Source organism: Clostridium sp. FP1 (assembly GCF_011065975.2).
Taxonomy (GTDB): Bacteria; Bacillota; Clostridia; order Clostridiales; family Clostridiaceae; genus Clostridium_AD; species Clostridium_AD tagluense.
The window spans coordinates 1-57,671 of record NZ_JAAMNJ020000003.1 but is presented as its reverse complement, the minus strand read 5'-3'; the positions used below and the strand labels follow the sequence as shown (position 1 = coordinate 57,671).

Sequence of the window (57,671 nt, the reverse complement as noted above, 5' to 3'; positions counted from 1 at the left end):
CCGAATTGTGATCCTTTACGTAGTTATTTTTTCTTAACAGGAATCCAAATTTCACTGTAGTAGTTTTCGTCTTGATTACCTTGCGGATAATCAGCCGTATTGGTGTACATTTCAATATTATAACCTGCTGCAATTTCATAATCACTGCAATTAGGCAGCCATTCTGAGAAGATTTTTCTGTTCACATCTTGCAGAGTTTTCGGCATTGCGCCATTGCAGGCAAAAACAGCCCAGGTGTGTTTAGGAATAATTTTTGTAACAAAACCATTAGATATTTCTATGGACGGATTATAATTGTCTGCAATCAAATATTCGAACTCATCTGAACCCATGCTATCATCTATGCATACTCCGTACATTCCGCATACAAATTTCCCATTTCCTGTTTGATAATGCTCTGTCCAAAACTGTGGAATTTCTGTAGTTGCACTATCATATTTAAATACCTTTGATACGCCCATGACAGTAAACGAATCTTTTTTAACAATTTTGTAATCCATAATATAACCGCCTTCCAATGAAAATTTGATTTTCAGCGGAGCAAACGATTTAATCATTGCTCCATCTTTTCGAACAGCAGTAGGTGTGCAAGCATGAAATCGAGTAAAAGCTTTTGTGAAACTATCTGGTGAGGCATAGCCATATTTCAGTGCAATATCAATGATTTTTTCATCAGTAGAAACAAGCTCACCGCCGGCAAGGGTAAGCCTGCGTTGTCTGATGTACTCTCCCACCGTAAAACCACAAAGCATTGCAAAGCCTTTTTGGAAATAGAAGGTCGACATAAGTACTTTTTTTGCAATATTTTTTATTGCGATTTCTTCAGTGATATTCTCCTCAATATATTTGATAGCTTCACCGATTCCTTCAATCCACCCCATAATCATCACCCCTGTCTGTACATATATCTTATCTCTTTTCAAGCGGTTGTTCCCGACTTTTTGTGTTATGTTTTGTCTTGTCTGAAAGATTATTAAATAACCTGTACATCAAATTACTATTTATTAAATTGTTTTACATCTACGACCTATTTATTAGTATATCATTATAGTAAATACAATTCTAATTTTTATAAATTATTGCAATATTTCCCTCAAAGGTCTCATATTATCTATTAAATTGTAATCAGAACTATCATCAAAGTCTTTAAAATTGCATATAACCTTGTTGTATGCAATTTTACTTCTTAGATTGTATAAAATTTTTAAGTATATTGCGGTTGTAATTTCGAGAATAAAATGAGCGATCCAATCATAACACAAGTTGCCACTCCATATAGAATGCCGGGACTGAATGAATATATAGCAGCAGCTGTAAGAGGAACAAGAACTCTGTAAGCGGACTGCAAACTTTGATTTACACCCTGTAATTTTCCTTGGCTATTTTCATCTACAGACTTTGAGAGTCGTCCGTTGTAGGACGGATCGAACAATCCTTCGCCTAGTGTGATACTCATAACCGCAGCAATAATAAGTACTGGAGACGTGATGTGAACGCTAAGAATTATTAGACTAAGTCCCAGTGCTAGTCCGAAAAGACCAACAATACCAATATTTCGCTCACTGAACTTCTTAAGAAGACGTGGTAATAACACAGCTCGCGAAATAATATCGCAGGCTCCAATAATAGTAAAGATACCACCGATAAGCGCAGGCCCCCAGGAGAAAATATCTTTTAAGAAGATGCTGAAATTGAATTGATAGATTCCGAGTCCCACATAGAAAAATCCTCCGACGATGATAAGCGATCTGGCCTCTTTCATGGTAAAAATATCTTTGAACTGACCGAAGATATTGAAACTTTTTATGGAAAAATGGGTTGATCGTTTTTCAGGAGACAGTGATTCCGGCAGAAAGAAATAGGTACAAATAGTGGAGAGTAGCATTATACCTGCAGTAACGAAAAACGGTAGTGTAATTGAAATGGCGCCAAGCGGACCTCCAAGTGCAGGCCCTATCATGCATCCTATTCCCATGGCAGCACCTATATAGCTAAACCATTTTGTGCGCTCCTGCGGCTCTGTGCTATCAGCAATGTAAGCAAACAACGTACTGATATTGCCTGCTGTTAATCCATCAATTATCCGGCCCATAAAGAGCACCCACAGCGATCCACCGATACCAAACAGAATATATCCTATAGCAGATCCGAGTAAACTAATGATTAAAATCTTTTTTCTACCGTAGCGATCGCTTAGTGCCCCAAATATTGGCGCTGCAAAAAAAGTGCAAGCCGCAAAAACGGATGCCAGCGCACTCATTCCTACAACTATTTGCGAAGCGGGCAAGTAGTTGCCAAGTAAAAATGGCAATAGCGGGAACACCACCGTCATCCCGATTCCATTCATAAGCACAATCCCCACAATGATCCACAAAAAATTTTTACGCATTTAAAATTCCACCTCTCTAAAAAAAAAATGTTTCCTAGGAAACATAACTACTTTATCATTTTATTGTTTCTTTGTCAACAATAAAATGGAGCTGTATCATATGCTGATGTTTAAGCGTTTTGATACAGCCCCGTTTAGGCTAATTTTTGATACAAGCCCATTATTCAAAATCATTTCGATTTGTTATATCTATACCTTGCTTCTTTATTTCTTCATCCAAATGCCTATTATACTTTTCCACGAAGCTAAGCATGATATCAAATTGCTTCTCTGTTACCTGCTCAAATACGGCTTTATCCCGCTCTTGAAACTCTTTATGCAGTTCCTCGTGGACTTTGTTAATTACTTTCCCTTGCTCCGTAAGCCTAAAATAGATTTCTTTTTTGTTATTTGGCTTCTGGTAGCTTTCGATAATGCCTTTTTTTATGAGCTTCTTAGTTAGTTTACTTATGGCACCCCTAGTCACATAAAAGGACTCCGCAAGTTTTGTCACGTTGGAATCTACATTTCTTTCAATGTATTCTATGCAATGTACTTCAAAAGAGTTATAACCCTTAAAACTGTCTTTCATCTTAGGCTTATTAAGCGAAACCGTCTTGTTGTATATGTCCCTGAAACCCATTAAAACCTGTTCTTCTTTGTTCATATCTTGTCCTCCCACCTGTTGGTGTATTAACAATATTATAGTACACTTTTGTTTCTATTTCAACAATGTTAAAGTGATTATTTTAATAATTGAGCTACATCTCTGAAACATTTTTTTCGTGTAATCATAATACGTCTGAAACAGGCTGGAATCAGGATTACCCTGATCAAACACAAGAATCAGCTTATCCTTAAATTGCTACAGGTTTTCTTGCATATAGGGACTCAAAAACTAAAAAGCAAAATGATAATTTATTTAAATAAAACTATACTAAATTTACACAATACCAATTGAGTTACTTTCAGTGTGAGGCTATTACACATTTTAAAACAATTGTAAGTATACATAATTTATGGTAATAACGGTATAATCGAATATATATTATTGTGAATTAAGAGAATACTGTAAAAATTCATGGCAACTTTTTATACAATGGTGGGAAATGGTTGGTGGAGGCAAAAATGCACTTTCATATCTTGAAGGATTTGGTGATGAAAGAATCTATACATATATTAATGAGTTTGAAAATATAGTGCAAAGAAAAGTTAAACCATTTAACTTATATATAGATCTAGTATATACAGGCACATCTCAGATTATAGAAGTGAACAGTGAATATATTGTTATGGTTCTAGTTAGACATTTATATTTTGATAAAGATTGGTGGATGAATAAATTAGAACAGATAGGCTAAAAAATAATAATGAACAAAATTAGTACGCAAATTTCAAATATACGGTTATGTTAATTAAATAGGGAGGTCTTATACGTGGCATTTACATTAGCTCACCCCGCAGTAATACTATCTTTGAAAAATAAAAAACCTAATATGTTTAATTTATCTGCACTTATATTAAGAAGTATGTCACCCGATTTCCAAAGTTATATTCCATATATGGGAAACAAATTCTCGGAAATATTCCTTCCATATGATGGTCATACATTAAAAGGAGTATTTACATTTGATATTCCTTCAATTATATTTGACGCATCAGATTTCGTACTTTTCATCTTGCCATTGTGGTTGATTTGAAGCCACCCAACCAACCTCGGTGTACATTCTCTTAATCATATCCGATTTAAGCCCATCTGCTCCTTCTCTAATAATCAAACCCTTATAATATTGATACATAATATTTCCCCCGAAAATTTATTTTGTCATTAAGTCGCAATTATTTACAGTTGCGACTTAATCAGTAGAAAAATCATATAATTAAATACCATTTTTGAAAACTATTACATATCTCAGTTGTCGGATTTGTTGGCTAGGCAGACCCCTTACAAAAATTGAAACAGTTTTTGTTGCTACTGGGGGTGCAGTTTCGAACGGGGATACGTTTAGTAACTAACGCAGTTTCTCACTAAACACTACTAATTAGCGACTTCTTGTCGCACCGACATATAAGAATATGATATATTAATTGCTAAAGATAATGATTATAATTTTTATTTTAAAACACTCTTTATAAACGCTAAAAGACTCACAGCACCAGTCAGTAACCAACCGATTCCGAGAATACGAGCATTCTTTGTTTTATTTGGTTCTCCCTTTATTGAAAATTGTTCACGACTCATTAAAATCGCTAGTAAAATCCCGGCAAAACTTATCCAAGCCCATTGAGTTGTAATAATCCCTATCATATTCAAAAATCCTAGTACCATAGCAAAAAAAGCAGCGAGTAAGGTGCAAACTCTCAATATTTCCTTCATATAACCTTCACCCCCAAATACCAATTAATATAAAGTATTCTTGCTTCGCATAATGAATAGGTTTGTATTCAGATGGTGAGCTGATAAAAACTATTAACTGTAATTCCACAAATGTATTTATAATCCTTCTGATCTTTGATTGTTTTCTAAAAATAGATATACTTTCCTAATCTCCAAAATAAATACATTATGCTATTATGGTGGTTTCGCCTGACGTGGAATACAAAATGAATATAAATGGGATACATCAAAAAGAAGATTTGGATAAAGTAAACAAATTATCTTTAGAAATAAAATTCCTTGCACTTTTGGTTTCACTCCTGCAAGGTTATTGCTCAAAATATAAATAACTGACAGTTCGCGTTATTAATGAAAACTCGAGCTTTATTATGTAGATGTTCTAAGGTTTTTGCCACAAGTGGTTCCATTAAAAAGCATAATTGCTTAGTTAAATTTATAATTAATATAATTTCTAATATATTAAAAACTATATTAATTTATGTAATACCTAATGCATGTTTTAATATATCATTTGCAAGCTTACTTCTGCTTTCTCTTTCCTTCATTTCATTAACAAGTTCTACATAGGATTTATATCCTGCAGATGATTGATGTGGGGAAGAGTTTTCTTTTGCGGATAGAAATTCTTCTTAATTATTATAATTAGTAAAATCAAAATTCTTTAGAATTCAATAACTGGTTATTAGAAATTATCTTGAGGTCACAATATAAATCTGACAAGAAAATTTTTGTTAAAATACTTGACAAAACAATTTTTGTCAAGTATTATTGTAAATATAAGGAATAACGATAGGGGTGCTAATTATGAAAATTATAACAGGCCAAGCTGCAAGAGGAGATAATTTTTTTAAAAGATCTATTTTAATAGATAAATTATGGAGAAAAATTGATTCCGAAAGCAGTATTATAATTTCAGCTCCAAGAAGAGTTGGAAAAACATCTTTGATGAGGCATATAGAAGATAATCCTAATGATAAATACTATGTAGTCTATATAATCACTGAGTCAGTATATAGTGAAAATAAGTATTATGAGGAAATTGTAAAGGCTATTTTAAATTGTGATTCTATAAAGATTAAGGATAAAGCTTTAAACATATTTAAAGATGCAATAAAAAACTTTGCTAAAAGCATAGATGAAATTGGTATAGACTCCGTTAAGTTTGGCAAAAAAGTTGAATTCAATTATTATGAAAAATTTATAGAAATTATGAAATCTATTGATTTAGAAGGACATAAATTAATTATAATGATAGATGAATTTGCTCAAACCATACAAAATATTCAAGAAAAAGAAGGCACCATATATGCAGTTAAACTTCTTCAAAGTAATAGGGCCTTAAGACAAAACGGTGATATAAATACTAAATTTCAATTCATATATACTGGCTCAATAAGTCTTGAGAGCATTGCAAGACGAATGGACTCTTCAAAGTCTATAAATGATCTGGATATATTAAAAGTCACCCCGCTAAGCCTATCAGAAGGAAAAGATTTTATAAATATACTACTTAAAGGGCTTGATTTTACAATGGACGATAATACTATAAACCATATGCTTTACGAAATTAAATGGTTAAACCCTTTTTATATTCAACTTGCTATGGATAAAATTCAGGACATTTATGATGAGGAGAAATCACCTGCTATATATAATAAATCAGTTGATATAGCAATTAAACGTATGATAGAGGAAAATAATAAATTTAGCAGTTGGCATGAGAGGCTTAGCGTGTACAAAAATAATGATTACAAGTTCATTATAGAACTATTAAACATAATATCTATGGGTGAAACTAAGAAGATAACCTATAATGAAATACATGATTTAGCTGTGAAATATAATCTTGAACAAACATATAAAGAGCTTATAAATGCTCTTGTAGATGACGGATATATAAATAATAATGATGAGGATGTAAAAATATATACATTTACTTCTCCTATATTAAGAATGTGGTGGTGTAAAAAAATTGCAAACTAATAGTTTAAGTCTTTATAATCCTAATAGTCTAACAGAGCAGGAATTAGTTGATAGGTTTGTAGTAAGGAAAAAAGAGTTTCAAAGAATTTTTAAAGATATAAAAAATTCTGAGATGAAATACCCAGAACAACATTACATCATAGAAGCTCAAAGAGGCTATGGTAAAACAACCTTGTTAAAAAGAATATACTTTGAAATAAAAAGAGATAAGGAATTAAAAGAGAGGCTTATTCCTGTTATATTTCCTGAGGAGCAGTACAATATCCGTAAACTATTTAAACTTTGGGAGGTAGCAGCACAGCATCTTGAAATGGAGGGTAGTGAGTTTTTAGGACTTTATGATGAAATGGAAAAATATTCAGAATTCGATGACTACGAAGATATATGCTTTAAAATCCTTGAGCAAAAACTTAAAGAAAAAAATAAAAAATTAATACTTTTTATAGATAATATTTCCGATATATTAAAGAAGTTTAAACTTAAGGAGCAGCAAAAACTTAGAGAAATCCTCTTAACTTCTGCAGAAATTCGAATTATAGGAGCATCCTCTGAGGTTTTAGAATTTACTTTTGATTACGGTAAACCCTTCTATGACTTCTTTAAGCCCATAAGATTAAAAGGCTTAAATGCAGAAGAAACCAAAGAATTTCTTGGGAAATTAGGTGAAATTTTCGATAAGAAGGATATAAATGAGGTACTTAAAAGTAATAAAGGAAAAATAGAAGCTCTAAGACGGCTAACCGGTGGTGTGCCAAGAACCATGATATTACTTTTTGATATTTTTGTAAATAGCGGTGGAAATGCTTTTAAAGAACTAGAAACATTATTAGATAGGGTAACACCTCTTTATAAACACAGAATGGATAATTTATCTCCAGTGCAGCAGGAGATTGCTGATGTTATAGCCTTAAACTGGGATGCCATAACTACAAAAGAGATAGCGGGCAAAATAAGAATGCAAAGCAAAGAAGTATCAGCCCAACTTAATCAATTAGAGAAAAACGGAGTAATAACTAAAATCGCTATAAATAAGAAAAATTATATGTACCAAATCACAGAACGATTCTTTAACATATGGTATCTAATGAGGTTTGGCGGAAAAAAAGAAAAACATAAGGTGCAATGGCTTGTACATTTTCTTGAAACTTGGTGCAGTAGAGAGGAAATAGCACTTATTTATATGAATACATTAAAAACTAAAGAAGTATATGAAAATGAGTTTGATGTTACTTATACTTTAGCTGCAAGCTTACTTTGTAATGATCTAATAGAAGAATCTTTAGAAAAAGCCCATTTATTTTTACAGTTGGCTAATAGTACAGAGGAATATAATAAGATTATTAATGAATACTTAATATTCTTAATGGCTAAAAAACAATACAACTCCTTATTTAAACTCTTTAATGAAATTGAATTTAAACTAAAGGATAAATTTAAACCCACTTATTATGCTTTAATGTATTTTATGAAAAATCAGAATCAAGAATTTGAAATTGAGTATAAAAAAGTTGCTGAGGAATTAGAGGAAACTGTTGAAGAGATTATTGAAGAAGTTAAGAAGATAGAAGAAAAATACAAGTAAAAATATGTTAAATCTAACAATTAATTAATTGTCAATAGAATTGTATTGAAAGACATAAAAATTGTATTGAATGGCATATAAGCATATTAAGTACCGAATAATACGATTTTTATGTTGTTCGCTTAATTATCCTATACATATGTTAATGTAGATGATATTGTTTTGTTGTATGCTAATCCTAATTATATTAATGAGGGAGGATATTCATATGAATAAAAAGTGTATTGCTTGTCAATCTGAAGAATTAAAAGAAGTAAATATTGTAACAAAAGGAGCATTTACCGTAATAGATACTGGAAATAAATTCTCATTGAATCCACCAAGTTCAAAAATAATTAAATATGTATGTTTAGACTGTGGATATATAAGTCTTTATGCAGAGAATACTACTATCTTTAGGTAGATTCAGTCTGGATTATTCATTTCAGGCTCTCTTAGTATAGATAACATGTAAAAAAACAGCCACAAGACAGCATTTTTCATTTTTGATGAACTATAAATCAAAAATAAGGCTATTGTCTTGAGGCTGTTTTTACGTGAAAATAGAACTATAATTTCTTTAATTATTGTAAAAGAAATAGCATGGGGTTATCTCTTTTACTGAAGTATACTATTGGCATTGAAAATTTAATATTATGGGAGAAGGGATTTATATTATACTAATTGATCTAATATTTCAGTTTTTTAGCGAACACATTAAATATAATAAAATAAAACTTAGCAACAAAGTATTTATACTAATTATTAGTGTTTTTATTATTTTGGCTTTTTATTGTTGGTTGAAGGGGGTATAGATGTCATCTAGTTAGCGAGGCATAAAGAATAATATTCTTTATGTACCCAAAATGAGTGCATAAGGGAAGAATTGACTGGGTGGTAACCCATTATTTGAATGGAGTTTTCTTAGCTTGATGGCTATGTTGCCGTACCCCTAAATAAAATACATATCAGAGTATAGTAGATTAAATCTATAGACTTAAGGTCCAAATATAAGTGTACCAATAGTAAAGTATGCAATTGGAACCAACCATAGTAACATATTTGTTATTACCCCAATTAAAGCAAGTTTATCTTTATGAATCCTTAATGGAATAATACCTAATAAAATTCCAATTGGACTTATAAATAAAGGCAGTAATATAGGAAGACCCTCTATTTTTCTTATAGGCATAATTTCAAAAATTAGATTTAGTATAAGAAGTATAAGAATAATTGATATACCTATTGAAATTTTTCCATTTACTGATTTTATTTCACATACTTTATTTTTATCATTGGTATCGCTATCAATATTCATACCTAAACTTAATTCGTTATGAATATAATAATATTTAATAATATTATATATTAGAATTTCTAGTACCAATAAACCTCCTACAAGATTAAGAGGTTTTACTGTGTTAGTATTCTGAGAAGAATACAAAATAAATATAAGTGAAATTCCAATCATATTTATCCAGAATGTAATATACCCAGCCTTGAAAGCAAACTTTTGAGTTCTTTCATCACTATCTTTTATTAAATAATACCAAGTATTCTTTTTCTTTAATAAAATGCATTCATATATTAAGTTAATCAGTAAAATAATTGATAATAATAGTAATACCTGAGTTCCACCCTTTCCACTAATATATAAGTGATAATTAAACATAGAAAAGCTTTTTAAAAGTAGAATAACTAGTAAAATTATCTTTAATAAAAAACGAAATAAATAAGTCATTTTAACTTTCTCCTTCTAACATAAATAAGTCTTCAACATTACAATTTAATGCTTTAGAAAGTTTAATTGCTAACCCTATAGATGGTTCATATTTTTGTTTTTCAATAGAAATAATCGTAAGACGTGTCACACCTACAATATTTGCCAATTGTTCTTGTGTGAAATTAAAACTAGTACGCTTATATTTAACCTTATTAAAAACAGTGTTTTTCATTTTAATACCTCTTAACTATAATATAATGAACCCCCTCCCTATGTATAGTTTAGTATACATAGGGAGGGAGTTCAAGTAATTATTGAAAAATTAATCCATTTTTTAATATTAATACTTATAAAGTATTAATTTGGTTGTTCTTTAGTATTTTTTTCTCCAAATGTAAATCTTAGCGATGATTTTGCATCACAAGCATTGATTTATAGGTGTTGTTAAGCAGTCAGTTAAATTTAACTAAGCAATTACTCGGTTGAATGTATTGTTTTTATTCACTATAAGCTTTAGTATATTGAATGTTATTTTATGGCATTAAATGGTACAATCTATCTATAAATTGTTTTGCAGTCCTAGAATAAGACGAACTGCATATTATTTATAATATAGGGAGGAAGGTATTAAATTGAGTGAATTAATTTTAGTAAACCCATCAAAGGTTTTAGAAGAAAAAATTCTGGAATACAAACAAGAGTATTTAGACTTTGAGGAAACTAATATCAATGGTAGTTGTGGCCTAGCCCGTTATAATGATTTTGATGAATGGCTTGAAATTGTTCTTTCAATTGAGAAAGATAAACTTCGCAATAATGTTCATGCCAGCACATTCTTTTCTGTAAGAAAATCTGATAATAGAATTATAGGTACTATTCAACTCCGTCACTTTTTAACTGATGAATTAGAAAAACATGGAGGACAAATAGGCTATGGCATTCGTCCAACTGAACGAAAAAAAGGTTATGGTAAGCAACAATTATTACTTGTTTTAGAAATTGCAAAAGATATGAAAATTCCAAAAGTAATGATTATCTGTGATAAAGATAATATTGCTTCAAGTCAGACTGCGATGAGTTGCGGTGGTATATTAACAGGCGGAAATTTCCATGAAGGTAAAGAACAACAAATATATTGGATTAACCTCCGCTAAGTTTCTTGCACAATATTCTTAGACTGAAAAACAATCCCTTAATAAGTTAAATCATCACCTGCGTAGCTGTTTATCTTCTTCGAAGCTGCAATATTAACGACTTCAGAAGGAGATTTAGATTCCCACTGAAGTTTTCTTTTTGTTGTAGCATGTAACCCCCACTTATAGAAGTAGGAGACTTTCCTTCTGAAATGTCGTTAAATGTAACATATCATATCGAAAACGTAATGCAACGATTCATGTAAAAAACACCCATAAGACAGTATTCTCCATTTCGATAAACTATAGATCAAGAATGGAGTTACTGGCTTGTGCCTGTTATGACGTTAAATATGAATATTATAAATTAATATTTAACTCTATGTATCTAATTTCTATCATAATAGTTACTTAAATCCTCAACAATATTTTTATCTATATCATAAAAAGTCCCCTCTTTATCACCAATTGAATAATATATAGTTGAAGCCAAAAAACTTATTGAAAACTTCTGTCCGTTTGAGTATGTTATTGTAACACTACAACGACTTCCAGCGCGGGGTTCTACACCTGACTTTGTAATACTCACACTATTAATTAAATCAATTATCTTGTTCCTATCTGACTTATTTTTAATTTCTTTTTGCTCTGACCCTACATTGTGTAATTTAAAGCTGCTGATATTATTTTTTTCAAAAGAGCCAAACTTAATTTGATTCTGGCTTTGTTTTTGAATATTACATCCCAATAATATTATAGATATAGAAATTAAACATGTAAAAAGCAATATACCTTTTATATATATTTTTGTACTAATGATAATTAGCACCCCCTTAAAATAAATTAGCGCCCCCCAGTATGCCTTTGTTCTAGTGATTTTTGATACAAAATCGTAATACAAATACAGAATAAATTACACAAATAAGTTTAAATATTAATAATAATGCAAAATTTTTTTAAACAAACAAAACAAAAGCAAATAATTTACATAGGATTTATTTAAATGATACCTAAGAATATATATTTTTCCGGAATATTATCCGAGATTAACTAATAGTTTCGTAATCCCAATGTATTGAATTTTTATATCTTATGTATCATAATATAGTAAATAATGGTATGTTTCTCGATGAAGGAGGAATTAAAAATTTTACAGGAAGTAATCAACTTGGTGCAAAAGAATTTGATGCTGTCTTAATAACGGCTAATGGAAAAAGAATATATTGTGCTGGTTTTCCAATTAGTCCAATGAAATCATGTTTTCCACCTGAATTTATGATTAGTGATTTATCTAAAAACACCATTACTATCACTAAAAATAGTAATGAAATGCAACAGGACTTAAGAGAAAATAAAATAATTTATAAAACACTAAAAGAAGCTGGTGTTTTATCAGAGTAAATAACCTTTTTTATCTTGTAAAATCAAAAAAACTAACAAAAATATTATTTATCAAAACGCTAATAATATTTTTGTTAGTGACAATATTAAGATATAGAGGGTGTGCAGCAATTCAGCAAAAAGGCAGTAAAATACCACCTTAGAATCTAAATATCATCATCTTCATTATACTCAAACAAATCAATATTTTTTATATCTACAACCAAATCATCAAATCTACTTGATTTTATGTCTTGTTCTAAAAATTTATATTCTCCAGCTAATTTATATCTACTGTCTTCTAAATTATATACATATACTTTCTTTGACATAGGGGATGCAATCCAGTATTCGGGAACACCAAAGTTTTCATAAATATCTTTCTTTTTTATTGTATCATCTTCTGAATTACTGGGACTTAAAACCTCTACTACTAATTGTGGTACTCCTAAAAATCCTCTTTTAAATATCTGTTCTTTATCACAATATACTGCAACATCTGGAACCAGTTCTGCACCTTTACCACTTATCAACTCTTTTAGTTTGTTAAGGTCTTTTTTTATATCCTTAGGATTATCCTTTGTTAAGAATAATGCTCCTTCTATAACCACTTTACATTTACCATTAAAATAGGTTTTTAACTTAGAGTATAGTTCACCGTTAATTTCTACATGGTTATATTGAGGTCTTGGTGACATCATAATATTTCCGTTAATCCATTCCTCTTTTATTAAATTATTCTCCATGGTTATCAACTCCAATCTATTCTTTTTTAAATTTAACATTTCCTTATTAATTTTCCCACCCTAATAGCTTCTTTTCCAGTTCAATAAAATCATATGATCTTTGCTCGTAGTCATTGAATGTGCCTACTTTTACTTTACCCTTAGGAAATGACCAATCCTCTTTTATTGCAGTTATAACAGTTCCAACTAAATTCTTTACATTATTCAATTGTCTCACTATGTTATATTTTTCTTTTATTATATTAATATCACCACTAGCAATATTAAAAATTTTAATTGCTTCAAGGTCTTTTATATCCTCGCTTATTATTGCTTTTACAAGTTTAATATTATCAATATTTTTTTGTGGCTGTATTCCAATCTCTTCTCGAAGAACTGCTGATGTTGCTGCAATTTCATTCCTGGCTTTATTGTTTTGATTTTGCTTTATAATAAATTTAATTCCCGTTACTTTTCGACCAATCTTGGTTTCTTCAAATTTAAAAGATATATCACTAAAATTATTTATCTCTTTCATTGCCATGTCTAAAACCTTTATCCTAAAAAAACTATACTTTTCATAACTCTTAGGGCATTGTAGTTTTTTTCTTAATATATCTAAATTATCAATTCTCCACCCTGTATCTTCAAAGCTTTTTAAATAATAATAAACTCTTTTGCTATAAATACTGGTAAAGTTGATAGGATACTCTATTTTATAATAAATTCTTTTTTTCATTTCAAGCAATAATCCTTTAAGTTTGGTTCCTATTTCAAAAGTTATTTTCCCTTCTGACCTTACATATTCGATTGATGCAAACCACACAAAAAAGGTTTCTTTTTCTACACCTTTATCATTATTGGTTAATAAATAGAATCCAGTTCCCTCCATGCCCTTAGTTGCCTTCTCTAAATTTCTATAAATGTTGCTTGTATCGGTCTTATACAAATGCTTATAGTCGTTAATATTCAATTCATATAAATAATTGTTATCATCCTCTATCTTTGTTAGTACCATATCCATTATATCATTTTGGCTTACTGATAAGTTATATCTAGCTTCAATAAGCTCGTTTGGTCTTACTGCAATGTGTTTCCCCTTTTTAATCATATAATCATGCCTCCAAGCTATTGTTAAAATATAACTATATAGGGTTACTATATACTTGTCAAGTAACCTATAACCGACATTAGGTAACCATAACCGACATCAAGTAACCCTATGACCGACATTAGGTAACCTTAAACCCTCAATTTGACCGACATCGAGTAACCTTATGACCGACATTAAGTAACCTTAAAACCTATGTACATATTGGTATGACTTACTTTTGAGCACCCCTACTATACATTTACTATACAAGTACTTGTACTATACAACAACAAGAGGGGAGGTCTTGTTGTTGTGGAGAATATATGTATGCCAAACTAATCAGAGATAATTATACCTAGGTTGGCATCCATAAGAAAAAGCAGTAAAATTAATTACTGCTCTACAATCTACTTTCCCATAATAAGACTTTTCCAATGTCCATTTATTGTAATTCATTACAGGTATAATCAATTTGCGTTATAGGATACATTGAATAATCACTTGATTCTACATAATTAACAGCATTGTTATCATCTTTAAAAAAGGAATAAAACTTAAGTTTATCACCTGGAGCACTCTTTATATAAAAATATTTTGCATAATTATAGTCATGGGTTGCAATAAAAATTTGAACACCAGCTTTTCTTAGTTTGAGTAACACAAAAAGGCCTAAATTCTTAAACCCCTCTACAATAGTAAAGAATTCTGAAGGAGATTTATACTCCTTCCTGGTAAACCTTTATCTTGCCAGCAGCAACATCTTTAATTAGAATTTTATGCAATTATTTGAACCTCTACGCTTTTCTATATTTCTAAAAATTTATCAAAAAACTCTTTAAATTTGTTATGGAATTCTATTTTTATTTCAAAGGAAACTTTTGAAATTTTAATAATGATTGGATATTTAATATATACTTCATCATAGTCATCCTCAAATTGGTTAACAGCATATACTTGAAAAAATATGCATTTAATTACATTTAATTCAGAATGAAAATTATCAATAGCTATTTCTTCATTATTTAAAATAGAACAATGTGTATCTTTATCATATTTGCTCCATATCATTTCAAATAGTTTTTTTGTATTTTTAGTTGGCAAAATAGCAAAATCAACCATTGCCGTAGGTGATGTATTCTCACTCATTATCGAATAAATCTTATGCTTTTTTGGCATATTCGATTGAAACATCTTAAGTTTAGCCATTATATATCCCACCCTAATAATTTCTTTTCTAAATCATACATTCTCTGCTTATAGTTGTTGAAGTTATCAACCTTAACTTTGCCTTTAGTTCGCTTATAATCTTTTTTTATTGCATCAATAATCCAACCCACCACATTACCAATTTTAGGTACTGTTTCAGAGTATTTATACTTTTCTTTGATGATATTTATATCTCCATTGGCAATATTTAGTATGTTTTGTGCTTCAATGTCTGATATTTGTTCATGTATAATTTCTTTTACAAGTTTAATATCATAAATACCTTGCTTATCATTTGGTTTAATATCTTCTAAAGTAGCCACTATTTCACTTATGGCTTTATTTTGCTTTATGTAAAATTTAATTGAAGTTACCTTCCTACCTGTCTTTATTCCTTCAAAATCAAAGGATATATCTGTTTTATCTAAATTTATCTCCTTTTGTGCCTGCAACAATACTTTTCTTTTAAAATCGTTATATCTAGAATATTCATAAGGCTCAATACAAAACATAGTTCTTAATGCGTCAATACTTATAGTTATCTTTCCAATTCCTTCATACTGCTTCAACAACTCGTATATTCTACAGGAATAATTGCTATTAAATGTTATTGCTTTATCCAATGATACCTTGGTAAATCTTTCTTTAAGTTGCAGTAAGTAAGGTTTTAATTTATTATCAAAACACAATTCAATACTACCATCTTTAAAATACTCCGCTGATGATAACCATTTTGTTTTTAAAAGAGATTCTTCTTTTATAATTACTAATTCCTTATTTCTTAAACTGTCTATATGCTGGCTTAATTCATTAAAACTAATCTTATGTTTTGATAATATATTGTTTATTTCTGAATGCGTAAATTTATAAGTTGCAAATTCTATATCATCTTTATTTATTTTAGCTGTTAGTATGCAGATTAGTCTTTGCTCTTGTAGACTTAACTTATAGGAGGATTCAATAATGTAATTTGACTTTACCATTAAGTTTTTATATTTTAACAAATCTTTTCTAGTTACCACAGTTAGCACCCCCATATAAATTTTACCATGCGACTACTAAATGCGTCAAATCGTTTTATTAGTCGCTTTAAGTACGAATCAGCCATAGCTTCGTACTAATTGGTCGTCTTTAAATCTTAGTTAATCCGTAATTGTATTTAAGACGTTTGCATTAATATATTTTGGGGGGGAGAGCATGGGTAAGTTATTATATAAATTATTACCTAGTTTACCAATGATATTACCATTATCATTAATTTTATTTATATATCCCAAAATTGATGAAAAATATGGGATAACAAATAAAGTAAGTTTAAAACTTAAAGTAAGTCAGGAATGGAAACCATTTTTTTGTGGTTGTAGTTTTCTTGTATTTATATTAGTGGTGGGTATATTGGGTATATATATAATTGAAATTCCTAATACTGTATATTCTATACTATGTGGAATTTATGGTGGATTCAGTATTGGTATAGCAAATAAACTTAGAATAAGAAAAAATATATAGTTATACTTTTCATTTATTATTCATCAACAAGGGTAGAAAAATGCTCTTGTTTTATTTTTGTTGTAGCTTGTAACTCCCACTTATAGAAGTAGGAGAATTTCCTTCTGAAATGTCGTTAAAATTTAATAGATAATATGAGATTTTCGAGGTAGATATTGCAATAATTTATAAAAATTAGAATTATATTTACTATAATGATATACTAATAAATAGGTCGTAGTTGCAAAATACGACATAATTGTAATTTAACAATGAGAAAATAAATATAAATTAATATAGGGGGAAGACATATGAATTCTGTAATAGTATCAATATTTTCTATTGTATTCGGATTTATCTCAATGAAGTATCCACCAAGTATAAATAGGATGGTAGGGTATAAATCACCTTTAGCATTGAAAAATCAGGACACCTGGAATATATCACAAAAGCATAGCGGATTTATCGCAATAGTACTTGGAGTTATTAATGGTATTTTTGGAATTTGGTCAATAATTCAACCAATGGCGATTAATAAAGGACAAATGCAACTGTTATTATTATTAATAAGTGTTGTACTTCTTGTAGTTATTGAGGAAATACATTTGGCGCAGCTATTTAATATGGATGGAAGCAGAAAAAATTTAAATAATCAATAAAAATTATTTATATTTTAAGATGAATTTAAAGTATATAGACGAAGGAGTATTTACAATTATGAAGATTAGCACCTTAAATTTATTATTAAAAGATGCTTCAAAAAATCTTAGAAACAATGCTACTACTAGCATTGCCTCCATCGCTACAATAATGTCAACGTTATTTATTTTAGGAATATTTGTACTATTCATATTAAATCTTAAAATGGGAATCATTGGTATTTATACCCAATTCGAAGTGCGGGTGACTTTAAAAGATGATATAAAGATTACTGATCAGCAAAATATATATATATAAATAAAAGCGGCAAATGCTGTAACCTATATTACTTTTGAAAAAAATACTCCCCGATCAGCATATATAGTTAAAGTGAATGGACCAGATGATATACCTAAAATAATTTCTCAACTTAATAGCTTACAAGGTATAAATAAAATTAACAGTACTCAAAACTTTCCGAGGAAAATTTTGATAATGATTAAAGCAATTCAATGGATAGGAGTGATACTTTTCCTTATACTTATTGTAGCAACATTTTATTTAATTAAATGTACAATGAAACTTGCTATACATCCGAGACTTAATGAAATCAGTATAATGCAATATCTTGGTGCAACAGATTGGTTTATTAGATGGCCATTTATTTTTGAGGGAATGATAATTGGATTTCTAGGAGCAGTGTCCGCAGTAATAGCAATTTTTTTCTTATATAGTTTTGTATATAAACAAATAAATTCTTATTTTGCAACAGTGTTCATTAATTTTATAAATCCGTCTTTTATATTTACAACTATGTCATGGAGCTTTATACTTATTGGAATAATTCTAACTACTATAGGACGTATTTTGGTTATGAAAAAGTTCTTAATAATTTAAAAAAGGCATATTGTTGGTAAGCGGTTCAGAAAATAGCGTAGTGCTTACTTTAGCAAAATGAAAAACAATAAAAATGAGCCTACAATGTTGCATGCTCATTTTTATTGTTTTTTTGTAAGATAATAATTTTCTTAGCTTGATGGCTATGGCCGTACCCCAGAATCATTTGATGGGAAATATAAAAGTACCAATGAATTGTTAAATAACCAATTCGTTGGTACTTTTATATTACTTTTTATTATTTAGAATACCGTTTGAATTAACAACATAACAACTGCAAGTGCTCCAATATAACCCATTAATGGCATTATAAATTTCAACCATTTATCATAAGTTACATCTACCATTGCTAAAGTAGCTAAAATAAGTCCTGTTGGAGTTATAAATGATATTAGCCCTTGTCCATATTGATATGCACTTACTATTATATCTCTTGGCAATCCTACAGTGTCCGCAAGTGGTGCTATAATTGGTATTGACAATACTGCGAGTCCTGAAGATGAAGGGATAAAAAACCCAAGGAGTATAAATAATAAAAGAATTACAATTATAAATATTTTTGAATTCATTCCTTGAACTGTACCTGATGCCATATTAAGAATTGAATCAGAAATTACTCCATTTTCCATAATCAAATTAATTGCTCTTGCAACTCCAATAACTAATGCAACACCGACTAAATCAGCGGCCCCCATAATAAATTTGTTAACAAATTCTTTTTCTCCAAGTCCTGAAATTACACCAAGTCCTATGCCTACAACTAAAAATAGTGCAGTCATTTCAGTGAACCACCATCCCTGAGTGGAAACTCCCCAAATCATTACAGAAAAAGTTAACGCAAATATAATTAACATTAATTTACGTCTAAAAGTAAATTCTGGTACTTTTTTATCGTTATAACCCTTTAAAAATCTTTCTTCAATTTCTTTTTTTTGGCTGTATATTAAAGATTTAGTTGGATCATTTTTTATTTTTTTACCATACTTCATAATATAAATAATAGTTATTGTTGTTGCAATTAATAAACCTACACCCCTCATTCCTAACCCTTGTGTAAAGGTTATTCCTGCTGCATTTGAACCAATAACTGATGAAAATGGATTTACAGTGGAAAACATCGTACCAATGGATGATCCCATATAAAGTGCAGCAATACATACTATTGCATCATAGCCTGCTGCCATAAATACTGGAACAAGTATTGGGTATAGGGCAATGGTTTCTTCTGCTAATCCAAAAGTGGTTCCTCCTATAGAAATCAATATTGTAACTACAATAATTAAAATAAATTCTTTTCCTTTGGTAATACGTGAAAGACTTGCAATACCTGCATCAAAAGCTCCACTGCTATTTAATACACCAATACATCCACCAATTATGAATACAAACATAATAATATCAATGGTGTCATATACTCCTTTTATCGGAGCTTGAATTATATTAGATAAACCTTGAGGGTTTTGCTTTACCTTCTCATAAGTGTCTGGAATTGCCACAGGTTTGCTAATACTTCCATCCTTAAATTTTTCTATGTCTATCTTGATTTTTAGTTTATTTAGTGTATCTTGTGTTCCAGGTAATTCCTTTACAGAAGCATCTGGGTTTATTACAGTGAAAACGGTTTTTTCATTATCATACTTTAATTTTGCATATGAACCTGCTGGTACCACATAGGTAAGTAGAGCTGCAAAAATTAGAACTATAAATAGCACAGTAAATGCCGTAGGAAAGCTTTTTTTCTTTTTACTCATTTTCTTTCCCACTAAATTAATTTTATCATTACAATTATATTATACAAGTTTTACGACATTTTTTAATAAAATTTTACAAAATTACTAAATATTCAGCTTTATGTATATTTATTTATAATTTAATTCACAATAGTAGAAATTATAAGGGACAATCAGAAATACAAACTCATTTTAGAAAAATTAGATAATATTGAATCAAAAATTGATAACATTACTTTGAATGCTATAATTAAAAGAGAAATTGGTATTGAAGCATCAGTAACCGCTGATAATCTGCAAGAAGGTACAATTGTTGAAAATATCAATGAAGTAATTAGTGAAATTAGAAAGGAAGCTGCTTTATGAAGGTGATTGGAATAAATGGAAGTGCTCGTAAAAATGGAAATACAACAATATTGATTCAAACAGTGTTTAAAGAATTGGAAAAGCAAGATATACAAACAGAATTGATACAACTATTTGATAAAGAAATTAAAGGCTGTAAGGGTTGTTTTTCTTGTAAGGGAAAGAGAGAATGCATTATTAACGATGATGCTTTTAATGAATGTTTTCATAAAATGGTTGAGGCGGACGGAATTATCCTTGGCTCACCGGTTTACTCAGCTGATATATCATCTAAGATGAAAGCTTTTGTTGAACGTTCAGGTGTTATTATTGCAACTAACCCTGAATTGCTTAAATATAAAGTAGGTGCCTCTGTTGTTGCAGTTCGCCGTGGTGGTGGAATGACCGCTATAGATACTTTAAATCACTTTTTTTTAAACAAAGAAGTTTTACTAGCAGGTTCTACTTATTGGAATATGGTTTATGGAAAAGAAATCGGTGATGTCTTAAAAGATGAGGAAGGTATACTAAACATGAAAAATTTAGGACAAAATATGGCATGGCTAATAAAGAAAATTAACAGTTAATATTTCTTAAATAGCACACTAAATTTAAAATTAAGTGAATTAAATATAGCTATTATGAGGAGTCCTCATTTTAAACATTACAGCAGGGCTTATGAGTAGCAAAATAAGTTTTCCATAAAACTGATATTGAAACCGTTCTATTTTAACGACATTTCAGCATCGCAGATGATGATTTAACTAACTTTACAACTTGTATACTAAATATGGATTTCCATGTTTTAAAAATTATTTCTATCTGCTATCTTAAACTATAAAACTCATGAACCTGCTTTGTACTTAAAACTTCTTCCTTAATATTCGTTATATAAATAGATATCCCTAACAATGGAGTAGTATTATCACTTTTTTCTATACCCTTTTTTAATGCTATTTTCTAGGAGGTTATTTTTACATTAGTCGTTGCCGTATCCCAGCAAGATATAGATGATCTTACTGGGATATTTTTTTAGTTAATAACAATAGCCCCTATTAAAAAGTAAAGTATTGATTTATATACGTTGTTAAGCATTCAGTTAAATTTAACTAAGCAATTTGTTTTTTCTTTTGTTTCACTACAATCTCTATTATATGGAATCGGTTATTATATTTTTGAGATAATTAGTAGCCTAGTTTCTAGGCTACTAATTTAAATGAACATATATATATATGCCTAACACAGAAAGTTACAAACTTAATCTAAATTTTCTCATGAATAGTTTATATGTAGCAAAACATGATACTATCCAAAGTACAATCCAATATAGAAAAGGTTGTATAAAACTATAATCTTCAAAAGATAAACAGGACCCAAGCATTTGTAGTGGACTAAAACGATAAAAAATACCATTTGAATTTCCTATACATCCTAATAATTCTCCAACAAATATAAACATAATCCAAGGTATACTTTGAACAGCAAATATATTTTTAAACATATTTGCTGTTATAAGACATAAAACAGCTATGAACATAGAAATAATACTAAAAAATATCATTACTATAAATATATAAAGAAATGGATTACTTACATATAGATCTATGGAAACGTGAGGATATACCTGCCCTGGAAGACATTTCGTAGGCATATAATATGGATTTGTAAAGATACTGTACAAAAATGCAACTAGTTGAAATCCGAAGGTAACTATAAATGATACTAAAGATATAGCTATAATTTTATATTTAATAAATTCTTTATGAGTTATTCTTGAAAGTGAAAATTGGAAAAACCCTGTTTTGTAATCTAAAAATAATGAATCACCACATATTAATATACTTATTAAAGGAAAGATTAAAGGCATATAACTATGCATAGGTACGCATAAAGCTTTAAAATAACCAATAAAAAAATTACCTTGATTTAACGAAAAGTTAGGTTTATTCATCTCTGATATATGAATAAAAGCTCCCATGAAAATTATAAAAGCTAATAATGTTTGCCATCTACAAATTCTTCTAAATTCTATTTTAACAAATCTTTTAACCATATTAGATACTCCTTTTAATTTCTAATTTTTTGAAACTATATAATCATTATGTGTTACAACTACAATCGAAACAATTATATTTATTAAAAATAATACAATGTTCATTCCAATACTTTTTAGATATGATCCAATATTTGGAGATATATCTATGGTTGATGGATAATTTATTGGTGATAATATTCGGGGGATTATTCCCTGCATGTATAATACTCCAAGTATTATACATAAGGTTAATATTACTATATAACTATTTGCATACTTATTGAAAATTAAGTTTATTGTTTGAAATAATGTTGTTAGGGCAATAAATCCAGTGAGTAAAATACAAAAAATGATAATCTCCATTTTATAAGGATTAATACTTGAAGCATACATGTTAGGATAATATAAGTAAGTATATTGACTCCATTTATTAATACTTGGAAACGCTACATTGGATATGATTTTAGTTATAAGTATTAACATTATAGTAAAAATAAAGTTTATTATTAATAGTGATACTACTTTAGCAATCCACCATCTTAATTTAGAACCAGCTCTCATCAATAATAACGTATCAAAGCCACCAATTATACTTGTGCTAAAGTGAACTATCAAAAGCATAATACCAATCAATAACATCCATTGAGATAGGTTTGGTAAAAAAAAGTTCTTTTTTAATCCTCCACACACTTTTAAAATTCCATCTGTACTTATAGCATCCACTTTCTCTATATTTTTAGTGCTTATAAGCATATATACTTGTAGTAATATACTTAAACATAAAATCACTATCCCATATGCGTTCCTTTTTTTATAGCATGAATAAAGTTCATTTATAATTAATTGTTTCATTAGCTATCTTAATCCTTCCTAGATATATTCATATTTCTAATCCTAAAACACCCTATAACAAAAAATAGTAATAACATTATCCCAAAATATTTTATTGAATAATTTATTGTAAAGTTTTTCAAGGTCAAATCTGGCATACCAGAAGTCCCATAAAAATAGAATGGAGAATGTAGTGATAATATTCCTTGAGCAATAGGAGAGAAATATATATTAGAATGATCCTTAAAAACAGCATTATGTCCTTGTAGCACAAGTAATACTACTCCTATAAAACTATATAATGAATTATTAAATATCAACGATATAATTAATATAAAAAGTCCTAATGCACTTAATGTTAAAATAAATAATCCATATTGAATCGTTAAAGTGGTAATAATATTATTTCCAGATTTTATTGAGCATGTTACTACCTCGTAATAACATTTCCCTTTAAATGGTAACTTATATATGAATGAAATAATAATTATATTAACTAAGCAACATAAAAATAATAAATTTGATGTTATAAATATAATTGCAACTTTAGATATAAAGTATGTTACTCTATTAGATATTCTGGATAAGAAAAATTCTATGTAACCACCTTCATAATCCTTTGTAAATATATCACCAATCAAATAGCAGTAAAGTATAGGTATAACCAGAATCATCACTAATGGATATGAAAAGTAAATAAATAGATAATCCCCAAAAACTAAAGGTGCTCCCTTAGGTAAACAATCTTCTAGAGCAAGATATTTTAAGAGTATGCCTAAAACAAATAATATAGCAAAAGCATAAATCCATTTTTTATAATTCAAGCAAAAATAGTGTTTAATCATGCTAATAATCATTGAGCACCCTCATTATTATCTAAACCTCTTAATATAGTTAGACTCCCACCATCAATTTCGTATATGCTATCACACAATTTATCAATTTCCTCTTTTCTATGTGATACAATAATAAAACTTGAGCCTTTACTTTTCATCTCCTTAACAATGCTTGAAAATATTTCAACCCCGTTTGAATCTAATCCATTGGTAGGCTCATCAAAAAGTACAAGTACTGGCTTTTCCATTATAGCTTGTGCAATTCCTAATCTTTGCCTCATACCTAAAGAGTACTTTCCAACAGACTTTTTATTATCATTGTCCAACCCTACTAGTTTAATAACTGATTTTATATCATCATCATTAATAACATTACGTATAGATGCCAGCATATGTAAATTTGTATATCCAGTAAAATGCGGTAAAAATATTGGATTTTCGATTAGAGCCCCTACATTGGTTGGCAATCCACCTAAAAGTCCTGGTAGAACTTTGTTCCCATCAACAATAACTTCTCCTTCATTAGGATAGATAAGACCCATTATTATTCTAAGTAATGTTGTTTTTCCACAACCATTAGTTCCGACGATTCCAACTACTTCACCTTTATTTATACTCAAATTTATATTTTTTAATATTTCTATTCCTTTAAATTTTTTTGAAACTCCAGTTAAAGACAATATTTTTTTATTTTCCAATGTTTTCATCCTCTTTTCTAGACACTTATTTTATTTAACTCTAAACATAATACATTGATATAGAAATAGTATTTGTTTGTGATAATAATATTACATTTTACTGTATTACTATTATACGCAAATTCTTAATTTTCTTATTTTTATCCTCATTCTAAAATATTGATTACGGATGTGGCATAAACCATCTATTTTTAGCACTATATTCTAAATACTTAAGTATTGCCCTTTGTTTACATTATATTACACCGAAGAACAAAATCTCCCTACGGTCGAGTAAAAACCCTTATGCCAAGCAAATATGATAATTTCATCGTCCTTTAATTATCATATTTGCATCACATTCTGGGCATAGAACAATAGGACTACCACTCTTCTTGTCAAATTCCTCAGGTGTATAACATTCAAACGCAACAAATTCTGGTACCTCTTCTTCATACCCACATTTCTTACATTTAAAAAGTATCATCTTATCGGGCCCCTCTGTTTGAAATGGTATCTCCCTTTCATCCATTTTAATTTTAAAAATCCTTTTAATACGTTCCCATATCATAAATATACCCATACTTTCTGTGCCAAATTTGGAATAACTCCATTAGCTGACCGCATTTTGAACATTTCCCTGGATCTTTAGAAAAATTAATAATCATTAATTCTCTATACTTCATTTTTCTTATTTCCTTTTTCCAATTTATTTTTAATGTGTACTGAATTGCTTTAAGCCCACTTTTTATGTATTGCAATAAACCAAAACATTTTCTAATCTTTATACTTATACTTCCAGCATATACTCCATATAATCTAACCATTTTAAAATATTTAGGCGATATATGCATTAGTAACCTGCCTATAAACACTTGTGCCGTAACTGTTTCTTCTACTCTCTCATTAGTTTCATGACTCTTATACCAAAACGTTACATTTTTCCCATCATAGCTAAGTATTCTATATTCTGCTATCGCAGGTCTTGCTAAATATCTACCGATATATCTTGCTGCACCTCTTGCACTTTTCATTCTTGATTTGGCATTTATGTAAAATCCGTTAGGATAATCTTTGAACATTTTTAAGTACTCTGCTTTTTTATCTGGGTTTTTACTAACCATATAATTTATTAATTTGTACTGCCAAACTTTTCTAAAATATTTATAGTCAAAGAATTCCATATCCTTAACTTCATTATCCCTTGTTTTTATTTCTGGAACCAATGCATGCACATGTGGGTTAAACCCTATATTCCTTCCAAAAGTATGCACTACGCCAATCATTCCACTTTGCCAAAGCACTCCACCTTTTTTGCTTCTTTTCTTCTTTTTATATTCTTCTCTATTTTTATAGTTTACACCATTTGCAAACTCATTTATAACCTCATATACCATGTCTTGCAGGTCTTTCAGACTCTCTCTATTCCAAAAAAAATATTTTCTGTACTCAGTCGGTATCGTAAAAACACAATGCCTATGTGGAACATCCAAGATTTTACTTACTTGTTTCTCTACCCATTCGCTTATGTATTTTTTACCACATTTACTACAAAACCTACTTTTACATGTAAATCCTATTTTAAATACTTCCAGACATTTTAAACATATGTACGCAACAAAACCTAATGAAATATCTCCACATCCTATCATTTTCATTACTTCGATATTCATATGTTCTCTCATCTTTTCAGGATACTTTTCTTTATTCAATTTCCAAAACTTTGAATAATTATCTTCAAATATTTGTTTTATGGTAATCTTATTTTTTCTCATGATTTAATCATCTCATATTTATCTGATTTTTTCTATATATCTTTTAGCTAGAATGTTATCCACAGCGGCTTCCGCAAGCTGTTTCCTATATAAGTACAATAAAATACAATATAAAAAGCATAAAAAGAACATTTAAGCCTTAAATAAGGTAAAATAAGTTATTGTTTTAAAAATATGTTTCATAATAATAAAAAAACTTAACACCTTAGTTGAATAAATTAGGGATAGAGAAAAACTTGAAGAAATGAAAATAGAATTAATACTAAAAAGTTCTATTTTCAGTGTAAAGCATTGATATGTCTAAGGTTTAATCACTAAATGATAAACCTCTTATTTTTTTATTCAAAACAAGTTAGTTATTACAATTATAGTATTGATAATACTATCTAAAATAGTAATAAAAAATATATATTAGCTAATTTAGATGATAAATTTCAGGGTCTGTGTTCCGGTTTTTCGTTCTGTTACTACATAGACCCCTGGCATAGTTTGGATATCTTCTAGTTTAGGGTACAAATCAATAGATGAAATAAGTAAAATCATATAAATTAAATATTTCTTATAATTTTTTTTTATATAGTGTAACTTTTTATGAACTTATACGTGTAAGAAGTATATTAAAATAGTTAGCATATGTTTTTTCACAAAGAGGTGAAGATTTGATCGACGATAATACAATAATGAATCTAGTCAAGAGTGGCGATAAGAAAGTTTTTGAAGAGCTTGTAATTAGACACAGATTAAAGGCTCTAAGATTTGCACAGAAATATGTAAAAGATGAATTTATAGCAGAAGATATAATACAGGATAGTTTTGCTTTAATCTATGTAAAAAGAATGAGTTATAACAATAAATACAGCTTTAAAACGTTCTTATATACAGTAATAAGGAATAAGTGCATCGATTATCTAAGAAAACAAAAGCCTGTAAATATTGAGGATATAAAGCTACGGACACCTTCTGCAGAGGATATTGTAATGAAAAATGAAGACAGATTATTTGTAACGGAATTATTAGGTAAATTAAATAAGGAGTATAAGACTGCATTGTATCTTTATGAATATGAGGATATGTCCTATAAGGATATTGCAAAGATAATGATTAAGTCCGTAGGTCAAGTTAAAATTATTATTTTTAGAGCGAGAAAAAAACTACAAAAACTTGCGAGGGAGGATTATAGATGTTAAAAGATGAAGAATTTCTAAGCTTAATGTGGCAAAAGGTTGAAATTTTTGAAAATGAACAATTAGAAATAGAAAGAATTTTAATAAGAGATAAGGAGATTAAGAAGAAGCAGTGTTTTATCTATTTGGGTTTAATTCTAATGTTTATAGGAATTTCAGTTCTTTCTTTATTTGTTTATATTGATATATCTATAATTGGCATTTTATCATTTATTGCTCTTTTATCGTCAATGAATTATGAATCTAAATCAATGAATTTTACACAAGTAATTAATTAGGAGGTAGGAATCATGCAAATTAGTATAAATAATTTATCAAAGAAGTTTAGTGGTAAGAGTGCATTAAGGGATGTTAATTTAACAATAGATCAGGGGATGTTTGGACTACTTGGAAGAAACGGAGCAGGCAAAACTACTTTGATGAGGATACTAGCAACTCTGCTTAATAAAAGTGGTGGCGAAATAAGCATTTGTGGAATAGATATTTTAAAAACTAAAGAATTAAGAAAACTTATTGGATATCTTCCTCAGGACTTCTCCGTTTATCCAAATCTATCCGTTTATGAAGCCATGGATTATTTAGGAGTTTTATCAGAGGTTCCCTCAAGTGAGAGGAAAAAAGTAATTCCAGAACTTTTAGAAAAGGTTAACTTGTTAGATTGTAAAAAAGTAAAGGTTAAGGCTCTATCTGGCGGAATGAAAAGAAGACTTGGAATAGCTCAAGCAATTTTACATAATCCAAAAGTTTTAATAGTTGATGAGCCAACAGCAGGGTTAGATCCAAAGGAGAGAATTCGATTTAGAAACCTTCTTTGTGAACTAGCAAAGGATAAAATAGTTATTCTTTCAACGCATATAATCGGAGATATTGAGGCCACCTGCAAAAACATTGGGATATTAGACAATGGGAGCCTTATATTTAAGGGAACTGTTCAGGAATTAAAAAGCAAAGCAGAAGGAAAAGTTTTTTCTATGAACGTTAACCCCGATGAATTAGAAAGAATAAAACAAGAATATATTATAACAGGTATGATTATGATAGGGGACAGTATCTCCATTAGGGTTATCTCGGATGTTCCTCCAAGCGATAATGCACAAATATGTGAACCCAATATTGAAGATTCGTACATGCTTATGATTGGAGGGATAGATAATGTTTAACCTATTTCTAAAGGAATGCACGCAATTAGGTAAGAGCTTGATTTATATAGTTTTTATTTGTATAACCATAGCATTTTATACCACCCAATACTTTTCAGATATAAAAGGAAATGATCCACAGTATCTAGGAAGTGCTTTGATAAAGCCTTCTTATGTTCAAGGCGTTGAAAAGTACAATAAAGAGAATGATAGGTATCCTTATGGAACTACGAACGAAGAGATACCAGAACAAGTTATCTCTAAATCAACATTAATGATGTATGAAGAGCATATGAAAGGAACATACTCGGCTTATCCACATGGCTTGTTTAAAAATGTTAAATTAGATAAGGAAGACGCGAAAAAGATAGAAGAAATTATAAGTCAAACAACAGGAAAATCTCTAAGCGAGTTAGATGCATTGCATAAAACTGAAAAATGGAGTGAAATACATTTTAGCAGCAGCTCAAAAGGCTATGCTAGCTTTAAAGTATTAATGGAGGAAGCGAGCAATATAATAGGAGAGCAATCTAATTATTCCAAAGAAAATTTAAGAAGGTTTGGCGTTAGGCCAATAACCTATGAGGAGGCAATGAAAACTTATAAAGATTTAATAGAGAAGGATAAGATTACAAATGGTTTTGCAAGGCTGTTTTGCGATTATATGGGAATCGTAATGGGTTTATTTCCAGTGTTTGTTGTAGTATCTTTTATTAGGAAAGATAGAAAAAGTAATATGAAAGAGCTCGTTTATAGTAGAAGAGTAAGTTCTGCTAAGTTAATCCTGTCGAGATATAGTGCCTTAGTTATAATGATGATGATTCCAATTTTATTACTTGCAGGTGTCTCAACGTTTCAGGCCGTCAGTTTTAGTGAAAAACTTAATTTAACGGTAGATTATTTTGCGGTTTTTAAGTATTCAATAGGGTGGCTTATGCCAACACTTATGGCAGTAACCGCTGTAGGGATGTTTTTAACTCTTCTTACAGAGACAGCAATAGCTATTCCAGTTCAGATGATTTGGTGGTACTCCTCTATATCTAAAGGCGTATTAATTGGAAGTTATGATTTAAGTCAATTAATGATAAGATTTAATACAATAGAGGATAGAGATGTATTTGTTTCTATTATACCTAATATATTTTTAAATAGGATATTCTTTATTTCGGTATCGGCAATTTTCGTGATTGCATCTATTTATATATTAAAGCTAAAGCGAACAGGAAGGATTGATTTTTATGATAGGTATTCGAAATGTTTTACAAATTTCAAAGGTAAATTTAAGAATAGCTTTTCGAAATAATATATTGTTATCACTTATGTTATTAATTTCAACTCCCATAATCTTTAGCATTACCAACTTGGATTTTCCAATGGCTGCAAGAATATGTGAGCAATTTATTGTAATAATTGGAGTAGTGATTCTAGTGCCAATATTTACACCAGAAGAAGATGAAAATATAAAAGAGACAATAAACGCAAAGGCTATTTCTCCTATATTGGTTTATATAATAAGAATAGTGATATCAGTAATTTTACTAATATCACTAATAGCATTATTTGTTAATATATTAATTTATCTTGGTGGAACATTTACTTCTGGAAGGTTAATAATGGGAACATTTGCATCTTCATTATTTTTAGGCGGATTAGGGTTATTTGTTGCTTCTCTTACTGAAAATGTAAGCATAGGGTATATGATACCAATAGTTTATTTTGTCTTTGATATTATGACAAAGGGTAAATACACAAAGAATTTGTTTCTATTTTCTTTGATTAATAATAGCTTTAAAGAAAAGTATTATTTGCTTGTGGCATCAGTAGTGCTAATAATTTTATCATTACTAGCATATTGGATTAGAAATAGTAATGCTAGGTGTGGCTGTACCCGGATATCGCAAAGAATCTGATGAAATTGAAAGATATATACATAAAGAAGACTTTGTCTACATATGTATTTAGACAGAGTCTACACGAATTTCGTGTTATAGAATAGTAATATAAAAAATCCCGGTAAATAGAATTAGTATACAACTTTCATTTAATGTCCATCAACTGAAAAAGACAAACTTTGCCTATGGGTACACACTTTAGAGTATAAAAATTAAGGACTTCATGATTTGTAAATCCTTAGAGTATAATTACCGCGTTTTGCTGCCTGCTCCCCTATATTAAGTCGTCTACACGCCCCTAAAGCAGATATAGAGGTTTCCTGCCATTTTAGATATACTTCATCGAAATTTGGTAAGTCAATCTTTTTTCTACCACTATAAACGCCTTTCTGTTTTGCTAATAAAATTCCTTCCTCCTGGCGTTTTTTTATTGTAATACGCTAATTTTCCGAAACGCAGGATAATACCTCCAAAACCAGTCTACTTATAAAGTCTCCTAATAAGTTCGTATCCAAAAGAGGCATATCTGGGATAGCATACGCAAAAATGATATTTCGTACGCTAAGAAAAACACAATTCCGTAAATGCAAATATTTTACTGGATGTGTTTGTAAATTAGATTATTTTTATAAATTTCAAGTTTTAAATTCTTATGTAATCATGTAGTCTTTTGACTAAAAGCATACGTTTATTTTTATATCCAATTTACGGTAATAATAGTATAATTAAATAAATATTTTACGTCACAACAGTATTTTATCGCGTATTAATTGATTACAAATTGACAAGGGAGTGATGTAATGAAAATCAATGAACGACCATACTTAATGGTAGCAAATTCCTTTGGTGTTATTACTATTTGCTTATCATTTCTATACATCTTTAATTATGTTAACGGTGAGACTATAGCTATATTTGGAGGTTTTACTCAATTGTTCCTTGGATTTAATTAAATTAATATGGCACAGAAGATAGATTCAAAAGGAATTAGTAAGGTGAATAAAAAAGTTGGAATATTTTGTGTAATTGTAGGTATATTCATTATTATTAATGTTATTGTTAAAATGATAATATAGCAATTTATTACACTTTATAAGAATATTGTGAATTAGTGGGGGGAAAGATTATGAAGTCAATGATATATAAAAACCCAGTAATATCGGTAGTTGTTATAAATATAATTACTTTCATTATGCTTATGTATGCAATAAGCGAAAGGGCATATGCCGTTATATTGTTACTAACAATAGTAGGCATTGTAAATAGACTAATTATTGAGAATGGAGAAAATATTGATAAACAAAAGAAAACTACAATGCTTATCAGTTTCTTTTTAATAGTGATTATTCAATTTGCTTATACTATGTATATGATATACTCAAATCATTAATGCGTTATATTATACCAATCCGAAGTAACTCATAGAGTATTATACCATAATATACTCAAACTTCGCACATATAAAACTGGCATAGACACTTGCTGTATCAAGGTTTAAAGGCATTAATAAGTAGAAAAATCCTCCTAAAAATGATATAATGTAAGTAACTACAAATACAATAAATATCAAAATTAGGAGGACTTATTTATATGACTAATATACCACAAATTAGTGAAAATGAAAATGAAAATGAAAATGACTTTATGAAATCCATCATAAGTTTTGTTAAAAAATTCAAGGTTATTAACGCTTTAAAAAAATCAAATTGCTATAAAGAAAAAGGGACATGTGTCCATGATATTTTTTGCTATCTATTGCAGTTAGTTTACACTGGTAAGAGTATGTATATGAATTATCAAACTAAAAGTGATGAACCTAAATTCGGAAAAGATACTGTGTATAGATTTTTAAATTCTATGTACATAAATTGGCAAACATTTTTGCTACGACTCTCTGGAACTGTTATAGAAACACATTTAAGAAATCTAACTTCAGAGGATCGCATGAATGCAATTATTGTTGATGATTCATTTTACGGTAGAACTAGAAGTAAAAAAGTTGAATTACTTTCTAACGTTTTTGATCACGCAAGCAAAGGTGCTAAATATAAAAAAGGTTTTAGAATGCTTACAGCTGGATGGACTGATGGCAATACATTCGTTCCTCTTTCGTTTAATCTACAAAGTTCTGAGAAAGAAAAGAATAGGTTTTGTGAAATGAAGGACGGCTTAAATAGAAATTCGATTGCCTATAAACGTAGAAAGCAAGCGATTTCAAAGTCTACAGATGTTATGATTGATATGCTTAAAACTATTGTAAAGGCTGGTGTCCCTGCAAAACATGTATTGTTTGATAGTTGGTTTTCTTATCCTTCTACAATAATGAAAATACTTAAACTTAACTTACATACTGTAGGTAGGCTTAAAAATACTACCAAAATAAAATATATTTTTAACGGTGAAAGAAAAACATTATCCCAGATATATAAATCAAGGAAAAAACGACCAGGAAGATCAAAATATCTTTTATCAGTAATGGCACAAATTTATGATTCCGCTGATAATAAATTGGATGTAAAACTAGTTTTTGTTCGGGACCGCAATGATAGAAAGAAGTGGATTGGATTCATTTGTACTGATTTAAGCTTAACAGAAGAACAGATTATTGCTCTTTACGGAAAACGATGGAGTATTGAAGTTTTCTTTAAAATATGTAAATCTTATCTAAATCTTGGAAAAGAATTTCAAGGTCTTTCTTATGATTCAATGATTGCACATACTACAATTGTGATGACCAGATATATTATGCTAGCTGTAGAAAATAGAAATAATAAGGATGAACGCACCATGGGCGAACTGTTTTTTCTTATCCATGACGAGCTTCAAGATGTAAATTTCTCAGAAGTTTTAAGAGTTATTCTCGATATTTTAAAAGAAGTTCTACAGGATCTATTGTTTTTAACTGGCGAGCAAATAGATAGATTTATTGATAATTTTATTTTAAAACTACCTAAACATTTTGCTGAGAAATTCAGTGTTAAAAAAGTAGCTTAAAATCAAATATTAATGCTATTTTAAGCTACACAAGTATTTATTCATAAGGGTTTTCAGGCATTCTTGTCCTGCGAAGTTTGAGTAATATACTATTTTTATAAACTTATAGAATCTACTAACACAGACTGTATATTAAAACTGCCACAATGAGGTGTACCCTAATGACACTATTAGAATATGTTTCACTAGGGTTATAGAAAAGATATATGAAATGTTTCAAATACAAATAGGCTTGATGCAACACTTATAAAACTATATATAGCCACATGTTGGATATCAATTCCATCATGTGGCCTATTTTTGCACGTATGTCGACTGTACCCGATTTAGTGATTAAACCCTAGATATATCAATGATTTAAACTGATAATATATACTTTTTTGAGTTAGAACTTTTCAGTATTAATTCTAAGTCAGAATATTTTGATAAAATATATTTTTGGTAATAACTGTCTTAACGTATATTTTCTGCGTTTTTCGAGCACTACCCCATTACTTACAGGTTGCCACTTTTAGTTACAAATTAGTAAAAAATTTATGATGAGGTTTTACATTTAGCTAATCGAATAGAGGCTAACAATTAAAATGTTTCGCCCCTTTCACAACACCGTACGTACCGTTCGGTATACGGCGTTTCATTAGTTTACGGTTTAACGTGGCTATAATAATCCGAAAAGAATATGTAGTTACGCCTCTTTAAAGTATCATTTGTTAATGAGCGACTCATGATTGGGCTGTTGGAAATTCTCCAATAGCCTTTTCTTGTGTTTGCGAATTCCAATGCTTTACTTTTCTCAATGCCAAGAGAAATTAGTTGACTAAGCCTAGTTCTAACTTTCTTCCATTGCTTCCAATAAACCATACGTATTCGTCGTCGCATCCATTGGTCCACTGTTTTAAGTAATGATTTTATGTCTGCAATTTTAAAATAGTTAATCCATCCCATAATGTAACGTCTTAACTTTATTGGTCTTTCTTCATTACTTAATCCATAACTTCTCCCTGTAAGAACCTTAACTTTGGCTCTCATCTTGGCAATAGATTTTGGATGTATTCTCACTCTAACTTCACCCTTGGTTTTATAAAATGAAAATCCAAGGAACTTTAACTTCCATACTAGGTCTACCCTTGTCTTTTCTCTATTTATTTTTAGAAATAGTTTCTTTTCTACAAATGATACGGTGTTATCCATAATACGCATTGCACTTCTTTTACTTTTACAGTAAATCATAAAGTAAGTAAACCAAGGGAACTTCCCCCTTAGTTTCTCTCAGAACCGTACGTGAACCTCTCGGCTCATACGGCTCCCATTATTCGGCTGTTGGTAATATTCCCATTTTCCAGTGTGCAAACAAATTTCTATCTCTTTTCGCAATACATCCTAACCAATATTCTGCTCTTCGTCTGTGTTTTCTTTTCTTATACTTTCTTCGAACCCATTTGACTAAAGCATTATTGATATACCTTAATACTGCATACATTTCTGTTTTATAGAAATGTGTATAATAGTTTATCCAACCCTGTATCTTTTTGTTAAACATATTTGATATATCCCACAAATTTTTGTCTACCTTCAACTGTACTCTCCAACTTCTAACTTCTTTTCGGATTGATTTCTTTGCCTTGTCTGCTATCGCTGGTAAGAAACTTGTAAAATACTTTTCGTATTTACTCTTAGCACCTCTAGGCTTAAATGTATATCCTAGAAAATCAAATGATATATTTGGATAATCTCCCTTTCTATCATCATCTTTACAGTATACAATCTTTGTTTTATCAAGGTTCAGCTGTAATCCGTATTCTTCGAATCTTTCTTGCAAGCGTCTTTGTAGATATTTAGCCTGTTTTAGGGATACACAGTGTGTTACTGCATCATCTGCGTATCTTGCCCACGGAATTGTTTTGAATTCTTTTGTTATAAAGTCATCAAATACATAGTGTAGAAACAGATTCGCAAGTACCGAACTAATGACACCCCCTTGCGGGGTACCGGAAATTCTTGGAACTAATTCTCCATTTTCCATTTGAAATGGTGCAGTTAACCACCTTTGAATATATAGAATAATCCATTCTTCATTTGTATGTTTCTTTACCATTTTCATTAGAATGTCATGTCTGATATTATCGAATAGTCCCCTTATATCGAATTCAAGAACCCAATCTTTTCTCCAACACCTTTTTCTTGTGATTTCAACTGCTTGTATTGAAGATTTATTAGGTCTATATCCGTAAGAATCCTCATAAAACATAGTCTCCACTTCCGGCTCAAAATATAGTTTAACTACCGTCTGAGCAATTCTATCTTCAATAGTAGGTATTCCTAGTAATCTAGTCCCTCCACTTTTCTTTGGAATTGCCACAGCTCTTACAGGTTGGGGTATGTAACTTCCTGATGACATCCTATTCCAAACTTTGTATAAATTATTTTTCAAATTCTTTTCAAAATCTTCGATTGACTGTTCATCAACTCCATACGTTCCTTTGTTTGCTTTAACTTTCTCATAAGCTGTAACTACAGCTCTTTTAGAAATATTAAACGGCTTTGTTTCTGTCATAAGTTCCTCCTCCTTTTCAAAGTTGACTTATTTCTGAAACTGAATAACTCGAAGTCCTTCGCTCCACTTCCATTGCAGAAGTTTCTTCACTACTACGACTCAATCTGCCCCTATGCTTGCATCGATACTCTTTTCTCACAGTTCTTCTGCTTGAAATACTCTCTTAACATCAAGCCGTAGGTTCCCACGTTCCATACAAATGCCTGTACTAAATTCATGCCACCTTTATGCCGCCCACCGCCTAGCCAGTAAACAGGTTTCCTCTAGGCTTATCCCAAGTTAACGATCACCCCCTGGTTTTGATGGAATCTCTACGCTTTCGACATTTTCGTAAGTGGTTCACATGCTCATTCATCTCTTTAGTACATACTTGACAGATTACCTCTGCCTTTTCCTTAACGCTCAATACCATAACTTTTGATTACAGCACCTTAAGGTAGTTTGAAATCTCCACCTGCATGGCGATTTCGGAGGGCCCTCCTCCATCATCTGTATAGCATAGCTATATTAAGCCACTCGTGCGAGTTGCTTAATACGCTTTCGTGGCGCACGGTCATCTGCATATCGAGCAAAGCGATGACCTCTAGCCTCTAATACTTTGTCTAATTCATTTAGCATAACATTTCCAAGAAGCGGACTCAATGGTCCGCCTTGCATAACGCCCTCAATTGTTTCTTCAAAGGTGCCTCCTATTACTACTCCAGCCCTAAGATATTTATGGATAAGGGAGATTACTCTTCCATCCTTAATTGTCCTAGATAGGATTTCAATAAGTTTACTATGGTCGATTGTATCGAAGTACTTCTCTAAATCCATGTCTACTGCGTATGTATATCCTTCTTGGATATACTGTTGGCATTTTCCAATGGCTTGATGCGCACTTCGATTTGGTCTAAACCCGTAACTGCTATCTGAAAATTGAATTTCATACATAGGGCTTAAAATCTGAGCAATTGCTTGTTGAATAACTCTATCAACCGTAGTTGGTATTCCTAACTTTCTTTTCTTAATCCCATCTTCCTTAGATATTTCCACTCTCCGAGCGGGATTGAGACGGAATTTCCCGACCATGACTGATTGCTTCAAAGTAATCCAATTTTCATTGAGATAAGCACGAAGTTCATCGACTTTCATCCCATCTACTCCATGGCTTCCTTTATTTGAAATAACTCGTTTTAAGGCAACTCTTACGTTTTCCTTATCCATAATTTTCTCTAACAATCTGTCACTTACCACGAATCCATTGGTGATGTTGTTTTCAGTTATCTTTGAAGAAGCATACACTCCTGCATTGCTTTCATGTTCCGCACTATCCTCTTGCATAGAGTCTTCAAAATTAATTTGAAGTTGGCTGTATTTAATTTCTTCATTAGTAACCTTCATTTACTTTCACCTCCTAATGTTCAGTCCTTCCCAAATATCATTAACAATATCTGGTACTATGACCTCTGCTGACTTCTCATGATAAACCGTTTTCGACCATGCTTTGAAATTCATCTCTGCATGTCCATGAGATATCCCAGGGTAAGACAATTCACTTTCATTCCATGAACCCACATTCTTTACACCTATTCGTTCTATGTAGTTATTGGACTTTGTCTTGTTATGCAGACTCATCCACAAATAGTTTGCCTGAAAATGTTCGTATTCCTTGGGTCGGAACTTTGCCTAGGACTTCCTCCAGCTCACACCTCACGGTGGATACCTTGTCTTCAGCTAGTGGTTGGTAACTACAGACCCCCACAGTGGACTTTCACCACCTAGTTAATTGCCATGCCTGGCACACATAAAAAAATCTCTCCACAAAAAGTGAAGAGATTCAATACGAACCAAATAATACCTTCTTCACTCGTTGAGTTTTAGCACTGTAAAGCGTAGAACATATGCATTCATATTCTCTATGAATGTTGTCAGCTACATTAAGTAAAACCTTAATCCGGTAGTACCTGCTGACCCATTGGCGTCTCTCGACGTTTCTGGGCAGTAGCATGTTTCTATACAGTAACCTCACCTAACAAGAATATTAAATTGTTATTCTCAATTAGTTTTAATCTTATGCTATTATACTATGCGCAAAGCTAAAGTGTGTCAATGATTTTTTTAATTTACATTATCAACTCATAGTATCAATTGATAAACATTATCAACCATTTGTACAGAGCCCTTATATCTTTCCATTCACTTTCACTCTTGACATCAAAATCTATTATTGCATTTAATTAATATTAAAAATACTTTTTATTTCAAATTTTACTAAAAATTTTAATTGTACTAATTTGTGCATCAAAATAACAAAATCAATAAAATGTAAATTAAATACTTTGAATGTCATTGTAACCCATAACCGTCAATATGCTAATATACCTTTTTGGCGGTTAAGTTAAAAACACCCAAAATATAAATAATATAGCTAGACCACTTTCCATGTTTTTCGATTTTCTAACTAAGAATTTAGTAGTTATTTCTAATTTATACATAACTCAGAATGCTATCGCATAATTTCATGTAAAAAAAACCAGTATATAAAAAAATTATACTGGGTTTGTAAACAACCTGAAAATCAGATGTTTTTTTACTAATATACACTATTTTATTTATCCTTTATCCTTAATACTGAACTCTTATTTATAAACTGTTCCTTCAAAATTTCCTCCTATATTATTTATGAAATATTTCTGTTTTAAATATTATTTTCATTCTCCACAATCTGACTCTGATCTAACTTTGTAATAATAAGAAAAATAACAATTCCCAAAATTGCTGTTAGGAAAATTGCACTAGTGCCTACTGTCCCTAATGCAAGACCACCATCAGCATAAGGCTGTGATAAGAAGTCCCCAAGAGAAGCGCCAAGAGGACGGGTCAAGACGTAGGCTATCCAAAAGGACAGTACTGCATTAAGCTTAAGGCGTTTATGGGCAAATGTCACTACAGCGATTAACGCAGCAAACATGAACGCTGACTTGAAGTAACCAAATTTGAGCCCCTCTGCGATGAGGTCACCAGCAGCAGTACCCAAGGCAAATGTGAACAAAATGGCAGACCAATAGAACGCTTCCCGCTTAGTCGTAAAGATGCTGTGAACGGATAGGGTCTTCTCCTTCGCATACCAAGCCACAAAGGTAACTAGCAATGCAATGAAAAAGATAATAGTGGTCGTTTCCAGAGGGACCCCAAAGTTGTCCACAAGGTTGTCTGTGACAAGTGTACCGACTATACTTATCAGTACTACAGCAAACCAGTAAATTCCAGCCACATATTTCCTCGCCTTGAACTGAAAAATCAATGTAATAATCAGGATGCCACTCATTATAAATGTCGTAATTGTTAAGCCCAAGTTCAAGTTTGTGTTAAGAAAATCTGCGGCTGTCTCCCCAACGGTTGTCGCTAAAACCTTAATGATCCAGAAGAAAATTGTGATTTCCGGAACCTTGTTGAGCATTTGCCTGCTTTTGGATTGAACGGATACGACTTCATCAGAAATAGTTGAATTTTTTATGGTATTATCTTTATTCACAATAACCCCTCCTTAATTTTTGCTATTTTGGTATATATAACAAATGACTAGACTCTTAAAAAGGGTGAGCTATACATATAATTTTATATTTTTTCTAATTATTATAAGACAATATCAAAAATGTAACCTTTTGGTACATTTAAATTTAAATTCCTTAATAAAGTAAATCCATTTTTATATGTTGTTGTAAGGTTTTCTGTTTTAATCAAAATTTTGCTCATGTCATTAATCTTCGTTGTATAATTATTTAAGCCTTAATATTGTAGCTATTTTCTTTTCAACTATTTCATATAGATGCTCGACTTTACTTCTTAATTTCAAATTATAAATGTAGCTTGTTGCAAAAACAATTATATATGCTCCTATAATATCAATAGGATAGTGGTGTCCAACATACACTCTTGAAAAACTTACAATTATTGATAATATTGTCATTATTACTCCAAGTATTCTATTGTATTTTCCTAACCCTAAAGCTATACTCATTGTTCCCGTAGCATGGTTACTTGGAAAGGATGAAGCTGTATCGTGAGGCAATAATAAATTCACCTTATTATGAACAAAAGGTCTGTCTACATAAAATATACTTCTAATGATTAAATTTATAATTAAATTTATAACTGTTATAACAACAGTACTAAAAGCAATTTTTCTATATTCATATTTTTTTTGTTTAATTCCTAAAATAAATACTATTACAATAACTGCCATGAATATATAAGGTACATATTGGGAAAAGAAAATCATTGTCTTATCTAAAATCATGTTTTTATTTGCTAAATTATTTATTGGCCTAAAAAATTCCATATTCATTTTTAACTATCCCTTCTATAATATATTTTAATAAAAAATAGCAACCTTTGTCACATAGCCTTCCTATAAAATTATAAAGATTAATTTAGATGATAATATTCCAATTATAGCTCCTGCTATAACCTCTGTCTGGATAATGAACAGATTTCATTACAATTTACATTATAGATATTTAAGATTAAATTCACATTAAAAAACTCTTAGATTTGTCTTAAAAAATTTCTCTATATTTTAAAACTTAAGTAAGTATCACAAAAAACGAATGTAAGGTTTTACTCAAATTATACGAGTATTATTTGTGATTGTTTGGCGTAATAATTTTTCGAAAATCTTCTTCAAAAACTTTACACATATTTCGTTTAAACGTTGATCTAATGCCTGATTCTCTCGCGACTTCTTCAATCTCGCCTTTTGAAAAACAGAGTTTAAGCTCATCTGCAAAAAGCTTTATATCTCCATCGAATTTCAATTTTAATTTGTTCAACAACAGATCTTGAAAAGGATTCATAAGAATATTTATCTAAATTTTTATTAGGCCTTTTGAAGACAATTTTGTTAGTTTTTATACTATTAGTTGCATCATCGTATTCCTTTTTAGAAATTGATTTAGTTTCATACATTTTAGATAATACTGATTTGGTTTTATTTAGATATACATCTGGATTTTTTTTAGCAGGGTTTGCAAATGGATAAAATCCAGAAGGACTTTGAGCCATACCTGCAATAAAGGCACTTTCTACTAAGGTTAAATCCTTTGAAGTTTTGCTAAAATATTGGTGTGCTGCTGCTTCAACACCATGAGCAGTACCACCTAGGAAAATAGTATTCATGTAAGCTTCTAGGATATCGTCCTTTGACATTGATTTCTCGAGTTCTATAGCGAGGTACGCTTCTTGTATTTTTCTTTTGTAATCAATTCTGTTATTTAACGAATCATTTAAGAAAACACTGTTCTTTATTAATTGTTGGGTTATAGTGGAGGCACCTTGAGTACTTTTATTACCATGAGAAAGTTTGTTTTGAACGTCCACAAGCACAGCTCTAGTAATCCCTTTAAAATCTACTCCTCCATGAGTGCGAAATCGTTGATCCTCTATTGCTATGAAAGCTGGGCCTAAATATGGAGATTTATCCTTTAATAACACATTGGTTCTTTTTACAACTTGACCATTTCCTTCTGTGGTAATGGCATCATCCATCGAATTTCCTTTATCATCATAAATTACAGATGTTTGCTTTAAATTTAAAATTTGATTAATATCTAAAGGTGGTGTTGTCTTGATAATTGCAAGAACCGCACCAGCACCAGCCACAATTGAAATAACTAAAATTAATATTATAGTTAGAATAATAATTTTAGTTATTTTATGTGTTTTTTTAACTTTCTTTTTATCTTCTGTTTGTTCCATATACGGTTCTCCTTTATGATATATTCGACTAAAAGTGTTATAACTCATATCTATAGGACTTTGTTGTGATTTTTGAAAAACCACATCATAAAATAAGTGTAGCTTTCACCATTAGAGCAACTTATTAAATCTACAATTATATATAATTTTCAAGATTATATAATCAGTTTAATTGAAAGGGGTTTTCACTAAATCTCTGTCACTTAGTGATGCAATTCCATCATTATATAATTGAAGTAATTTACCTTTGTAAGTTGTTTCTTTCCTTGTCTGTAGTTCTGTTACATTACTTTTAATGTTATCATTTATATAAACCTTCCCGCTGGCTGTAATAAATAAATGATCTTTGCTTACTGGTATATTTAACGGAAGTGACTGCCAATTACCATTCAATGTACCAATATATATCTTATTAATGCTATTGTTGCTATCCATACCTCCAATATACACCTTGTCATTATTGTCTATCCCTAGTAGGCATGATTTTGTGGAACCAATGAAGCTCAAAGCATGATCATCTCCAGTTGCATAAACTACGCTATTGTTTAAGTCTTCATATAACATTTTATCTTCATGGGGTATTACTTCTATATTCCCTATATATTTTGATTTAGTAATAATTTTCTTTCTAGATTTCATTATATTTACCCAATATATAGAATTGTTCTTATAACTATTTCTTACTTTTATGTAAATTACATTTGTAAGAGGTGCTGCTTCAATATCCTTTACTTTAGATGCTGAACTGACCATTAAAATATCAGTTATTTTACTTCTTTGTGAACCAGTAACATCATAATATGATAATGAAAGATTTCTATTTTCCGTTTCTACAATAAGCATTCTATTTCTATCCGGGAGCCATTTATAAAAAGATATTTTAACTCCATTAGAGGAACTTACATTAACACTCTTACCTGTTATAGTATTAACTACATATAGCTCATCATTTAAATAATAGGAAATATAACTTGCATCATAAGAAACATTTATGGTGGTAGCATTACTGGGTACATTAGCTTTAGAAACAGAAGCCTTATTACTTGTACTTGAGTCTCCTACCTTTTGAGATTTTACATTAGTATCTGAAGTTAAAAAATAGTTGTTCAAATAGAAAAGTCCACCAAATTGTATGATTAATGAAATCATAATGCATATTATAATATTTTTATATACTTTTTTCATAATTACTCTCCTATCAGTTAAGGCTTAACAATAAAAGCGGATGGAACTGCTCTTTCGCCAAGTGCATTGCAAGGGTTATTAATAATGCTACCATTATTGTACATTGTAGTTGATGAACCACCATCCAAATTCGATGCGCTATATGCTCCATATTTAAGCATTATATTTTGTACATCTTTAAGTGAGGCTCCAAGACTTTTAGTTGTTCTTCCATTAATGGCAAGTAATATTATAGCGCCATCCGTGCGCTGTCCAATTGCTGTCCTTGGTGCAATTCCCCAACCTCCATCTCCAGAACTTATTGTTCCTTTACCATCAACTACCAGTGCAGGACCAAAAGATACTGCATCGGTTACGGAAAGCCTCTTCAATTCATTCAAACTGTAAGGTCCTACAAGAAGTTGTGCTTTTTTTGTAATTGCTGTAACATCAAGCTTTTTATCAGGATTTGTTATATCATTAAATTTTATAATTCCATTACTCATAATAAGACCCGTTGGTTTTCCTCCCGTACCAGTGAATTGCGTATTAGTTGAGGATGAGTCAGAAAAACCTCCTGCATTAATAGCTGCTACAGCACCATTATCCTGTGCAATCTGACTTGTTAGTTCTCCCTCCGTTCCCAGTTTATTACTATAGCCAACTTTAACTCTTGTTGGGTCTTTAATAATAAGTAGATAACCTGTAAACTTTATTCCATTTGAAATATTATATCTTTCAACACTATTGTCATGGGTATTGGCAAACTTGATAAGGTTATTAGTGCCTTGCTGCACAATTTTAACTATATCTTCGCTTCGAATTTTTTGTATCTCCGCATCAGATAAAAACATCTTTGCAATCCACTGGTGGCTAAGAGTAGTCATTGAAGCATCTACAATAGTTTTTTTTACATTAGTAAATGGTCCATGAAATATAATTAATGGAGCAGTAACTCCAGTAAATATTAATCCAAAAATTAGATAAAATATAAAGTTTTTTAGTTTGTGATTTTTTTTTCGTCTTGATATATTATTTGAACCCATTTTCTCCTCCTATATTTTCCGGAATTTTATTGTATAATATTAAATGATTTAATAAAATTAACTGTTTATTGATAAATTATAATGTATGTTATACTTATAGAAGATTACTATTCCATTTACTATGCAGTACGCGGTAGCAACCCTGGTACTACCCCTATATTGTTCGTTTCATCCCCACTATGTTATTATTCTTATCTTTAAAGTACACATTTAAACCGCCTATGCCTATGCCTATAAACTTTAAATCTTTATTATATAAGTTTTCCTATTTTTATATTATACATTTGTAAGATTAAAACCAGATTAAAAAGAGCTTAAATTTATAGTTTTTCATTATCTATTAAAAAATCATAGAACTTAAATTATGCTAAAATTTTATCATTATCGATAAAAATCCTATGCCATAATTCAAGTGTTATTAGGAGCCAAATCTGCCTGCCTTTATTGATTTTCTATATTTCTGTGCTGAAAAAATTAGTCTAGTTAATTCATGTATTATAACTACTTCAAAAGTCCAATAAATAAGCGTTAATGCAATGGCTACTAGTAACCATAAAACATTGATTACTCTAAGAACATTTATCAATTAACTCAACCCATTTTGGTATAAGAAAAAGTATAGAAATGTTACTGAAGATAATATAACTACTGCTATATTAAGTATTTTATTTTTCATCAAACTCTCCTAACTAATTTAACATTTATTCTACAAAACCAATTATAACAACGGAAAGAATTAAAATAGATACTGTCATACCTATAGATCTATTACTTACATTAACAATTGAATTAAATGTATTTGCTATTTTACTATAAATTTCTTTACTAACTTCATTCAAATAAAACTTATATTTGATTAGGATATAAATTGCTATTGCCATTAGAAAAATAGCTACACCGCCTCTTACCAAAAAAGCTGTTATTAATCCATGATATTTCTCCCAATTTGCTCCAAATAAAGACCCTAATGAAATAAAGGTACTTGTCCATATGATAGCTCCTACATAAGAATATAATGCGAACTTTTTATGGGAAATCTTGGTTATTCCTGAAAAATATCCTGTAATATGCCTAACACCAGGAATAAAATATGTTACAACTAACAATTTATTACCGTATTTTTCAAACCATACAGATACTTTATCTAAGTTCTTTTTATCCATATGAACATAGTGACCATACTTTTCAAAGAATGGTGTACCTAAAATTCCACCAATGAAATACGATAAGGTAACCCCTATAATGGCTCCAATTGAGGCCACAAAAACGCTTAAAATCCAGCTCATTTTACCTTGATTAACAAGGACCCCACAGTAAGTCAGCATGGCCTCTCCTGGCAAAGGTAAGGCTATAAGCTCTAATATTAAAGATATAGGTAAAACAATATTTCCATAGTTATTTAATAATCCAATTATATGTTGCATAATTTTCAACTCCAATTTTTAATTTGACTTAGCACTTTTTATTTAGCTATTTCTCATTATCTATTAGGAATATTAAAACTAGATTAAGATCAGATTATTTTTAGAATAATAAAAAAGATATGTGGCATTCTATAACAGTTTTTATAATTATAGCTATAGTTACATTTATGCCCTCACAGATTTTAGAAAATGTAATTGGCCATAAATCGCTGATATAAGTGAAAAACCCACTAAATACCTACATACTTTTTCTACCTTATTTTCATTTTGAAAATAATTTTGTAAAAAAACGCTTATACATAGATATATAAAGAAAACAAAAGATAAAGCAATTGACATAAAACTATAATTTACAACACCTACTATCAAAGACCAGATAAATAGTAAGCATAGCCCTATATTCCAGTGATTTTTGTATATGTTCACTTTTCTAAACAACACCATATAAGTCATATATATAGCTGGTATTATGTTCGTATAAGGGGAGATTTGTTTGCTTTATCAAATAAATGAATTATTATTTCACTGCACATAAGACCTAAAACTATACCCGCCAAAACATCAGTAGGATAATGTACGTATAAATATAATCTTGAAAATCCTATTAAAGATGCTAACCCTAAAAATCCAAATGCATAACGTTTAATATATTTTGCTAATACTCCTGCCACTGCGAATGAGGAAGTCGTATGTCCTGACGGGAATGAATAGGATAAAGGCTTTGCAATTAAAAGGTTCCATGCTGGTATATTTTCTGATGGCCTTATACGCTTAACTACATTTTTCAATATTTCTTCTCCTAAAATTGTACTTAGTATTAAGGCTCCTAAAGCCATAAACCCTATTTTTCTATATTTTTTATTAATCATAAGTATCGCTATTATTATAACCCATATGATTCCTCCATTACCCAAGTATGTTGATATAACCATGCTTTTATCCATAATAATTCCATGCATATTATCTTTTATATACAATAATATTGAGCTATCAAATCTCTGTACTAATGATATCATTTTCATCATTCCCCTTTTTTTCTCTTTTCTTTAATATATATGTCTATAAGCATTCCCCTAATTTATATAGCATATATTAAAAATATTAAAAACAGATTAAAAAAGTCTTAGATTTTACTTAAAAATTAAAAACTAAAAATAAAAAAAACACCTAGATAACAGACAAATCTGAAATCTAGATGTTTAATATTTATATTGAAATAGCACCAATTTTAATTAAAATCAGCAATGCTATACCAATAATTATTATATAAATAGCGAAAACCTTCATAGGTTTTTTCTTTAAATAAGAAACAAATTTTTCAACCACAATTAGTGCCACTAAAAATGCAGTTACAAACCCAATAAACAAAATAATAATTTCCCCACTACTAAAATTCATTCCACTTTTAAATAGTGTTAATGCTGTAGCACCAAACATAGTTGGTATTGCTAAAAAGAATGAAAACTCCGTTGCAGCAACTGTAGAAACACCACTAATCCAACCTCCCATTATTGTAGATGCAGACCTAGACATTCCTGGCCATAGTGCAAAGCATTGAAAGCAACCTATTTTAAATGCCTGCTTGATACTTATTTTCTCGACACTTTTTGTTTTATCCACAGTCCTAAATTTATTTTCTATAATAATCATGAGAATTCCACCAACTACTAATGCCAAAGCTACAGTGCCTGGATTAAAAAGATATTTATCTATTTTATCATTTAGAATAAACCCAAAGACTGCAGCAGGTATAAATGCAACTATAATATTAGTCCAAAATTTTATACCTGAGGGTTTTGCCTTAAAAAACTCCACAACTGAACTCCATATTTTATTCCAATATAAAACTATAATTGCAAGAATAGCACCTAATTGAATGACTACCTCAAAACTATTTGCAAATGCCCCTTTAAAATTAATAATATTTCCCACAATTATCATATGTCCAGTAGATGAAATAGGAATAAATTCTGTTATCCCTTCTACTATAGCTATTATTATAGCCTTAAAAACTAATATAATGTTCAAATCCATGTAATATACACTCCTTATAACAATAATTTATAAATTTTTTACCTTATGATATATTCAATCAATAAATAAATATAACTACGGCGCCTAAAACGCATCGATGTACAGCAAATATTTGAAATCCCCTTGTTTTTAATTTAAATCAACTGAAAATTTTAAAAGGGACGAGCTTTTCAATATATCCTTCTTGCAAAATAATAAAAATTATTTTAGAACACAACACCCCAATTATAGATCCTGCTATAACATCCGTAGGGTAGTGAACACATAAGTATAGTCTTGATAAAGCTATTAATAATGCTACTGACATGAATATAAATTTATATTGTGTAAAATACATAGACAGCATTTCTGCGACTGAAAATGATGATAGCGTATGTCCAGAAGGAAAGGAATAAGATGTTGGCTTTGAAATGAGCAAACTAAAATTATCTTGCTTATTACAAGGCCTAACCCGTCTTACTATATGTTTAACTATCCCTTCACCTAGAATTGTACTTATAATTAATGTTAAAAATATTGAAATTCCAATTACTCTATATAATTTTCCTAATATTAAAGGGATAGCTATTATAATCCAAACAATTCCCAAATTTCCTATAAAGGACATTATTCGCATTATAATATCTAAATACTTATTTTGTAAATACTTTTGAATAAGAACTAGACTATAGTTATCAAATTCATTTATTTTTTCACCGATATGAGCATACACCGTACCACCTCTTTCTTTTAGATGTTAGAATCGGTAACAGGAACAGATAGAGGCTGATACAATTAAATACCATGATGACCATTTATACAGTTTTGCAAGGAAGAATGAGCGATTAAGATTTCCTTATGCTCCACAACCTCTTACTCCTAATGATGATGAAACTAACGGACAATATGAACTAAAACTCTTCGAGTTTAATAGAAGAAAAGATTATATAGAAGGTATGCACACAAATTCAAAATATACTTCTATAGCACACTATTGGCTTATTAAAGAAATGATAAACTGTAACAAATGGAACTTCGTATCTGATGAAGATAGTGCTATTATAGACGCTGTAATGAGAGTTTTTACACAATCTATAAGAGATAAGCAATCTCATTATTTTCTATGTAAATTGAACCGTAATTTAAGTAAGAAAGAGGCTTATACTCTATTTACAGAGGAAATGAAAGCATTTAAAAGATGGGTTAGAGATAATGGCAAGAAAGGACTTTCTTCCTATGAAATACAAAAACAGATGATAGCAGAATAATTGGCTTATCATAGTCTTTATGACTATGTAGTTAAAGATGGGAAGAGTTATCCCAAATGGGGCAAAAATCCAATAGAACATCCTATGCCTTCTATTGATGAAGGTGTCCGATATGTAGATTGTATAACTGATTTATCAGATAAATCTCCAAGTGAAATTGCAGACTATTTGGCAAGAGTAAATAGCCATTCAATAAATGCTTTCTTTAATCAGATAAGAAGAAGTATTTCTATCCTTGAAAGACCACTTGTTACAGCAAGAGGCGAGGGGAAAAGTTATATTTACTCTAACTACAATCCCAAGTATGCTCAATATGCCATAACCATTTTAAGGACATTTTATAACTTCTGTTGGACTTTCAAGAGTGGTAATGGTGATGTGCTAACTCCTGCACAGAGAATAGGCATTACTAATAAGCAGTTCCAGTATAATGATATAATATATTTTTCTTAATGCTCTTAATATATTGGTATTTGGTGGATAAATGGTATAAAATATAAATATACACTTGTATAAAAATGCAAATTTATTAAAGTCTTTTTAAAGGAGAAAAGAGCGATGGATATTATTAAGGGACAGAAACAAGACCTATCAGACATTCTTGATATAATTTCTAAATGTATAAAATATATGGAGAGTCAAGGCATATACCAGTGGAATAAATTTTATCCAAATTCAGATATTATAGAAAATGATATTAAGAGTGAGGATTGTTACGTTTTAAAGGATAATGGAAAATGTGTAGCATACGTTGCAATAAATGAAGAACAATCCCCAGAATACAGTCAAATAAACTGGTTTACTGATGGAAGAAAGGTATTAGTTATTCATAGATTGTCTGTTCATCCTGAATTTCAGAGAAAAGGTATTGCAAAAGAAATATTAAAATTTATTGAGGATTTCGCTACTAAAAATAACTATTCATGTATTAGATTAGACGCTTATAGTGGAAATGAAAAAGCACTTAAACTATATGAGAATTTTGGTTATAAAAAAGTGGGACAGTTATATTTTCCACGAAGAGACCTTCCTTTCTATTGCTATGAGAAACATATTTAAAACTTTTAATATACAATATTCTTATATTGTTCATTAAGTCTAAATAATTAAATGTAAAAAACTATGCTAAATTATTTAATTAGCATAGTTTTTTTGTTGCAAAAGTTATTGTAAAAATCATTGTATTTTTTCTATTTGCACCCCTAAAGTAAACCCGTTATTGGAATTATCTTGTTTTTTTACAATCAAAATATTAAATATTGCAGCAATAGTTATTATTATTATTAAAATAATTTTTTTTAAAAAGCATTTTATTTCCATCCATATCATTTAAGTTTGAGTATACAATATCAAAAAACAAATTATAATCCCGGATTATTCATGAACTCAAATTCTATTTGTTTTCATTATAAAAATCGTGTGCACTTCATAGCAATCACACAAAATGATTAAATTCATATATTTACAACTAGAAAGGTATAGACTTCACCAATTTATTTTAATATATTATTGCTCCGCTTTAATTAAATCACCTGTTAGTTCATCAGACATGTTAAATCTATTATTAACCAATAGATTTCATAATAATACTATACATACATATTTAGACGTGATAACTGTATGCCTTGTGTATATCAATTAAGAGTATAAGGAAAGGAATTGCGTTGGCTGCATCCCCAGAATAATAAACTTGACTTTTCATGCCATTTGACAGGTATTTTTCGGTATTCTACCAAACAAATTTTTTGTATAATATAGAAAATACAAGCTACAAGGTCACACATTCAAAAATATCCAATCAGCGTAAAACAAATACCTCGTATCAGAAAGATACGAGGTATTATTTGCATTATTCAACATCAATAAATGCTGTTCCGTACATACCGGTAGGCATAAATAATGTACCAACAACGGCACCAGCACTATCTTTTACGTTGACATTTACTGTATAGTAGCCTGTAGATTTAGGAGTATAAAAGACTGGACTACTAGAATTATACTGGGAAATATATTCTATTGTACCTGGACCGTAACCCTTTTCATTTTGGTGCATTACAACAATTTGATACTGATAACTACCGCTCCCACCGTTAGCATTAATCCAAAGTATTAAAGAATTACCAGATGGAAGGGTACCAATTGTACCCTTCGCACCTACGTTAGAAGTTATACTAGAAATACTGAGTGCAGATGTAGCCAAACTATGCATAGCTGTAGAAGTAGAATTAGGGGTTGGAAGTGTAGTACCTATTGTAGTTGCAGCAAATGTTGGTACGACGGTTGAGCATAGTATAGAGACTGTAGTTACCATTGAAATAAGTAATTTTGAATTCATAATAAACATTACCTCCGTTTTTTTTTTTGAAAAAGTTATTCGTTCTGTAAATAAAATTAAAATAGGTAATTTTTACATTAAATATAACCCCGTTTTTCTATAGGCAATATTATAAAAAATCACTATTTAACTCAATAAGTTTAAATGAAGAACAATTAAAACTTGTTTTTAAGAGATGATGTAACAAAATATTTACTCTATAACACATATATTCTATAAAAATCCTCAAATACCTTTTTTTATATAAAATTTATTTAAAAATGTTAATGATGGAGGGTTATAATTTGTAAATTATTGTATAATAGGTAAAAAATATATATTCAGATATATCAATTCCTTCACTTATAATTTTGGGAACGTTAAATTCCTTTATTGTAAAATTTGAATTATTTAAGAAAAACATATTATCATTTAGTGATTAAACCCTAGATATATCAATGATTTAAACTGATAATATATACTCTTTTGTATATTAATTCTAAGTCCGAATATTCAAACATTAATGCTCAGTTGTAAATAATTGGATTAACGTTGTGAATTTACGCTTTGCGAGCACTACCCATGCTTGGTAACTTAATGAGAATATTTTATTTTTAATACATCTCTTTTGTGGTTTTTTTTAAAAGCAAATTCTCTTAAGTTTTGTGGAGATTGTCCTTCAGAACATTCACTGTAGTAATACTTTCAATAATAGCCATCATGTCCTTCGTCAAGTTTTGAACAATTTTTACACATAAAATCCCTACTTTAGTTACCGCACAATATTCTCATAGTGTGCGGTAAGAATTTTTATAATGTATGAGTAAATCTTGTATACGTAATAAAAAATGAGAACACATATGCGTACAGAATAACATTTCTTTGCTTAACTATCCATGATAAAAATATATTTGGGTTACATTCACATAATGTTTTTTATTTTTTAACTAGTCGCAATATATTGCATGACAATCACTCATTTACCATTAAGTCACCTTACCCATATTTTAAGTGATGCAAAAAATAGATTGGTACATATTTGCTTTAAGTGAAATAAATATAGGATTTCAAAGCCTTCAAGAAAAAATAGATACTACTACCAGTGGTAGTAAATTAATATTTCATATATTTGCCTCCCTTGCTGAGTTTGAACGAGATATTATAATAGAAAGAACAAATGCTGGACTTAAAGCTGCAAGAGCTAGAGGAAGAATTGGTGGAAGACCAAAGTTAATGGATACTAAAAAGATTTCTATGGCAAAATCTCTAGTTAATGATTCCAATAATTCTATAAAAGATATTTGCGAAACTTTAAATGTTTCTAGGGCTACTCTTTATCGTTATTTAAAGGAAAGTAATGAATTAGAAATGAACTTAAAATAATAATTACGTTGAATATATATAACGTGTCAACTGCCAACTTCCCTAAAGGGATAGTTGTTTATGAGTGAAAATTCATAAGTTAGTTGAATAGCCTAAGTATTAAATATTAGGTATTGGAAATACTTTAGGGTATGTAGGATGCTCTAACTTATAAAAGCTCTCCAGGGCCATCCTAATAGGTTTTAAGATTATATTATAAAACAGTGTTTATAAGGTAATAATTGATTATCTGTGAAATTCATATACCATATCACTATTTATGTTTAACATAGTCAAATAAATAATATAGAAAAGAAAAGGATAGAGAAAGGAATAAGGTAGTTTCTTTAAGTACTCATTCCTTATATACAGGGATTAGAATAAACAAAAATTAAAAAGAACAGGTATTAAGACAAATCAAGTAGCCCTGAAATCAAGATATATCAATATGACTTACAGTATCTAAAAAGGAAAAACTTTCTTATTAACATTATAGCGTTCAAATTGTGTAGCATTTATGTCACTATGGGGGAGATTTTATATATTTCATGGGTTAAAAATTTATTGGATATAATTGTTTTTTTAAATAAATAATTATATATTATATAATGTGGATTCTTTTTTTCTAATTACCATATGTACAAAACAACGTATAAATAAAATAAGAGATGAAGCTTAAAAAATTAGCTTCATCTCTTATAAATTAGGGAAATCTATTGATAAAAATGACGTTTTTCTTAAAAAATCACGATTTACCTAAAAAAGGGTACAACAAAAAGACCTTCTAAACAATGTTTAATTTTCCGCCTTCTGAATAAAAGTTGCAAATTAACTGACGAACATATGCTCCAAAACTTCTAATAGTTTCTTTTATTGAAAATGCTTTTACGCAAAAAGATTTAACAATATCTATGCCATACTCAAAACCCATTGAAACCAAATCTTCTATGTCTATAGATAGCTTGTCCTTTATAACTTCCTGAGTGATAGTTGCTACACCTGAGAACTTTTCACTTATTGCTCCAATAATTTCAGTCTCAAATACAATAGTGCTTTCTTTCTTTATTGTTTTTCCATCAAGAGATCTATCTATGTCTACAATAAAAACATTATCTTCTTCTTTCCATGTGAAAATATGCTTACTTAGAGAGCTAAAGGTGTCTATTATTTTAGTAATAGCTTTACGCGTATAAATATAAGAAGGAAGCAATGTTTTTATCTCCTTAGTAGAAAATTTTGTGGCACGATTAACAATACTATTCATGTCATAATTTATAATTGCTGGTATAGCTAGTCTTAAAGCATTTACATTTTTTAACTCCATTAATAAAGAAAGCATATAATTGGACATAACTATATATCCACCACCATTTTTTTGGTGTTGTTCTTTATATTTGCTAATTATTATACTTAATTCACCTTTTTCTCTTGGAAATATAGAAATAAAACCTATTTTTGATAATAAGATATTATTGTTTTCTACTGTTTTTTCAGTACAACCAATGACACTGGCTATTTGCTTTTTACTAATACTTTTTATTATTCCATTGCTATCACAAAATGAGTATAAAGTTAGCATTTGCTTTATTTGATTAAGAGATAATCTTATTTTATTCTTGTAATCAATTTTTATTTTAGTTATAAATGAATGAATATTACCACTAAGAGACCTTGGAGTAAACTTACCTTTTGCGTTAAGTATAGGTCCACTAAAACTATTAAAGTTAATAATTCTTTTTATTATCGGCTTCACAACATGAGCTTTTGGACAGAAACTAGCACAGTATGTTTTTGCATGTTCATCTTCTGAATTATAAAACATACAGCTTTCGCCAGTACACTCACTTAAAGTAACATATTCTACTTTAATTGTAGGAATCGGCTCGGTTATTTGCTTTAGAATCTGCTTTCCAATATTAAATATAATTTTATTTACACTACTCGCCATGTTGTTACACCTCCTTTGTATTTTAAACTATAATATACTTTTGTAGTTTTGTCTAATTGACCACTCAGTACGTTAAAACCGTTACAGTAGGCCTTCAAGTCAGTAAATTCAAGGGTTCTAAAATAGTACCACTCAGTATGGAATTTTAGGCACAATGCCTGAAGAGCGCTATTTTGCTATGGTTTTATTTTTTGCAGGATACATTTCACCAAATAATCATAAGTTTTAAGAAAGTACAGACCACTCAGTATCGATATATCGTGACACAGACCACTCAGTATCGATATATCGTGACACAGACCACTCAGTATTGCAAATCTGTTACGATAACATGATTTTTATAAAAATATTTGAAGAATTTGTCGAAAAAAAATAATTATTTTTTTATTTTTTGATTAAAAAGCGGTTTAAATTATGTAATTAGGTAAAAAAAAACAAATACGGACCACTCAGTATGACAAATTCTTGATAAAGACCACTCAGTATTGCAAATCCGTGACACAGACCACTCAGTATGGCAAATTCGTGACAACAATGCAAATATAATTCACTAAATCATTATTATATAAAAGAGATAGGTTATAAATAAGCGTAAAAAAATAACCTCTAATAAATAGAAGTTAATTTTCTAATGGTAATAAATCTGACTTAGCTATATTATTAGCAAAGTTTTTAATTTCTATTGTATTCAAATTATAATAAACTACTTGGAAAGCATCTGAGACTTGAGTAAATGATTTAATAATAATATGATTTTTCTGCAGTTCTTCCAGCAAGGCTTTTATAGTTGGCAAATTTCTTTTTTTTCGCTTATCACTCATTCTAAATTTTAGCTGGAAAAAGTAATAAGGTAATAAATCTTCTGTTATATTTTTGCCTTCACCATAAAACTTCATTCTCCTACCTTGAATAGCGCAAACAAGAGACAATGCTTCAGAAGAAATATCATTTATCTTATCGCCATAAATATTTAATGTTTGCTTCTCCATTAATTCACTAACTATTATGTCACTAACAAAGATAGTTGCTGAAGTATTCTTTTTGTTAGTGTTACCTATGGCCTTTTCGTTAAGATATACTTCAGAAAAAATTCTGGATATAAACCCACTTTGGCCTTTAACAATGTATTGCATTTGTATGTTAGCCATTTTTACAATACTGGATTTAACAGTTTCATAATTTTTTGCACCGGTAGTTAAAAATACATTCTTTACAATATCAGAAATATCAACTATTATTTTTCTAGTTTCAAAAAAATCAGCCTTTTTCTGAGATAAAATATAAATAAATATTAATCTATCCAAAGCGTTAAAATGTTTAAAAGCATGTTGTAGACTGTTTTTTTGTACATAGTTTATATCTACATATGTGCTAATTTGCGTATCGTTATATTTTTGGGTGTTATAGTAATACTGCTCTTCTTGTTTATTATCATTATGTGCGGTGATGCAGGCCATTGTATCTAGAGAAACCTTTCTACGTCCACTAATGTCAACTGGAAGGTCACTCACTGAAATTGGCATTGAAATTGAATTGTTTAAATACATATTTTTTTTGATGTAATGAAGAGCAACCCAATTAAAATCAGATTGAAATGATTGAAGGAGTTGTCTTTGAGTTTTTCGTTCTAAATATTCAAACTCTACAAAATAGGAATTATCATCTTTTCTCCAACACAGTAACTTATCATCCGTAAGCTGTTGTAATTTGGTCATATCTTGTTTTAGTTCATCTAAATTATTAGCTTTATAAATCAACTTGAATGCTGCAATATCACTATTATAAACAGTAGATGCTTGTTCTTGAATTTTATCCAATAAATTATAACCGTTTTTAAACTCAAGTTCTATCCATCTCTTTTTTGTGATTCTGCGACTTCTGGTAAGCAGCTGCAGCAGTTGGTCTGCATTATATTCAACTGCGTTATTCAAATTAACTTTATTAAATAACTCATATGATATATCGCTAACAAAAGACATATAATCTCTATCATCAGAAATTAATTCAGTATATTTTTCAATGTATTTATTTTTTATATTTAAGGCTGCTTCATTTATTAAATCCATAAGGCCTTTTATTAAAATCACCTCTTCCTCGTTTGATTATACTAGTTCTACCTTTATGTTTACCAGAACTATTCTCGATTAGGTTTAAACCTGCAAGTTTCTGGATTTGGCTTGGATGTATGAATCTTTTTATGTCACCTACTTCAGCAATGAATCCAGCAGCAGTGATCATTCCCACAGCTTTCTTTATCTCTTGTTAACATTTCATTTTGGGTGCTTTTACCTTACACGCCAAAAAGGTATATTAGTATTAAGTAACATTCAATTTATGATTCACATTATCAACCTAAGATTAGGTTACACTGCCAGTATAACTATGTCAATTCTTTATTCAATAACATAGTTAAAAATATGGAAATGACATAGTTACACTTTTGAAGCAACTCATATCAATATCTATAGCCTGTCCTAAACAAGTAAACAACAGCAAGTAAGCCCGTTGTTGTTGTTTACTTTAAAATTCATATGTAATTTAAAAAATATTAAATTAACTATGAAAAAGACATAGTTAATACCTTTAAATCCAGTATACTTAATAATATTTTTTTATTATGTTTTTTTTTAATATGTGCTTGTTACCGTAGTTGCATTCGTGTCTGTACACGGTGACGTGTACGTGCCCGTGGCTGTATTTGAGATTATAGAACATTAGCACTCTCCAGCATCTTAACTTTAATATCATCTTCAATTCGTCTCCTATACAGGTCATGGGATGGTGTTCCTATTTCATATTTTTCAAGT

At 29.8% G+C, this 57,671-nt stretch carries 62 protein-coding genes, 1 pseudogene and 1 riboswitch; of the genes and pseudogenes, 25 read left to right on the top strand and 38 right to left on the bottom strand.

Annotated features, from left to right (window positions below; genetic code table 11):
* Positions 1–23 precede the first annotated feature (23 nt).
* The 3 genes from G9F70_RS26010 to G9F70_RS26000 all read right to left on the bottom strand — a co-directional run bounded on the left by G9F70_RS26010 (position 24) and on the right by G9F70_RS26000 (position 3,035).
* Positions 24–881, bottom strand: coding sequence for an AraC family transcriptional regulator (locus tag G9F70_RS26010; protein ID WP_164947351.1), 858 nt, complete (start codon positions 879–881; stop codon positions 24–26).
* 323 nt (positions 882–1,204) lie between these two features.
* On the bottom strand, positions 1,205–2,389 hold the full coding sequence (locus tag G9F70_RS26005; RefSeq protein ID WP_164947350.1) for an MFS transporter: 1,185 nt from the start codon (positions 2,387–2,389) through the stop codon (positions 1,205–1,207).
* A gap of 160 nt (positions 2,390–2,549) precedes the next feature.
* Positions 2,550–3,035 carry a MarR family transcriptional regulator gene (locus G9F70_RS26000; RefSeq protein ID WP_164947349.1) on the bottom strand — a complete coding sequence of 162 codons (486 nt, stop codon included), beginning with the start codon at positions 3,033–3,035 and terminating at the stop codon, positions 2,550–2,552.
* Between the two features lie 442 nt (positions 3,036–3,477).
* On the opposite strand from G9F70_RS26000, the gene G9F70_RS25995 reads away from it, so the two are divergent.
* Complete coding sequence (locus G9F70_RS25995) at positions 3,478–3,729, top strand: hypothetical protein (RefSeq protein ID WP_224617961.1); 252 nt, start codon at positions 3,478–3,480, stop codon at positions 3,727–3,729.
* A 75-nt stretch (positions 3,730–3,804) separates the two neighbouring features.
* Entirely contained in the window at positions 3,805–4,068 is a 264-nt protein-coding gene (locus G9F70_RS25990) for a DUF4184 family protein (RefSeq protein ID WP_164947348.1), read from the top strand.
* On the opposite strand, the gene G9F70_RS25985 is transcribed toward G9F70_RS25990, so the two are convergent.
* Positions 4,027–4,167: a hypothetical protein gene (locus G9F70_RS25985; RefSeq protein WP_187353017.1), complete on the bottom strand. Its 141-nt coding sequence runs from the start codon at positions 4,165–4,167 to the stop codon at positions 4,027–4,029. The genes G9F70_RS25990 and G9F70_RS25985 overlap by 42 nt on opposite strands.
* A 314-nt stretch (positions 4,168–4,481) precedes the next feature.
* Complete coding sequence (locus G9F70_RS25980) at positions 4,482–4,745, bottom strand: hypothetical protein (protein ID WP_164947347.1); 264 nt, start codon at positions 4,743–4,745, stop codon at positions 4,482–4,484.
* A gap of 825 nt (positions 4,746–5,570) precedes the next feature.
* Here G9F70_RS25980 and G9F70_RS25975 point away from each other — a divergent pair.
* The 3 genes from G9F70_RS25975 (at position 5,571) to G9F70_RS25965 (ending at position 8,734) form a co-directional block, all read left to right on the top strand.
* A complete protein-coding gene (locus tag G9F70_RS25975) occupies positions 5,571–6,749 on the top strand; it encodes an ATP-binding protein (RefSeq protein WP_164947346.1) in 1,179 nt (392 codons plus the stop codon).
* On the top strand, positions 6,739–8,331 hold the full coding sequence (locus G9F70_RS25970; protein WP_164947345.1) for an ATPase: 1,593 nt from the start codon (positions 6,739–6,741) through the stop codon (positions 8,329–8,331). The genes G9F70_RS25975 and G9F70_RS25970 overlap by 11 nt, the downstream gene beginning before the upstream one ends.
* A gap of 208 nt (positions 8,332–8,539) precedes the next feature.
* Positions 8,540–8,734 (top strand): hypothetical protein, encoded by a 195-nt coding sequence (locus tag G9F70_RS25965; protein WP_164947344.1) that lies wholly within the window; start codon positions 8,540–8,542, stop codon positions 8,732–8,734.
* A gap of 573 nt (positions 8,735–9,307) precedes the next feature.
* Here the strand turns inward: G9F70_RS25965 and G9F70_RS27385 are convergent.
* Positions 9,308–10,051: a hypothetical protein gene (locus G9F70_RS27385; RefSeq protein WP_318011026.1), complete on the bottom strand. Its 744-nt coding sequence runs from the start codon at positions 10,049–10,051 to the stop codon at positions 9,308–9,310.
* A gap of 1 nt (position 10,052) precedes the next feature.
* On the bottom strand, positions 10,053–10,265 hold the full coding sequence (locus G9F70_RS25955) for a helix-turn-helix transcriptional regulator (protein ID WP_164947343.1): 213 nt from the start codon (positions 10,263–10,265) through the stop codon (positions 10,053–10,055).
* Positions 10,266–10,665: 400 nt separating this feature from the next.
* On the opposite strand from G9F70_RS25955, the gene G9F70_RS25950 reads away from it, so the two are divergent.
* Entirely contained in the window at positions 10,666–11,187 is a 522-nt protein-coding gene (locus tag G9F70_RS25950) for a GNAT family N-acetyltransferase (protein ID WP_164947342.1), read from the top strand.
* Between the two features lie 367 nt (positions 11,188–11,554).
* Here G9F70_RS25950 and G9F70_RS25945 read toward each other — a convergent pair whose 3' ends face one another.
* Complete coding sequence (locus G9F70_RS25945; protein WP_164947341.1) at positions 11,555–11,995, bottom strand: hypothetical protein; 441 nt, start codon at positions 11,993–11,995, stop codon at positions 11,555–11,557.
* 290 nt (positions 11,996–12,285) lie between these two features.
* Between G9F70_RS25945 and G9F70_RS25940 the strand changes: the two genes are divergently transcribed.
* Positions 12,286–12,567, top strand: coding sequence for a hypothetical protein (locus tag G9F70_RS25940; RefSeq protein ID WP_164947340.1), 282 nt, complete (start codon positions 12,286–12,288; stop codon positions 12,565–12,567).
* 146 nt (positions 12,568–12,713) lie between these two features.
* On the opposite strand, the gene G9F70_RS25935 is transcribed toward G9F70_RS25940, so the two are convergent.
* From G9F70_RS25935 to G9F70_RS25915, 5 genes are all read right to left on the bottom strand, one after another.
* Positions 12,714–13,292: a Uma2 family endonuclease gene (locus tag G9F70_RS25935; protein ID WP_224617959.1), complete on the bottom strand. Its 579-nt coding sequence runs from the start codon at positions 13,290–13,292 to the stop codon at positions 12,714–12,716.
* 46 nt (positions 13,293–13,338) lie between these two features.
* Positions 13,339–14,382: a replication initiation protein gene (locus tag G9F70_RS25930; RefSeq protein ID WP_164947339.1), complete on the bottom strand. Its 1,044-nt coding sequence runs from the start codon at positions 14,380–14,382 to the stop codon at positions 13,339–13,341.
* A gap of 424 nt (positions 14,383–14,806) precedes the next feature.
* Positions 14,807–15,025, bottom strand: coding sequence for a hypothetical protein (locus G9F70_RS25925; RefSeq protein WP_164947338.1), 219 nt, complete (start codon positions 15,023–15,025; stop codon positions 14,807–14,809).
* Positions 15,026–15,168: 143 nt separating this feature from the next.
* Positions 15,169–15,570 (bottom strand): hypothetical protein, encoded by a 402-nt coding sequence (locus G9F70_RS25920; RefSeq protein WP_164947337.1) that lies wholly within the window; start codon positions 15,568–15,570, stop codon positions 15,169–15,171.
* Positions 15,570–16,592: a replication initiation protein gene (locus G9F70_RS25915; RefSeq protein ID WP_164947336.1), complete on the bottom strand. Its 1,023-nt coding sequence runs from the start codon at positions 16,590–16,592 to the stop codon at positions 15,570–15,572. Before G9F70_RS25915 ends, G9F70_RS25920 begins: the two co-directional genes overlap by 1 nt.
* A gap of 175 nt (positions 16,593–16,767) precedes the next feature.
* Here G9F70_RS25915 and G9F70_RS25910 point away from each other — a divergent pair, with 175 nt between their 5' ends.
* From G9F70_RS25910 to G9F70_RS27380, 4 genes are all read left to right on the top strand, one after another.
* A complete protein-coding gene (locus G9F70_RS25910) occupies positions 16,768–17,079 on the top strand; it encodes a hypothetical protein (RefSeq protein WP_164947335.1) in 312 nt (103 codons plus the stop codon).
* A 290-nt stretch (positions 17,080–17,369) separates the two neighbouring features.
* Complete coding sequence (locus tag G9F70_RS25905) at positions 17,370–17,717, top strand: SdpI family protein (RefSeq protein ID WP_164947334.1); 348 nt, start codon at positions 17,370–17,372, stop codon at positions 17,715–17,717.
* A gap of 58 nt (positions 17,718–17,775) precedes the next feature.
* Positions 17,776–18,015, top strand: a complete 240-nt coding sequence (locus G9F70_RS25900; RefSeq protein WP_224617958.1) for a hypothetical protein — start codon at positions 17,776–17,778, stop codon at positions 18,013–18,015.
* A 72-nt stretch (positions 18,016–18,087) separates the two neighbouring features.
* Positions 18,088–18,594 carry an FtsX-like permease family protein gene (locus G9F70_RS27380; protein WP_224617956.1) on the top strand — a complete coding sequence of 169 codons (507 nt, stop codon included), beginning with the start codon at positions 18,088–18,090 and terminating at the stop codon, positions 18,592–18,594.
* Between the two features lie 242 nt (positions 18,595–18,836).
* On the opposite strand, the gene G9F70_RS25890 is transcribed toward G9F70_RS27380, so the two are convergent.
* On the bottom strand, positions 18,837–20,345 hold the full coding sequence (locus tag G9F70_RS25890; RefSeq protein WP_164947333.1) for a YfcC family protein: 1,509 nt from the start codon (positions 20,343–20,345) through the stop codon (positions 18,837–18,839).
* A 216-nt stretch (positions 20,346–20,561) separates the two neighbouring features.
* On the opposite strand from G9F70_RS25890, the gene G9F70_RS27195 reads away from it, so the two are divergent.
* Together G9F70_RS27195 and G9F70_RS25885 are read left to right on the top strand one after the other, a co-directional pair.
* Positions 20,562–20,690: a hypothetical protein gene (locus tag G9F70_RS27195; RefSeq protein WP_263577389.1), complete on the top strand. Its 129-nt coding sequence runs from the start codon at positions 20,562–20,564 to the stop codon at positions 20,688–20,690.
* On the top strand, positions 20,687–21,256 hold the full coding sequence (locus G9F70_RS25885) for a flavodoxin family protein (RefSeq protein WP_164947332.1): 570 nt from the start codon (positions 20,687–20,689) through the stop codon (positions 21,254–21,256). The genes G9F70_RS27195 and G9F70_RS25885 overlap by 4 nt, the downstream gene beginning before the upstream one ends.
* A gap of 662 nt (positions 21,257–21,918) precedes the next feature.
* Here G9F70_RS25885 and G9F70_RS25880 read toward each other — a convergent pair.
* The 6 genes from G9F70_RS25880 to G9F70_RS25855 all read right to left on the bottom strand — a co-directional run bounded on the left by G9F70_RS25880 (position 21,919) and on the right by G9F70_RS25855 (position 26,823).
* Complete coding sequence (locus G9F70_RS25880) at positions 21,919–22,722, bottom strand: hypothetical protein (RefSeq protein WP_164947331.1); 804 nt, start codon at positions 22,720–22,722, stop codon at positions 21,919–21,921.
* Between the two features lie 21 nt (positions 22,723–22,743).
* Positions 22,744–23,556 carry a hypothetical protein gene (locus G9F70_RS25875; protein ID WP_164947330.1) on the bottom strand — a complete coding sequence of 271 codons (813 nt, stop codon included), beginning with the start codon at positions 23,554–23,556 and terminating at the stop codon, positions 22,744–22,746.
* 8 nt (positions 23,557–23,564) lie between these two features.
* On the bottom strand, positions 23,565–24,392 hold the full coding sequence (locus tag G9F70_RS25870) for a hypothetical protein (RefSeq protein WP_164947329.1): 828 nt from the start codon (positions 24,390–24,392) through the stop codon (positions 23,565–23,567).
* On the bottom strand, positions 24,389–25,069 hold the full coding sequence (locus G9F70_RS25865; RefSeq protein WP_224617955.1) for an ABC transporter ATP-binding protein: 681 nt from the start codon (positions 25,067–25,069) through the stop codon (positions 24,389–24,391). Before G9F70_RS25865 ends, G9F70_RS25870 begins: the two co-directional genes overlap by 4 nt.
* Positions 25,070–25,376: 307 nt before the next feature.
* Positions 25,377–25,631 carry a hypothetical protein gene (locus tag G9F70_RS25860; RefSeq protein ID WP_224617360.1) on the bottom strand — a complete coding sequence of 85 codons (255 nt, stop codon included), beginning with the start codon at positions 25,629–25,631 and terminating at the stop codon, positions 25,377–25,379.
* Positions 25,600–26,823 (bottom strand): transposase, encoded by a 1,224-nt coding sequence (locus G9F70_RS25855; protein ID WP_224617359.1) that lies wholly within the window; start codon positions 26,821–26,823, stop codon positions 25,600–25,602. Before G9F70_RS25855 ends, G9F70_RS25860 begins: the two co-directional genes overlap by 32 nt.
* 680 nt (positions 26,824–27,503) lie before the next feature.
* On the opposite strand from G9F70_RS25855, the gene G9F70_RS25850 reads away from it, so the two are divergent.
* The 8 genes from G9F70_RS25850 (at position 27,504) to G9F70_RS25815 (ending at position 34,032) form a co-directional block, all read left to right on the top strand.
* Complete coding sequence (locus G9F70_RS25850) at positions 27,504–28,010, top strand: RNA polymerase sigma factor (RefSeq protein WP_224617953.1); 507 nt, start codon at positions 27,504–27,506, stop codon at positions 28,008–28,010.
* Positions 28,004–28,285, top strand: coding sequence for a hypothetical protein (locus G9F70_RS25845; protein ID WP_164948032.1), 282 nt, complete (start codon positions 28,004–28,006; stop codon positions 28,283–28,285). Before G9F70_RS25850 ends, G9F70_RS25845 begins: the two co-directional genes overlap by 7 nt.
* 12 nt (positions 28,286–28,297) lie before the next feature.
* Entirely contained in the window at positions 28,298–29,167 is an 870-nt protein-coding gene (locus tag G9F70_RS25840) for an ABC transporter ATP-binding protein (protein ID WP_164948033.1), read from the top strand.
* Positions 29,160–30,449, top strand: coding sequence for an ABC transporter permease (locus G9F70_RS25835; protein ID WP_164948034.1), 1,290 nt, complete (start codon positions 29,160–29,162; stop codon positions 30,447–30,449). Before G9F70_RS25840 ends, G9F70_RS25835 begins: the two co-directional genes overlap by 8 nt.
* Positions 30,385–31,056 (top strand): ABC transporter permease, encoded by a 672-nt coding sequence (locus G9F70_RS25830; protein ID WP_224618012.1) that lies wholly within the window; start codon positions 30,385–30,387, stop codon positions 31,054–31,056. Before G9F70_RS25835 ends, G9F70_RS25830 begins: the two co-directional genes overlap by 65 nt.
* Positions 31,057–31,838: 782 nt before the next feature.
* Positions 31,839–31,991, top strand: a complete 153-nt coding sequence (locus tag G9F70_RS25825; RefSeq protein ID WP_164948125.1) for a hypothetical protein — start codon at positions 31,839–31,841, stop codon at positions 31,989–31,991.
* Between the two features lie 173 nt (positions 31,992–32,164).
* Positions 32,165–32,428, top strand: coding sequence for a hypothetical protein (locus G9F70_RS25820; RefSeq protein WP_164948124.1), 264 nt, complete (start codon positions 32,165–32,167; stop codon positions 32,426–32,428).
* A 200-nt stretch (positions 32,429–32,628) separates the two neighbouring features.
* Positions 32,629–34,032: a transposase gene (locus tag G9F70_RS25815; protein ID WP_224617952.1), complete on the top strand. Its 1,404-nt coding sequence runs from the start codon at positions 32,629–32,631 to the stop codon at positions 34,030–34,032.
* Positions 34,033–34,674: 642 nt separating this feature from the next.
* Here the strand turns inward: G9F70_RS25815 and G9F70_RS25810 are convergent.
* The 14 genes from G9F70_RS25810 to G9F70_RS25745 all read right to left on the bottom strand — a co-directional run bounded on the left by G9F70_RS25810 (position 34,675) and on the right by G9F70_RS25745 (position 48,705).
* The gene (locus tag G9F70_RS25810) at positions 34,675–35,262 is read right to left on the bottom strand and encodes a group II intron maturase-specific domain-containing protein (RefSeq protein ID WP_164948117.1); all 588 of its coding nucleotides are present in this window, start codon (positions 35,260–35,262) and stop codon (positions 34,675–34,677) included.
* Between the two features lie 79 nt (positions 35,263–35,341).
* Positions 35,342–36,586, bottom strand: coding sequence for a group II intron reverse transcriptase/maturase (gene ltrA / locus G9F70_RS25805; protein ID WP_224617366.1), 1,245 nt, complete (start codon positions 36,584–36,586; stop codon positions 35,342–35,344).
* A gap of 507 nt (positions 36,587–37,093) precedes the next feature.
* Positions 37,094–37,969 carry a reverse transcriptase domain-containing protein gene (locus G9F70_RS25800; RefSeq protein WP_164947548.1) on the bottom strand — a complete coding sequence of 292 codons (876 nt, stop codon included), beginning with the start codon at positions 37,967–37,969 and terminating at the stop codon, positions 37,094–37,096.
* Positions 37,970–37,975: 6 nt separating this feature from the next.
* Positions 37,976–38,143 carry a hypothetical protein gene (locus G9F70_RS25795; protein ID WP_164947549.1) on the bottom strand — a complete coding sequence of 56 codons (168 nt, stop codon included), beginning with the start codon at positions 38,141–38,143 and terminating at the stop codon, positions 37,976–37,978.
* A gap of 279 nt (positions 38,144–38,422) precedes the next feature.
* Positions 38,423–38,612, bottom strand: a riboswitch (M-box (ykoK) riboswitch).
* A 654-nt stretch (positions 38,613–39,266) separates the two neighbouring features.
* Positions 39,267–40,103 carry a hypothetical protein gene (locus G9F70_RS25790; RefSeq protein ID WP_224617950.1) on the bottom strand — a complete coding sequence of 279 codons (837 nt, stop codon included), beginning with the start codon at positions 40,101–40,103 and terminating at the stop codon, positions 39,267–39,269.
* A gap of 243 nt (positions 40,104–40,346) precedes the next feature.
* Positions 40,347–40,916 (bottom strand): phosphatase PAP2 family protein, encoded by a 570-nt coding sequence (locus G9F70_RS25785; protein ID WP_164947550.1) that lies wholly within the window; start codon positions 40,914–40,916, stop codon positions 40,347–40,349.
* A 431-nt stretch (positions 40,917–41,347) separates the two neighbouring features.
* Positions 41,348–42,325, bottom strand: coding sequence for a transglycosylase domain-containing protein (locus G9F70_RS25780; RefSeq protein ID WP_164947551.1), 978 nt, complete (start codon positions 42,323–42,325; stop codon positions 41,348–41,350).
* Between the two features lie 168 nt (positions 42,326–42,493).
* Positions 42,494–43,510, bottom strand: coding sequence for a hypothetical protein (locus G9F70_RS25775; protein ID WP_164947552.1), 1,017 nt, complete (start codon positions 43,508–43,510; stop codon positions 42,494–42,496).
* 17 nt (positions 43,511–43,527) lie between these two features.
* Complete coding sequence (locus tag G9F70_RS25770) at positions 43,528–44,535, bottom strand: phosphodiester glycosidase family protein (RefSeq protein WP_164947553.1); 1,008 nt, start codon at positions 44,533–44,535, stop codon at positions 43,528–43,530.
* Between the two features lie 418 nt (positions 44,536–44,953).
* The gene (locus tag G9F70_RS25765; protein WP_164947554.1) at positions 44,954–45,121 is read right to left on the bottom strand and encodes a hypothetical protein; all 168 of its coding nucleotides are present in this window, start codon (positions 45,119–45,121) and stop codon (positions 44,954–44,956) included.
* A 115-nt stretch (positions 45,122–45,236) separates the two neighbouring features.
* The gene (locus tag G9F70_RS25760; RefSeq protein ID WP_164947555.1) at positions 45,237–45,959 is read right to left on the bottom strand and encodes a DedA family protein; all 723 of its coding nucleotides are present in this window, start codon (positions 45,957–45,959) and stop codon (positions 45,237–45,239) included.
* 467 nt (positions 45,960–46,426) lie between these two features.
* The gene (locus G9F70_RS25755; protein WP_164947556.1) at positions 46,427–46,975 is read right to left on the bottom strand and encodes a phosphatase PAP2 family protein; all 549 of its coding nucleotides are present in this window, start codon (positions 46,973–46,975) and stop codon (positions 46,427–46,429) included.
* 190 nt (positions 46,976–47,165) lie between these two features.
* Positions 47,166–47,993: an undecaprenyl-diphosphate phosphatase gene (locus tag G9F70_RS25750; RefSeq protein ID WP_164947557.1), complete on the bottom strand. Its 828-nt coding sequence runs from the start codon at positions 47,991–47,993 to the stop codon at positions 47,166–47,168.
* 139 nt (positions 47,994–48,132) lie between these two features.
* On the bottom strand, positions 48,133–48,705 hold the full coding sequence (locus G9F70_RS25745; RefSeq protein ID WP_164947558.1) for a phosphatase PAP2 family protein: 573 nt from the start codon (positions 48,703–48,705) through the stop codon (positions 48,133–48,135).
* A gap of 223 nt (positions 48,706–48,928) precedes the next feature.
* Here G9F70_RS25745 and G9F70_RS25740 point away from each other — a divergent pair, with 223 nt between their 5' ends.
* From G9F70_RS25740 to G9F70_RS25730, 3 genes are all read left to right on the top strand, one after another.
* Positions 48,929–49,240, top strand: a complete 312-nt coding sequence (locus tag G9F70_RS25740) for a hypothetical protein (protein WP_164947559.1) — start codon at positions 48,929–48,931, stop codon at positions 49,238–49,240.
* Positions 49,241–49,693: a hypothetical protein gene (locus tag G9F70_RS25735; protein WP_164947560.1), complete on the top strand. Its 453-nt coding sequence runs from the start codon at positions 49,241–49,243 to the stop codon at positions 49,691–49,693.
* A 105-nt stretch (positions 49,694–49,798) separates the two neighbouring features.
* Positions 49,799–50,299 carry a GNAT family N-acetyltransferase gene (locus G9F70_RS25730; RefSeq protein WP_164947561.1) on the top strand — a complete coding sequence of 167 codons (501 nt, stop codon included), beginning with the start codon at positions 49,799–49,801 and terminating at the stop codon, positions 50,297–50,299.
* 790 nt (positions 50,300–51,089) lie between these two features.
* On the opposite strand, the gene G9F70_RS25725 is transcribed toward G9F70_RS25730, so the two are convergent.
* On the bottom strand, positions 51,090–51,575 hold the full coding sequence (locus G9F70_RS25725) for a hypothetical protein (RefSeq protein WP_164947562.1): 486 nt from the start codon (positions 51,573–51,575) through the stop codon (positions 51,090–51,092).
* A 993-nt stretch (positions 51,576–52,568) separates the two neighbouring features.
* Here G9F70_RS25725 and G9F70_RS25720 point away from each other — a divergent pair.
* Entirely contained in the window at positions 52,569–52,937 is a 369-nt protein-coding gene (locus G9F70_RS25720; protein WP_164947563.1) for a recombinase family protein, read from the top strand.
* Positions 52,938–53,700: 763 nt separating this feature from the next.
* Here G9F70_RS25720 and G9F70_RS25715 read toward each other — a convergent pair.
* From G9F70_RS25715 to G9F70_RS25705, 3 genes and pseudogenes are all read right to left on the bottom strand, one after another.
* Positions 53,701–54,864: a hypothetical protein gene (locus G9F70_RS25715; RefSeq protein WP_164947564.1), complete on the bottom strand. Its 1,164-nt coding sequence runs from the start codon at positions 54,862–54,864 to the stop codon at positions 53,701–53,703.
* 620 nt (positions 54,865–55,484) lie between these two features.
* Positions 55,485–56,930 (bottom strand): hypothetical protein, encoded by a 1,446-nt coding sequence (locus G9F70_RS25710; protein WP_224617948.1) that lies wholly within the window; start codon positions 56,928–56,930, stop codon positions 55,485–55,487.
* A 19-nt stretch (positions 56,931–56,949) separates the two neighbouring features.
* Positions 56,950–57,114: pseudogene (locus G9F70_RS25705) on the bottom strand (IS110 family transposase); the annotation flags it as partial.
* Between the last annotated feature and the right edge of the window lie 557 nt (positions 57,115–57,671).

Bases quoted from the DNA above. Each gene is read 5' to 3' on its own strand.
- G9F70_RS25755 (WP_164947556.1), bottom strand. From the start codon at position 46,975: ATGATATCATTAGTACAGAGATTTGATAGCTCAATATTATTGTATATA.
- G9F70_RS25910 (WP_164947335.1), top strand. From the start codon at position 16,768: ATGGGTAAGTTATTATATAAATTATTACCTAGTTTACCAATGATATTA.
- G9F70_RS25905 (WP_164947334.1), top strand. From the start codon at position 17,370: ATGAATTCTGTAATAGTATCAATATTTTCTATTGTATTCGGATTTATC.
- G9F70_RS25770 (WP_164947553.1), bottom strand. From the start codon at position 44,535: ATGGGTTCAAATAATATATCAAGACGAAAAAAAAATCACAAACTAAAA.
- G9F70_RS25955 (WP_164947343.1), bottom strand. From the start codon at position 10,265: ATGAAAAACACTGTTTTTAATAAGGTTAAATATAAGCGTACTAGTTTT.
- G9F70_RS26010 (WP_164947351.1), bottom strand. From the start codon at position 881: ATGGGGTGGATTGAAGGAATCGGTGAAGCTATCAAATATATTGAGGAG.
- G9F70_RS25855 (WP_224617359.1), bottom strand. From the start codon at position 26,823: ATGAGAAAAAATAAGATTACCATAAAACAAATATTTGAAGATAATTAT.
- G9F70_RS25715 (WP_164947564.1), bottom strand. From the start codon at position 54,864: ATGGCGAGTAGTGTAAATAAAATTATATTTAATATTGGAAAGCAGATT.
- G9F70_RS25885 (WP_164947332.1), top strand. From the start codon at position 20,687: ATGAAGGTGATTGGAATAAATGGAAGTGCTCGTAAAAATGGAAATACA.
- G9F70_RS25820 (WP_164948124.1), top strand. From the start codon at position 32,165: ATGAAGTCAATGATATATAAAAACCCAGTAATATCGGTAGTTGTTATA.
- G9F70_RS25720 (WP_164947563.1), top strand. From the start codon at position 52,569: ATGCAAAAAATAGATTGGTACATATTTGCTTTAAGTGAAATAAATATA.
- G9F70_RS25710 (WP_224617948.1), bottom strand. From the start codon at position 56,930: ATGGATTTAATAAATGAAGCAGCCTTAAATATAAAAAATAAATACATT.
- G9F70_RS25850 (WP_224617953.1), top strand. From the start codon at position 27,504: ATGAATCTAGTCAAGAGTGGCGATAAGAAAGTTTTTGAAGAGCTTGTA.
- G9F70_RS25825 (WP_164948125.1), top strand. From the start codon at position 31,839: ATGAAAATCAATGAACGACCATACTTAATGGTAGCAAATTCCTTTGGT.
- G9F70_RS25760 (WP_164947555.1), bottom strand. From the start codon at position 45,959: ATGCAACATATAATTGGATTATTAAATAACTATGGAAATATTGTTTTA.
- G9F70_RS25890 (WP_164947333.1), bottom strand. From the start codon at position 20,345: ATGAGTAAAAAGAAAAAAAGCTTTCCTACGGCATTTACTGTGCTATTT.
- G9F70_RS25835 (WP_164948034.1), top strand. From the start codon at position 29,160: ATGTTTAACCTATTTCTAAAGGAATGCACGCAATTAGGTAAGAGCTTG.
- G9F70_RS25840 (WP_164948033.1), top strand. From the start codon at position 28,298: ATGCAAATTAGTATAAATAATTTATCAAAGAAGTTTAGTGGTAAGAGT.
- G9F70_RS25930 (WP_164947339.1), bottom strand. From the start codon at position 14,382: ATGATTAAAAAGGGGAAACACATTGCAGTAAGACCAAACGAGCTTATT.
- G9F70_RS25725 (WP_164947562.1), bottom strand. From the start codon at position 51,575: ATGAATTCAAAATTACTTATTTCAATGGTAACTACAGTCTCTATACTA.
- G9F70_RS25800 (WP_164947548.1), bottom strand. From the start codon at position 37,969: ATGAAGGTTACTAATGAAGAAATTAAATACAGCCAACTTCAAATTAAT.
- G9F70_RS25860 (WP_224617360.1), bottom strand. From the start codon at position 25,631: ATGGGTATATTTATGATATGGGAACGTATTAAAAGGATTTTTAAAATT.
- G9F70_RS25935 (WP_224617959.1), bottom strand. From the start codon at position 13,292: ATGGAGAATAATTTAATAAAAGAGGAATGGATTAACGGAAATATTATG.
- G9F70_RS25870 (WP_164947329.1), bottom strand. From the start codon at position 24,392: ATGATTATTAGCATGATTAAACACTATTTTTGCTTGAATTATAAAAAA.
- G9F70_RS25940 (WP_164947340.1), top strand. From the start codon at position 12,286: ATGTTTCTCGATGAAGGAGGAATTAAAAATTTTACAGGAAGTAATCAA.
- G9F70_RS25815 (WP_224617952.1), top strand. From the start codon at position 32,629: ATGACTAATATACCACAAATTAGTGAAAATGAAAATGAAAATGAAAAT.
- G9F70_RS25845 (WP_164948032.1), top strand. From the start codon at position 28,004: ATGTTAAAAGATGAAGAATTTCTAAGCTTAATGTGGCAAAAGGTTGAA.
- G9F70_RS27385 (WP_318011026.1), bottom strand. From the start codon at position 10,051: ATGACTTATTTATTTCGTTTTTTATTAAAGATAATTTTACTAGTTATT.
- G9F70_RS25730 (WP_164947561.1), top strand. From the start codon at position 49,799: ATGGATATTATTAAGGGACAGAAACAAGACCTATCAGACATTCTTGAT.
- G9F70_RS25785 (WP_164947550.1), bottom strand. From the start codon at position 40,916: ATGAATATGGAATTTTTTAGGCCAATAAATAATTTAGCAAATAAAAAC.
- G9F70_RS25975 (WP_164947346.1), top strand. From the start codon at position 5,571: ATGAAAATTATAACAGGCCAAGCTGCAAGAGGAGATAATTTTTTTAAA.
- G9F70_RS25780 (WP_164947551.1), bottom strand. From the start codon at position 42,325: ATGGAACAAACAGAAGATAAAAAGAAAGTTAAAAAAACACATAAAATA.
- G9F70_RS25775 (WP_164947552.1), bottom strand. From the start codon at position 43,510: ATGAAAAAAGTATATAAAAATATTATAATATGCATTATGATTTCATTA.
- G9F70_RS25740 (WP_164947559.1), top strand. From the start codon at position 48,929: ATGCACACAAATTCAAAATATACTTCTATAGCACACTATTGGCTTATT.
- G9F70_RS26000 (WP_164947349.1), bottom strand. From the start codon at position 3,035: ATGAACAAAGAAGAACAGGTTTTAATGGGTTTCAGGGACATATACAAC.
- G9F70_RS26005 (WP_164947350.1), bottom strand. From the start codon at position 2,389: ATGCGTAAAAATTTTTTGTGGATCATTGTGGGGATTGTGCTTATGAAT.
- G9F70_RS25880 (WP_164947331.1), bottom strand. From the start codon at position 22,722: ATGGTTAAAAGATTTGTTAAAATAGAATTTAGAAGAATTTGTAGATGG.
- G9F70_RS25750 (WP_164947557.1), bottom strand. From the start codon at position 47,993: ATGGATTTGAACATTATATTAGTTTTTAAGGCTATAATAATAGCTATA.
- G9F70_RS25810 (WP_164948117.1), bottom strand. From the start codon at position 35,262: ATGATTTACTGTAAAAGTAAAAGAAGTGCAATGCGTATTATGGATAAC.
- G9F70_RS25920 (WP_164947337.1), bottom strand. From the start codon at position 15,570: ATGGCTAAACTTAAGATGTTTCAATCGAATATGCCAAAAAAGCATAAG.
- G9F70_RS25980 (WP_164947347.1), bottom strand. From the start codon at position 4,745: ATGAAGGAAATATTGAGAGTTTGCACCTTACTCGCTGCTTTTTTTGCT.
- G9F70_RS25965 (WP_164947344.1), top strand. From the start codon at position 8,540: ATGAATAAAAAGTGTATTGCTTGTCAATCTGAAGAATTAAAAGAAGTA.
- G9F70_RS25995 (WP_224617961.1), top strand. From the start codon at position 3,478: ATGGTTGGTGGAGGCAAAAATGCACTTTCATATCTTGAAGGATTTGGT.
- G9F70_RS25900 (WP_224617958.1), top strand. From the start codon at position 17,776: ATGAAGATTAGCACCTTAAATTTATTATTAAAAGATGCTTCAAAAAAT.
- G9F70_RS25875 (WP_164947330.1), bottom strand. From the start codon at position 23,556: ATGAAACAATTAATTATAAATGAACTTTATTCATGCTATAAAAAAAGG.
- G9F70_RS25830 (WP_224618012.1), top strand. From the start codon at position 30,385: ATGATAGGTATTCGAAATGTTTTACAAATTTCAAAGGTAAATTTAAGA.
- ltrA (WP_224617366.1), bottom strand. From the start codon at position 36,586: ATGACAGAAACAAAGCCGTTTAATATTTCTAAAAGAGCTGTAGTTACA.
- G9F70_RS25985 (WP_187353017.1), bottom strand. From the start codon at position 4,167: ATGTATCAATATTATAAGGGTTTGATTATTAGAGAAGGAGCAGATGGG.